General features: G+C 60.6%; 54 protein-coding genes (1 of these 54 only partly in view). 28 read left to right on the top strand and 26 right to left on the bottom strand.

Going from position 1 to position 56,397, the window contains the following annotated elements; all coding sequences use genetic code 11:
* From miaB to lnt, 5 genes are all read left to right on the top strand, one after another.
* Positions 1-1,249 carry the 3' portion of a tRNA (N6-isopentenyl adenosine(37)-C2)-methylthiotransferase MiaB gene (gene miaB, locus MUM_RS0123520; RefSeq protein WP_010174799.1) on the top strand. The gene continues 80 nt to the left of window position 1, outside the view, so 1,249 of the gene's 1,329 nt are visible here — the last part of the coding sequence; the start codon falls outside the window, past its left edge; it ends in the stop codon at positions 1,247-1,249.
* A gap of 237 nt (positions 1,250-1,486) precedes the next feature.
* The gene (locus MUM_RS0123515) at positions 1,487-2,488 is read left to right on the top strand and encodes a PhoH family protein (protein WP_010174798.1); all 1,002 of its coding nucleotides are present in this window, start codon (positions 1,487-1,489) and stop codon (positions 2,486-2,488) included.
* The gene (gene ybeY, locus MUM_RS0123510; protein ID WP_003215452.1) at positions 2,481-2,954 is read left to right on the top strand and encodes an rRNA maturation RNase YbeY; all 474 of its coding nucleotides are present in this window, start codon (positions 2,481-2,483) and stop codon (positions 2,952-2,954) included. The genes MUM_RS0123515 and ybeY overlap by 8 nt, the downstream gene beginning before the upstream one ends.
* Before the next feature lie 27 nt (positions 2,955-2,981).
* Complete coding sequence (locus MUM_RS0123505) at positions 2,982-3,821, top strand: HlyC/CorC family transporter (RefSeq protein WP_003215451.1); 840 nt, start codon at positions 2,982-2,984, stop codon at positions 3,819-3,821.
* An 8-nt stretch (positions 3,822-3,829) separates the two neighbouring features.
* Positions 3,830-5,353: an apolipoprotein N-acyltransferase gene (lnt, locus tag MUM_RS0123500; protein WP_029616065.1), complete on the top strand. Its 1,524-nt coding sequence runs from the start codon at positions 3,830-3,832 to the stop codon at positions 5,351-5,353.
* Positions 5,354-5,369: 16 nt separating this feature from the next.
* Here lnt and MUM_RS0123495 read toward each other — a convergent pair whose 3' ends face one another.
* Both MUM_RS0123495 and MUM_RS0123490 read right to left on the bottom strand, forming a co-directional pair.
* Complete coding sequence (locus MUM_RS0123495; RefSeq protein WP_010174796.1) at positions 5,370-6,131, bottom strand: YdcF family protein; 762 nt, start codon at positions 6,129-6,131, stop codon at positions 5,370-5,372.
* Positions 6,132-6,230: 99 nt separating this feature from the next.
* Positions 6,231-6,548: a hypothetical protein gene (locus MUM_RS0123490; RefSeq protein ID WP_010174795.1), complete on the bottom strand. Its 318-nt coding sequence runs from the start codon at positions 6,546-6,548 to the stop codon at positions 6,231-6,233.
* 261 nt (positions 6,549-6,809) lie between these two features.
* Here MUM_RS0123490 and leuS point away from each other — a divergent pair, with 261 nt between their 5' ends.
* The 5 genes from leuS to MUM_RS0123460 all read left to right on the top strand — a co-directional run bounded on the left by leuS (position 6,810) and on the right by MUM_RS0123460 (position 12,824).
* Positions 6,810-9,416: a leucine--tRNA ligase gene (gene leuS, locus MUM_RS0123480; RefSeq protein WP_010174794.1), complete on the top strand. Its 2,607-nt coding sequence runs from the start codon at positions 6,810-6,812 to the stop codon at positions 9,414-9,416.
* 89 nt (positions 9,417-9,505) lie between these two features.
* Complete coding sequence (locus MUM_RS0123475; protein WP_010174793.1) at positions 9,506-10,111, top strand: LPS-assembly lipoprotein LptE; 606 nt, start codon at positions 9,506-9,508, stop codon at positions 10,109-10,111.
* Positions 10,112-10,150: 39 nt separating this feature from the next.
* Positions 10,151-11,188 (top strand): DNA polymerase III subunit delta, encoded by a 1,038-nt coding sequence (gene holA, locus MUM_RS0123470; RefSeq protein WP_010174792.1) that lies wholly within the window; start codon positions 10,151-10,153, stop codon positions 11,186-11,188.
* A gap of 84 nt (positions 11,189-11,272) precedes the next feature.
* Positions 11,273-11,437, top strand: coding sequence for an alternative ribosome rescue factor ArfA (gene arfA, locus MUM_RS0123465; RefSeq protein WP_003176285.1), 165 nt, complete (start codon positions 11,273-11,275; stop codon positions 11,435-11,437).
* Positions 11,438-11,498: 61 nt separating this feature from the next.
* Positions 11,499-12,824, top strand: a complete 1,326-nt coding sequence (locus MUM_RS0123460) for a lytic murein transglycosylase (RefSeq protein ID WP_029616064.1) — start codon at positions 11,499-11,501, stop codon at positions 12,822-12,824.
* A gap of 129 nt (positions 12,825-12,953) precedes the next feature.
* On the opposite strand, the gene MUM_RS0123455 is transcribed toward MUM_RS0123460, so the two are convergent.
* The 13 genes from MUM_RS0123455 to MUM_RS0123395 all read right to left on the bottom strand — a co-directional run bounded on the left by MUM_RS0123455 (position 12,954) and on the right by MUM_RS0123395 (position 25,429).
* On the bottom strand, positions 12,954-13,889 hold the full coding sequence (locus MUM_RS0123455; RefSeq protein ID WP_010174790.1) for a S66 peptidase family protein: 936 nt from the start codon (positions 13,887-13,889) through the stop codon (positions 12,954-12,956).
* Between the two features lie 138 nt (positions 13,890-14,027).
* Positions 14,028-15,047 carry a lipoyl synthase gene (gene lipA / locus MUM_RS0123450; RefSeq protein WP_029616063.1) on the bottom strand — a complete coding sequence of 340 codons (1,020 nt, stop codon included), beginning with the start codon at positions 15,045-15,047 and terminating at the stop codon, positions 14,028-14,030.
* Positions 15,048-15,049: 2 nt separating this feature from the next.
* Positions 15,050-15,697: a lipoyl(octanoyl) transferase LipB gene (gene lipB / locus MUM_RS0123445; RefSeq protein WP_010174788.1), complete on the bottom strand. Its 648-nt coding sequence runs from the start codon at positions 15,695-15,697 to the stop codon at positions 15,050-15,052.
* Positions 15,697-15,972 carry a DUF493 domain-containing protein gene (locus tag MUM_RS0123440; protein WP_003215438.1) on the bottom strand — a complete coding sequence of 92 codons (276 nt, stop codon included), beginning with the start codon at positions 15,970-15,972 and terminating at the stop codon, positions 15,697-15,699. Before MUM_RS0123440 ends, lipB begins: the two co-directional genes overlap by 1 nt.
* A gap of 84 nt (positions 15,973-16,056) precedes the next feature.
* Positions 16,057-17,214: a D-alanyl-D-alanine carboxypeptidase family protein gene (locus MUM_RS0123435; protein WP_010174787.1), complete on the bottom strand. Its 1,158-nt coding sequence runs from the start codon at positions 17,212-17,214 to the stop codon at positions 16,057-16,059.
* A 186-nt stretch (positions 17,215-17,400) separates the two neighbouring features.
* Positions 17,401-18,399 carry a septal ring lytic transglycosylase RlpA family protein gene (locus tag MUM_RS0123430; RefSeq protein WP_010174786.1) on the bottom strand — a complete coding sequence of 333 codons (999 nt, stop codon included), beginning with the start codon at positions 18,397-18,399 and terminating at the stop codon, positions 17,401-17,403.
* Positions 18,399-19,412 carry a lytic murein transglycosylase B gene (mltB, locus tag MUM_RS0123425; protein WP_010174785.1) on the bottom strand — a complete coding sequence of 338 codons (1,014 nt, stop codon included), beginning with the start codon at positions 19,410-19,412 and terminating at the stop codon, positions 18,399-18,401. Before mltB ends, MUM_RS0123430 begins: the two co-directional genes overlap by 1 nt.
* Positions 19,413-19,429: 17 nt before the next feature.
* On the bottom strand, positions 19,430-20,533 hold the full coding sequence (gene rodA / locus MUM_RS0123420) for a rod shape-determining protein RodA (RefSeq protein ID WP_050543221.1): 1,104 nt from the start codon (positions 20,531-20,533) through the stop codon (positions 19,430-19,432).
* A gap of 31 nt (positions 20,534-20,564) precedes the next feature.
* Positions 20,565-22,463, bottom strand: coding sequence for a penicillin-binding protein 2 (gene mrdA, locus MUM_RS0123415; protein ID WP_010174783.1), 1,899 nt, complete (start codon positions 22,461-22,463; stop codon positions 20,565-20,567).
* 15 nt (positions 22,464-22,478) lie between these two features.
* Entirely contained in the window at positions 22,479-22,946 is a 468-nt protein-coding gene (rlmH, locus tag MUM_RS0123410; protein ID WP_003185785.1) for a 23S rRNA (pseudouridine(1915)-N(3))-methyltransferase RlmH, read from the bottom strand.
* A gap of 9 nt (positions 22,947-22,955) precedes the next feature.
* The gene (gene rsfS, locus MUM_RS0123405) at positions 22,956-23,450 is read right to left on the bottom strand and encodes a ribosome silencing factor (protein WP_003215432.1); all 495 of its coding nucleotides are present in this window, start codon (positions 23,448-23,450) and stop codon (positions 22,956-22,958) included.
* Between the two features lie 69 nt (positions 23,451-23,519).
* The gene (gene nadD, locus MUM_RS0123400) at positions 23,520-24,164 is read right to left on the bottom strand and encodes a nicotinate-nucleotide adenylyltransferase (RefSeq protein WP_003215431.1); all 645 of its coding nucleotides are present in this window, start codon (positions 24,162-24,164) and stop codon (positions 23,520-23,522) included.
* Complete coding sequence (locus MUM_RS0123395) at positions 24,164-25,429, bottom strand: glutamate-5-semialdehyde dehydrogenase (protein WP_010174772.1); 1,266 nt, start codon at positions 25,427-25,429, stop codon at positions 24,164-24,166. The genes nadD and MUM_RS0123395 overlap by 1 nt, the downstream gene beginning before the upstream one ends.
* Before the next feature lie 176 nt (positions 25,430-25,605).
* Between MUM_RS0123395 and MUM_RS0123390 the strand changes: the two genes are divergently transcribed.
* Entirely contained in the window at positions 25,606-26,289 is a 684-nt protein-coding gene (locus MUM_RS0123390; protein ID WP_029616062.1) for a DNA-3-methyladenine glycosylase, read from the top strand.
* A gap of 112 nt (positions 26,290-26,401) precedes the next feature.
* On the top strand, positions 26,402-27,718 hold the full coding sequence (locus MUM_RS0123385) for a bifunctional DedA family/phosphatase PAP2 family protein (protein WP_010174768.1): 1,317 nt from the start codon (positions 26,402-26,404) through the stop codon (positions 27,716-27,718).
* Here MUM_RS0123385 and MUM_RS0123380 read toward each other — a convergent pair.
* The 3 genes from MUM_RS0123380 to MUM_RS0123370 are packed head-to-tail and all read right to left on the bottom strand — an operon-like array spanning position 27,712 to position 29,402.
* Positions 27,712-28,305: an LON peptidase substrate-binding domain-containing protein gene (locus tag MUM_RS0123380; protein ID WP_010174766.1), complete on the bottom strand. Its 594-nt coding sequence runs from the start codon at positions 28,303-28,305 to the stop codon at positions 27,712-27,714. The two genes, MUM_RS0123385 and MUM_RS0123380, sit on opposite strands and share 7 nt — an antisense overlap.
* 21 nt (positions 28,306-28,326) lie before the next feature.
* Entirely contained in the window at positions 28,327-29,043 is a 717-nt protein-coding gene (locus MUM_RS0123375; RefSeq protein WP_010174764.1) for an LrgB family protein, read from the bottom strand.
* Positions 29,040-29,402, bottom strand: a complete 363-nt coding sequence (locus MUM_RS0123370) for a CidA/LrgA family protein (protein WP_010174762.1) — start codon at positions 29,400-29,402, stop codon at positions 29,040-29,042. The genes MUM_RS0123375 and MUM_RS0123370 overlap by 4 nt, the downstream gene beginning before the upstream one ends.
* Before the next feature lie 171 nt (positions 29,403-29,573).
* On the opposite strand from MUM_RS0123370, the gene MUM_RS0123365 reads away from it, so the two are divergent.
* From MUM_RS0123365 to MUM_RS0123355, 3 genes are all read left to right on the top strand, one after another.
* Positions 29,574-30,029, top strand: a complete 456-nt coding sequence (locus MUM_RS0123365; RefSeq protein WP_010174760.1) for a MaoC family dehydratase — start codon at positions 29,574-29,576, stop codon at positions 30,027-30,029.
* Positions 30,030-30,131: 102 nt separating this feature from the next.
* Positions 30,132-31,850: a C13 family peptidase gene (locus MUM_RS0123360; protein ID WP_010174758.1), complete on the top strand. Its 1,719-nt coding sequence runs from the start codon at positions 30,132-30,134 to the stop codon at positions 31,848-31,850.
* Between the two features lie 28 nt (positions 31,851-31,878).
* Positions 31,879-32,520: an oxidoreductase gene (locus MUM_RS0123355; RefSeq protein WP_010174756.1), complete on the top strand. Its 642-nt coding sequence runs from the start codon at positions 31,879-31,881 to the stop codon at positions 32,518-32,520.
* Between the two features lie 138 nt (positions 32,521-32,658).
* On the opposite strand, the gene MUM_RS0123350 is transcribed toward MUM_RS0123355, so the two are convergent.
* The 4 genes from MUM_RS0123350 to MUM_RS0123335 form a co-directional block, all read right to left on the bottom strand.
* Positions 32,659-32,943: a YceK/YidQ family lipoprotein gene (locus tag MUM_RS0123350; protein ID WP_029616061.1), complete on the bottom strand. Its 285-nt coding sequence runs from the start codon at positions 32,941-32,943 to the stop codon at positions 32,659-32,661.
* On the bottom strand, positions 32,936-33,565 hold the full coding sequence (gene ubiX, locus MUM_RS0123345; RefSeq protein WP_003219402.1) for a flavin prenyltransferase UbiX: 630 nt from the start codon (positions 33,563-33,565) through the stop codon (positions 32,936-32,938). The genes MUM_RS0123350 and ubiX overlap by 8 nt, the downstream gene beginning before the upstream one ends.
* A complete protein-coding gene (mpl, locus tag MUM_RS0123340; RefSeq protein ID WP_010174752.1) occupies positions 33,562-34,911 on the bottom strand; it encodes a UDP-N-acetylmuramate:L-alanyl-gamma-D-glutamyl-meso-diaminopimelate ligase in 1,350 nt (449 codons plus the stop codon). Before mpl ends, ubiX begins: the two co-directional genes overlap by 4 nt.
* Before the next feature lie 61 nt (positions 34,912-34,972).
* Complete coding sequence (locus MUM_RS0123335; protein ID WP_010174750.1) at positions 34,973-36,877, bottom strand: sigma-54-dependent Fis family transcriptional regulator; 1,905 nt, start codon at positions 36,875-36,877, stop codon at positions 34,973-34,975.
* 288 nt (positions 36,878-37,165) lie between these two features.
* Between MUM_RS0123335 and exaC the strand changes: the two genes are divergently transcribed.
* The 9 genes from exaC (at position 37,166) to MUM_RS0123290 (ending at position 46,571) form a co-directional block, all read left to right on the top strand.
* Positions 37,166-38,686, top strand: coding sequence for an acetaldehyde dehydrogenase ExaC (gene exaC / locus MUM_RS0123330; RefSeq protein WP_010174748.1), 1,521 nt, complete (start codon positions 37,166-37,168; stop codon positions 38,684-38,686).
* 235 nt (positions 38,687-38,921) lie between these two features.
* The gene (gene eat, locus MUM_RS0123325) at positions 38,922-40,370 is read left to right on the top strand and encodes an ethanolamine permease (RefSeq protein WP_010174746.1); all 1,449 of its coding nucleotides are present in this window, start codon (positions 38,922-38,924) and stop codon (positions 40,368-40,370) included.
* Positions 40,371-40,434: 64 nt separating this feature from the next.
* Positions 40,435-41,829, top strand: a complete 1,395-nt coding sequence (locus MUM_RS0123320; protein WP_010174743.1) for an ethanolamine ammonia-lyase subunit EutB — start codon at positions 40,435-40,437, stop codon at positions 41,827-41,829.
* Positions 41,826-42,674, top strand: coding sequence for an ethanolamine ammonia-lyase subunit EutC (gene eutC / locus MUM_RS0123315; protein ID WP_010174741.1), 849 nt, complete (start codon positions 41,826-41,828; stop codon positions 42,672-42,674). The genes MUM_RS0123320 and eutC overlap by 4 nt, the downstream gene beginning before the upstream one ends.
* 92 nt (positions 42,675-42,766) lie before the next feature.
* Positions 42,767-43,225, top strand: coding sequence for a GNAT family N-acetyltransferase (locus tag MUM_RS0123310; protein ID WP_010174739.1), 459 nt, complete (start codon positions 42,767-42,769; stop codon positions 43,223-43,225).
* Between the two features lie 240 nt (positions 43,226-43,465).
* Positions 43,466-44,122: a DedA family protein gene (locus MUM_RS0123305; RefSeq protein WP_010174737.1), complete on the top strand. Its 657-nt coding sequence runs from the start codon at positions 43,466-43,468 to the stop codon at positions 44,120-44,122.
* 6 nt (positions 44,123-44,128) lie between these two features.
* The gene (locus tag MUM_RS0123300; RefSeq protein ID WP_010174735.1) at positions 44,129-44,959 is read left to right on the top strand and encodes a zinc-dependent peptidase; all 831 of its coding nucleotides are present in this window, start codon (positions 44,129-44,131) and stop codon (positions 44,957-44,959) included.
* A 93-nt stretch (positions 44,960-45,052) separates the two neighbouring features.
* Positions 45,053-45,580: an inorganic diphosphatase gene (gene ppa, locus MUM_RS0123295; RefSeq protein ID WP_003219382.1), complete on the top strand. Its 528-nt coding sequence runs from the start codon at positions 45,053-45,055 to the stop codon at positions 45,578-45,580.
* Between the two features lie 214 nt (positions 45,581-45,794).
* Positions 45,795-46,571, top strand: a complete 777-nt coding sequence (locus MUM_RS0123290; protein ID WP_081480122.1) for a LexA family transcriptional regulator — start codon at positions 45,795-45,797, stop codon at positions 46,569-46,571.
* A gap of 235 nt (positions 46,572-46,806) precedes the next feature.
* On the opposite strand, the gene MUM_RS0123285 is transcribed toward MUM_RS0123290, so the two are convergent.
* A complete protein-coding gene (locus MUM_RS0123285) occupies positions 46,807-47,118 on the bottom strand; it encodes a DUF6124 family protein (protein ID WP_010174728.1) in 312 nt (103 codons plus the stop codon).
* Between the two features lie 402 nt (positions 47,119-47,520).
* On the opposite strand from MUM_RS0123285, the gene MUM_RS0123280 reads away from it, so the two are divergent.
* Positions 47,521-48,165, top strand: coding sequence for an NAD(P)H-dependent oxidoreductase (locus tag MUM_RS0123280; RefSeq protein WP_010174726.1), 645 nt, complete (start codon positions 47,521-47,523; stop codon positions 48,163-48,165).
* Entirely contained in the window at positions 48,104-48,484 is a 381-nt protein-coding gene (locus MUM_RS0123275; protein WP_010174724.1) for a MerR family transcriptional regulator, read from the top strand. The genes MUM_RS0123280 and MUM_RS0123275 overlap by 62 nt, the downstream gene beginning before the upstream one ends.
* A gap of 34 nt (positions 48,485-48,518) precedes the next feature.
* Here the strand turns inward: MUM_RS0123275 and MUM_RS0123270 are convergent, their stop codons facing one another.
* The 3 genes from MUM_RS0123270 to MUM_RS0123260 all read right to left on the bottom strand — a co-directional run bounded on the left by MUM_RS0123270 (position 48,519) and on the right by MUM_RS0123260 (position 52,987).
* Complete coding sequence (locus MUM_RS0123270; protein WP_010174723.1) at positions 48,519-50,222, bottom strand: LeoA/HP0731 family dynamin-like GTPase; 1,704 nt, start codon at positions 50,220-50,222, stop codon at positions 48,519-48,521.
* Positions 50,222-52,420: a hypothetical protein gene (locus MUM_RS0123265; protein ID WP_010174720.1), complete on the bottom strand. Its 2,199-nt coding sequence runs from the start codon at positions 52,418-52,420 to the stop codon at positions 50,222-50,224. Before MUM_RS0123265 ends, MUM_RS0123270 begins: the two co-directional genes overlap by 1 nt.
* Positions 52,421-52,750: 330 nt before the next feature.
* Positions 52,751-52,987, bottom strand: coding sequence for a hypothetical protein (locus MUM_RS0123260; protein WP_010174719.1), 237 nt, complete (start codon positions 52,985-52,987; stop codon positions 52,751-52,753).
* Between the two features lie 122 nt (positions 52,988-53,109).
* Between MUM_RS0123260 and MUM_RS0123255 the strand changes: the two genes are divergently transcribed.
* Complete coding sequence (locus MUM_RS0123255) at positions 53,110-53,982, top strand: WYL domain-containing protein (RefSeq protein WP_010174717.1); 873 nt, start codon at positions 53,110-53,112, stop codon at positions 53,980-53,982.
* 204 nt (positions 53,983-54,186) lie between these two features.
* The coding region (locus tag MUM_RS0123250; protein ID WP_010174714.1) for a DUF6531 domain-containing protein at positions 54,187-56,397 on the top strand (2,211 nt) is incomplete at its 3' end.

The raw sequence follows: 56,397 nt of genomic DNA, 5'->3' as shown, positions 1-56,397 counted from the left end.
TGAACATCAGGCCCTGGAAGTCACCGCCCGCGCCGAAGATGCCGACGTGATCCTGCTCAATACGTGCTCGATCCGCGAGCGGGCCCAGGACCGGGTCTACTCGCAACTGGGCCGCTGGCGCGAGCTGAAACTGGCCAACCCGGACATGGTGATCGCCGTCGGCGGTTGCGTGGCCAGCCAGGAAGGCGCCGCCATCCGCGACCGCGCACCGTATGTCGACGTGGTCTTCGGCCCGCAAACCCTGCACCGCCTGCCGGAAATGATCGACGCCGCCCGCATCACCAAGCTGCCGCAAGTCGACGTCTCGTTCCCGGAAATCGAAAAGTTCGACCACCTGCCCGAGCCGCGCATCGACGGCCCGAGCGCGTATGTATCGGTGATGGAAGGTTGCAGCAAGTACTGCACCTTCTGCGTGGTGCCATACACTCGCGGCGAAGAAGTCAGCCGCCCGTTCGACGACGTGCTGGCGGAGATTATTCACCTGGCCGAGAACGGCGTGCGCGAAGTGACCCTGCTGGGGCAGAACGTCAACGGTTATCGCGGCCAGACCCACGACGGGCGCCTGGCTGACCTCGCGGAGCTGATCCGCGTGGTGGCTGCCGTCGACGGGATCGAGCGGATCCGCTACACCACCTCGCACCCGTTGGAGTTCTCCGACAGCCTGATCCAGGCCCACGCCGAAGTGCCGGAGCTGGTCAAACACCTGCATCTGCCGGTGCAATCGGGTTCGGACCGCATTCTGTCGGCGATGAAGCGCAACCACACCGCCCTGGAATACAAATCCAAACTGCGCAAATTGCGTGCAGCAGTGCCGGGGATTTGCATCAGTTCGGACTTTATCGTCGGCTTCCCCGGCGAAACCGAGAAAGATTTCCAGCAGACCATGAAGCTGATTGAAGACGTCGGTTTCGACTTCTCCTACTCTTTCGTCTACAGCCAGCGCCCGGGCACCCCGGCGGCCGACCTGCTCGACGAAACCCCGGAAGCGTTGAAGAAGGAGCGTTTGAACGCCCTGCAACACCGCCTCAACCAGCAGGGTTTCGAGATCAGCCGACAGATGGTGGGTTCGACCCAGCGCATCCTGGTCACCGACTACTCGAAAAAGGACCCTGGCGAATTGCAGGGCCGGACCGAGAACAACCGGATCGTCAACTTCCGTTGCGATAATCCGACGCTGATCGGGCAGTTCGCCGACGTGCACATCGACGCGGCACAACCGCACTCGCTGCGCGGCTCGCTGGTTAACTGAGGGCCCGGCCTTCAAGGCAAATGAAGATCAAATGTGGGAGCTGGCTTGCCTGCGATAGCGATATAACAGGCAGCCTCTCTTTTGGACGTGCCGGCCTCATCGCAGGCAAGCCAGCTCCCACACTGGATCGCCTTTGTTCTTGAGAGCGGGTCCGGGATATATAAGTGCTTTCGCACGCAGCCTGCTGGCGTTATCCTTGATTTCATCTTAATTGCCCCAGGGCGGCTAAAAGCGACCTTGAACGCACCCATAGAACCACATCGTTTTCTCCTCGAGCCCTTTGAGGCTCGCCGTTTCGCCAATCTGTGCGGACAGTTCGACGAGCACCTGCGCCTGATCGAACAACGCCTGAGCATCGAGATCCGCAACCGCGGCAATCAATTCGAGCTTATTGGTGAACCCCAACACACCACCTCGGCAGAAAACCTTCTGCGCCGCCTCTACCGGGAAACCAAAGGTAGCGAGCTGTCGCCGGAAACGGTGCACCTGTACCTGCAGGAATCCGCGGTGCAAGACCTGGCCAATAACCCGGTGGCCGAAGCCAGCGTGGCCCTGCGCACCAAGAAAGGCATGATTCGCCCTCGCGGCTTGAATCAGCAGCGCTACGTCAAAGAGATTCTGGGCAACGACATCAACTTCGGCATCGGTCCGGCCGGTACCGGCAAGACCTACCTGGCCGTGGCTTGCGCAGTCGACGCTCTGGAGCGCGAGCAGGTGCGACGCATCCTGCTGGTGCGCCCGGCGGTGGAAGCCGGCGAGAAACTGGGCTTTCTGCCCGGCGACCTGGCCCAGAAGATCGACCCGTACCTGCGCCCGCTCTACGACGCGCTCTACGAGATGCTCGGCTTCGAATACGTGGCCAAGCTGATCGAGCGCCAGGTGATCGAAATCGCCCCGCTGGCCTACATGCGCGGTCGTACGCTGAACAACAGCTTCATCATCCTCGACGAAAGCCAGAACACCACCGTCGAGCAGATGAAAATGTTCCTGACCCGGATCGGTTTCGGCTCCACCGCCGTGATCACCGGCGACGTCACCCAGGTCGACCTGCCCAAAGGCACCAAATCGGGCCTGGCCCAGGTGATCGAGGTGCTCAAGGACGTGCCGGGGATCAGCTTCACCCACTTCATGCCCAAAGACGTGGTACGTCACCCGCTGGTGCAGCGCATTGTCGAAGCCTACGAGCGCTTCGACCACCGCGACGACCAACCGGCCAAGGACACTCGCCGCGATGCTTGAGCTTGACCTGCAACTGGCCACTGAAGCGCCCGCCCCCAGCGAAGAACAGTTCCGCCAATGGTGCACCCTGGCCCTGCGCCAGCGCACCGCCGACTCGGAACTGACCATTCGCCTGGTGGACGAGCCCGAAGGCCGTGAACTGAATCACACCTGGCGACAAAAAGACTACGCGACCAACGTGCTGTCGTTTCCCGCCGACGTACCCGATGAGCTGCTGGATATCCCGTTGCTGGGGGATCTTGTTATCTGCGTCGAAGTGGTCGAGCGTGAAGCAAAGGAACAAGGCAAGGAACTTGAAGCCCATTGGGCCCATCTGGTCATCCACGGCTGCTTGCATCTCTTGGGTTACGACCATATAGACGATGACGAAGCCGAAGAAATGGAAGCACTGGAACGAACGTTGCTTGCAGAACTGGGTCATCGTGACCCGTATGCAGACGACGAAATTGCAACTACACCTAACTGAAACAATAAAGGATTTAGAGTAATCGCTATGAGCGAAGACCGATCGAGCAACGGGCAAAAGTCATGGCTGGGGAAACTCACCCAGGCCTTTGCCCACGAGCCGAAAAACCGCCAGGAGCTGTTGGAGCTGCTGCGCGAGGCACATCAGAACAAGTTGCTGGACAGCGAAGCGCTGGCCATCGTCGAAGGCGCCATCCAGGTGGCTGACCTGCAAGTACGGGACATCATGGTTCCGCGCTCGCAGATGGTCAGCATCAAGGCGACCCAGACCCCTCGGGAGTTCCTCCCGGCCGTCATCGACTCCGCGCACTCGCGCTACCCGGTGATTGGCGAAAGCCATGACGACGTCATGGGCGTCCTGCTGGCCAAGGACCTGCTGCCGCTGATCCTCAAGGAGAACGGCGACAGCTTCAACATCAAGGACCTGTTGCGTCCTGCTACCTTCGTCCCCGAATCCAAGCGCCTGAATGTGCTGCTGCGCGAATTTCGTGCGAACCACAATCACATGGCCATCGTGATTGACGAATACGGCGGCGTGGCCGGCCTGGTGACCATCGAAGACGTGCTGGAACAGATCGTCGGCGACATCGAGGACGAACACGATGTCGAAGAAGACAGCTATATCAAGCCGCTGCCCAGCGGTGACTTCCTGGTCAAGGCCCTGACGCCGATCGAGAACTTCAACGAGTTCTTTGACAGCGAGTTCTCCGACGACGAATTCGACACCGTCGGCGGCCTGGTGATGAGTGCGTTCGGGCATCTGCCAAAACGTAACGAGACCACCGAGATCGGTGCCTATCGCTTCCGCATCCTGAATGCTGATAGCCGTAGGATCCATCTGATCCGCCTGACACCTATTGCCCGCTAAGGACTGACATGCGCCGTATGATTGCACCCGGCTGGCCCGGTAACCTGCTGGCCGTGGTGGCCGGTGCCATCACCACCCTGGCGCTGGCGCCGTTCGATCTCTGGCCGTTTGCGCTGGTGGCGGTCGGTTTCTTTTATGCGGGACTGCGTGAGCTGACACCGCGCCAGGCCTTGTGGCGCGGCTGGTGTTTCGGCTTCGGCCTGTTTGGCGCCGGCACCAGCTGGATCTATTACAGCATCCACCATTTCGGCGGCGCTTCGGTGCTGCTGGCGGGCATGCTGATGCTGGCGTTTACCGCGGCAATTGCCTGGTTCTTTGCCCTGCCCGCCTGGCTCTGGGCGCGCTGGCTGCGCCGCAACGAAGCGCCATTGGCCGATGCCCTGGCCTTCGCGGCCTTGTGGGTGGGCCAGGAAGCGTTTCGCGGCTGGTTCCTCACGGGCTTTCCATGGCTTTATTCCGGTTACAGCCAGCTCGACGGCCCCCTCACCGGCCTCGCGCCACTGGGTGGCATGTGGCTGATTTCCTTTGCCCTGGCGCTGACTGCCGCCTTGATCTTCAACCTGCCACGTTTGCTGGCAGGCAAGCGGAACCTGTTCATCGGTGCCGGCTTGCTGCTGTTGGTGGCGCCATGGGCCATCGGCCTGGCACTCAAGCATCACGCCTGGACCACCCCGGCTGGCGCGCCGCTGACCGTGGCCGCCGTCCAGGGCAACGTCGAACAAAGCATGAAATGGGACCCCGAGCAGCTCAATGCGCAGCTCGCGCTATACCGCGACATGAGTTTTACCTCCAAGCCCGTCGACCTGCTGGTGTGGCCGGAAACCGCCGTGCCCGTACTCAAGGAGTCCGTCGAAGGCTACCTGGGCATGATGGGCAAGTTCGCCGCTGACCGGCACACCGCGCTGATCACCGGCGTGCCGATCCGCCAGGAAGTGCACCACCACAAGCGCTTCTTCAATGGCATCACTGTGGTGGGTGAAGGCGACGGCACCTACCTGAAGCAAAAGCTGGTGCCGTTTGGCGAGTACGTACCGTTGCAGGACATGTTGCGCGGTTTGATCGCGTTCTTTGACCTGCCAATGTCGGACTTTGCCCGCGGCCCGGCCGACCAGGCACTGTTGCAGGCCAAGGGCTATCAGATTGCGCCGTTCATTTGCTATGAAGTGGTGTACCCGGAATTCGCCGCCGGCCTGTCGGCCCGCAGCGATTTGTTGCTGACCATCAGCAATGACACCTGGTTCGGCCGCTCCATCGGCCCGCTGCAGCATTTGCAGATGGCCCAGATGCGCGCCCTGGAAGCCGGCCGCTGGATGATCCGCGCCACCAACAATGGCGTCACCGGCCTGATCAACCCGTACGGGCAGATCACCGCGCAGATCCCGCAGTTTGAACGCGGGATTCTCTACGGCGAGGTGGTGCCGATGCACAACCTCACGCCGTACCTGCAATGGCGGTCGTGGCCGTTGATCATCCTGTGCCTTGGCCTGTTCGGCTGGGCCTTGCTGGCCGGGCGGATGTCCAGGACCGTGTAGGAATGGCGCCTGTGGGTTATCGGTAAAACAACCGATAACCCACCTGCCCCACCGCTTCATTCAGCAACTGTCCGCTTTGCCATATCGCCTTGAATTCCGGCATCCAGCCACCCAGTGGCCGGGCATTGTCCATCCCCATAAAGCCCACCGGCGCCGGCACTACCGTGAACCCGGCCTTTTCGAAGCTCCAGCGCGAGCGCGGCATGTGCGCAGCGTGAGTGACCACCACCACCCGCTTGATGCCCTGCGGCAACAGAATCTCGGCGCTCATCTGTGCGTTTTCCCACGTGGTGCGGCTGCGTTCTTCCTTCCAGCGCACGCTCACGCCGAAGTCATCCTGCATCGACACCGCCATCAGTTCCGCCTCGCTGGGCGGCGTGCCGTAGTGCAAGCCACCGGTGGTCAGCACCGGCAAGCCTGAAGCTTTTGCCAGTCGCGCGGCATAGCGCTGACGCTCAAGGCCGATACCGGTCGGCTGATCAGTGCCCCATGCCAGATCCCCGCGCTCACGCCCGGAACCCAATACCACGATGGCATCAGCCCGCTGCGCCAAGGTCGCCCATTCGTCACGCGGCAACGGCGGTTCGGTCGAAAGTGCTTTTGCCCCCCACTCCACCACCACCGGCAGGCTCATCAACCACATCCCGCCGAACCCCAGCGCAAAGCACACCGCCGCGAGGCGCGGACGGCTGCGACGAAACCACCAGGCAAGGGCCAGCAACAGCAACAGAATGCCGGGCGGCAACAGCAATTGTTTAATGAAATATCGAATAGGCATCGGGCATCTCCAAAGATGCCCGAAGCCTAAGGTGTAACGGGGTTTAGCGACAATCTTTACAAGAACACACGCTGAGAAGGCTACAGATAACGCGGTGCTTCACTTGAAACGCACGGACCGGAGTTTTTCCGGGCTGCGACCGGCCGATAAATCCTTGAGCCATACCACCTTGGCCGACTGCGAAAACTCCTGGGCTGGCGGGGAGGCCATGCCATGGGGCGCGCGATGCTCATTTAACGCCAGATACGCCCTGATCACTTCCAGCTCTGCCTGGCTCAAGCCACGCAGTTCCAACTCCAGAGGCCGTTCATCACACAATCGGCCAGAGGTTTTTGCTGCATCCAGTGCTCGACCCAAACGGTCGATCAGTCCTTCGTACACCTGCGGTTTCGTTAAAGTTCGCTGCGAATCAACCATCCCTCACCTCATTGAAGATAAGACTCACTCCCCAATAAACAGCGTAGTCCTGCTGGCCCTGCCTGCCTGACGCCGCGACCAACGGCCTTGGCGGCGCAATCAGGGTTTCCCTCGATAGAGTGGGGTCATGTATGCTACGGCGCTTCCTGTAACTCCACTTCCCGCAGGGTTTGGGCACGGACGCGCCGCTTTTTGGTGTCGATCAACCTGAACGTTGCACCGAAGAGGATTAGGCCACCCCTATTCAGTTCAAAAGTAGCCATGCACGAACAATATCAGCCCCGTGAAATAGAAAATGCCGCCCAGTCGTTCTGGGATGAGCAAAAGTCCTTTGAAGTCAGTGAACAGCCAGGCAAGGAGACTTTCTATTGCCTATCGATGTTCCCTTACCCCAGCGGCAAGCTACACATGGGGCATGTGCGCAACTACACCATCGGCGACGTAATCTCCCGCTACCAGCGCATGCTGGGCAAGAACGTCCTGCAACCCATGGGTTGGGACGCCTTCGGCATGCCGGCGGAAAACGCCGCGATGAAGAACAACGTAGCGCCCGCCAAGTGGACCTACGAAAACATCGCCTACATGAAGACCCAGCTGCGCAGCCTGGGCCTGGCGGTGGACTGGTCCCGCGAGGTGACCACCTGCAAGCCTGATTACTACCGCTGGGAACAATGGCTGTTCACTCGCCTGTTCGAGAAAGGCGTGATCTACAAAAAGAGCGGCACCGTCAACTGGGACCCGGTGGACCAGACCGTGCTGGCCAACGAACAAGTGATCGACGGCCGCGGCTGGCGTTCCGGCGCGCTGATCGAAAAGCGCGAAATCCCGATGTACTACTTCAAGATCACCGCCTACGCGGATGAACTCTTGTCGAGCCTCGACGATTTGCCGGGCTGGCCCGAGCAGGTCAAGACCATGCAGCGCAACTGGATCGGCAAGTCCCGTGGCATGGAAGTGCAGTTCCCCTACAACGTCGACTCCATCGGCGCAGAAGGCGTACTGAAAGTCTTCACCACCCGTCCGGACACCCTGATGGGCGCGACCTACGTCGCCGTGGCCGCCGAACACCCGCTGGCCACCCAGGCCGCACAGAACAACCCTGAGCTGCAGGCGTTCATCGCCGAATGCAAAGGCGGCAGCGTCGCCGAAGCCGACGTCGCCACCCAAGAGAAAAAAGGCCTGCCGACCTCGCTGTTCGTCGAGCACCCGCTCACCGGCGAGAAGCTGCCGGTGTGGGTCGCCAACTATGTGCTGATGCACTACGGCGATGGCGCAGTAATGGCTGTGCCGGCGCATGACGAGCGCGACTTCGAATTCGCCGTGAAATACAACCTGCCGATCAAGTCCGTCGTGCGCACCAGCTCGGGCGACACCAACCCGGCTCCGTGGCAGGACGCGTACAACGAACACGGCACCCTGATCAATTCCGGCGAGTTCGACGGCCTGGATTTCGAAGGCGCGTTCGACGCTATCGAAGTTGCCCTGATCAAGAAAAACCTCGGTGCCTCGCGCACCCAGTTCCGCCTGCGTGACTGGGGCATCAGCCGCCAGCGCTACTGGGGCTGCCCGATCCCGATCATCCACTGCGAAACCTGCGGTGACGTGCCGGTGCCGGAAGACCAACTGCCCGTCGTACTGCCGGAAGATGTAGTGCCGGACGGCGCTGGTTCGCCCTTGGCGCGCATGCCTGAATTCTACGAATGCACCTGCCCGAACTGCGGCGCACCGGCCAAGCGTGAAACCGACACCATGGACACGTTCGTGGAGTCCTCGTGGTACTACGCCCGCTACGCCTCGCCGCACTATGAAGGCGGCCTGGTGGAAAAATCCGCGGCCGACCACTGGTTGCCGGTGGACCAATACATCGGCGGTATCGAACACGCCATCCTTCACCTGCTGTACGCGCGCTTCTTCCACAAGCTGATGCGTGACGAAGGCCTGGTGAGCTCCGACGAGCCGTTCAAGAACCTGCTGACCCAAGGCATGGTGATTGCCGAGACTTACTACCGTCGCGAAGCCAATGGCGCCTACACCTGGTTCAATCCGGCGGACGTCGAGTTGGTGCGTGACAGCAAGGCCAAGGTGATCAGCGCCAAGTTGATCTCCGACGGCCTGCCGGTGGAAATCGGCGGCACCGAGAAGATGGCCAAGTCGAAGAACAACGGCGTCGACCCACAGTCGATGATCGACCAGTTCGGCGCAGATACCTGCCGCCTGTTCATGATGTTCGCCTCGCCGCCTGACATGAGCGCGGAATGGTCCGACTCCGGCGTCGAAGGTTCGCACCGTTTCCTCAAGCGCGTCTGGCGCCTGGCGCACGCCCATGTCAGCCAGGGCTTGCCGGGCAAACTGGACGTGGCAACCTTGAGCGATGAGCAAAAAGCCATTCGCCGCAGCACCCACCTGGCCATCCGCCAGGCCAGCCAGGACGTGGGCCAGAATCACAAATTCAACACCGCCATTGCCCAAGTGATGACGCTGATGAACGTGCTGGAAAAAGCGCCGCAGGCCACCGAACAGGACCGCGCACTGGTACAGGAAGGCCTGGAAACGGTCACCCTGCTGCTGGCTCCGATCACGCCGCACATCAGCCACGAACTGTGGAGCCGTTTGGGCCACAGCGGTGCAGTCATCGATGCCGGCTGGCCGGTACAGGATGACAGCGCCCTGGTACAGGACACGCTGCAACTGGTGATTCAGGTCAATGGCAAGCTGCGCGGCCAGATCGACATGCCGGCCAGCGCCAGCCGTGAAGACGTCGAAGCCGCCGCCCGTACCAACGAGAACGTGCTGCGGTTCACCGAAGGCCTGACGATCCGCAAAGTGATCGTAGTGCCCGGTAAACTGGTCAATATCGTCGCTAGCTAATCGGATCGGGCGCCAGGGCATTACCCTGGCGCCGAACAAAACCTCCAGGGCCTCGATAAGGCCCACATGGTTTCAAGGGGAGCATCAAAATGATCAAACGCAATCTGCTGGTTATGGGCCTTGCCGTGCTACTGAGCGCTTGCGGCTTCCAGCTGCGCGGCACCGGCCACACCGAACTGGCGATCAAGGAACTGGACGTCACCGCCCGTAACTCCTACGGCGAGACCGTGCAACAGCTGCGCCAGGTCCTGGAAAGCAGTGGTGTCAAAGTCTATTCAGGCGCGGCTTACAAACTGAACCTGCTGGATGAGAAAGAAGAGCAGCGCAACCTCAGCTATGCCAGTGCCGGGCGTGCGTCGGACATCGAGCTGAGCACCACGCTCTTCTTCGAAATCCAGGGCCACGACCACCTGCCGTTGATGGGCGACAAGATCCAAGTACAGAAAGTCGTGAGCCACGACGGCAACAACCTGGTGGGTTCGGACTCCGAAACCATCCAGGTGCGCAAGGAAATGCGTCGTGAGCTGGTGCAGCGCATGCTTCTGCGCCTGCAGCTGATCACCCCTGAAAAACTGGATCAACTGCAGCAGACGGCAGATAACAAGGCCAAGGCAGATGCCGATGCGCTGAAAGCAGCGCAAGAGTATGAAAACAGCCAGCCGAAACAATCGCCTGTCGAAGTCCCAGCTGAGTAAGCCAGACGGGGCGCCCCTGGCGCCCCGTTCGCCCTGCCTATGAAACTTGCCCCCGCCCAACTCGCCAAGCACCTGCAAGGCAGCCTCGCGCCCGTCTACATCGTCAGCGGTGATGACCCGCTGCTGTGCCAGGAGGCTACGGACGCGATCCGCACGGCCGCCCGTCAACAGGGCTTCGATGAACGCCAGGTATTCAGCGCCGACGCCAGTTTCGACTGGGGTACGCTGCTGCAAGCCGGGGCGAGCATGTCGCTGTTTGCCGAAAAACGCCTGCTGGAACTGCGGCTGCCTTCGGGCAAGCCGGGTGACAAGGGCGCGGCGGCACTGATGGAATACTGTGCGCGCCCGGCTGAAGACACACTGTTGCTCATCAGCTTGCCCAAGCTCGATGGCAGCGCGCAGAAAACCAAGTGGGGCAAGGCGCTGGTTGAAGGGGCTCAGACCCAGTTCATGCAGATCTGGCCAGTGGACAGCGGGCAATTGCCACAGTGGATTCGCCAGCGGCTATCCCAATCCGGGCTGACCGCCAGTCATGACGCGGTAGAGCTGATCGCAGCGCGAGTGGAAGGCAACCTGTTGGCCGCGGCCCAGGAAATCGAAAAGCTCAAGCTGATGGCCGAAGGCGGCCAGATCACCGTCGAAACCGTACAAGGCGCGGTGGCTGACAGCGCACGCTTTGACGTGTTTGGCCTGGTGGACGCGATCCTGAACGGCGAACCCGCCCACGCACTGCGCATGCTCGAAGGGTTGCGCGGTGAAGGTGTCGAGCCACCGGTGATTCTCTGGGCCCTGGCGCGCGAACTACGCCTGCTGGCCAATATTGCCCTGCAATACAGCCAGGGCATCCCGCTGGACAAGGCCTTCAGCCAGGCGCGACCACCAGTGTGGGACAAGCGCAAACCGCTGATCAGCAAAGCCCTGCAACGACACTCGGCGCAACGCTGGGCGCAATTGCTGCTGGAAGCCCAGCGCATTGACGCGCAGATCAAAGGCCAGGCCGCCGGATCGCCATGGATGAGCTTGAGTCGTTTGTCACTTTTGATGTCAGGACAGCGCCTGGCGTTGCCTGCTGAATAGTCCTACGCGTCGCTGGGCTGGACAGAACCCAAACTTCGGCCGATGATTCGCACCGCATCATCAACCCGCCAGAGAGTACCCATCATGAGCAAAAAGCCATCCAAGCATGGCCCCAACAAGGCCAAATCCATCATCGCCCAGCCGTTGTTCCGCAGTCGCCAGGAACGCGCCGGCAAGGGCAAAGGCAGCTACCGCCGCGAAGCCTTCCAGTCTAATAGCTGGGAGGCTTCTTACTTTCTGGCTGCCTGAAGGCAAGCGCCCCTCTGGCATGATAAGGTCTGTACCTGATTCGTATTCCCTGGACCTGTGCATGCCCTCTAGTCTTTCCCGTCGTTGGCACCTTCGCCAACTGATCGCTGCCTCCAGCCTCATTCTGTTAGTCGCCTGCGCAGAAAAACCTACCGCCGCCGATGCCCAACCCCTGCCCCCGCTCCAGACTGCACCGGTAGCTGCGCCTGCCGTCGTTGCGCCATTGGCGGTGGACAATCTTGATATCCAGCCAACCCAGACCTTTGCCGAATGGCAGGCGGGCTTTCGTGTGGAAGCCTTGAAGGCCGGTATCACGCCACAGGTGTTCGACACTGCGTTTGCCAATGTCGTACCCGACATGGCGGTGATCCGCGCCGACCGCAGCCAGCCTGAGTTCTCCCGCCCGGTCTGGGAATACCTCGACGGCGCCCTGTCGCCGCTGCGCGTGCGTAATGGCCAGGCGCTGCTGGTGAAATACGCCGACATTCTGCAACGCATAGAGGACCGTTATGGCGTCGACCGCCAGGCACTGGTCTCGGTGTGGGGCATGGAGAGTAACTTCGGCCAGTTCCAAGGCAACAACTCGGTGATCCGCTCCCTGGCGACCCTGGCCTATGAGGGCCGTCGCCCGGCATTCGCCCAGGCACAACTGCTGGCGGCGCTGCAAATCATCCAGCACGGTGATATCGCCGCCGACCAGATGAAAGGTTCCTGGGCCGGGGCCATGGGTCAGACCCAGTTCATCCCGACCACCTATAACACCCACGCGGTGGACTTCGACGGTGACGGTCGCCGCGATATCTGGAACAGCCCGGCCGACGCCCTCGCCTCCACCGCGCACTACCTGCAAAGCTCCGGCTGGCAGAAAGGCCAGCCGTGGGGCTTTGAGGTGCAGCAGCTGCCGTTGAATTTTGATTACGCCCTGGCCGATGGCAGCGTGCGCAAAACCGTTGGCGAGTGGTTGACACTGGGGATCCAGGTGCCACCTGGCGCCAGCGTCCCGGCCAACGTAAACCAGCTTTCCGCAGCCCTGCTGCTGCCGGCCGGCTATCGTGGCCCGGCGTTCCTGGTGCTGGACAACTTCCGCGCGATCCTCAAGTACAACAACTCATCGTCCTACGCGCTGGCGGTGGGCTTGTTGTCGGAAAGGTTCGGGGGCGGAGGCGTGATTCGTGGAAGCTGGCCGAAAGACGAGCTGCCATTGACGCGTTCACAGCGGATTGACTTGCAGACGGTGCTCAGCGCCAATGGTTACGACGCAGGCAACCCGGACGGCATCATCGGAGCCAATACCCGCAAGGCGATTCGTGCTGCGCAGCAGTCCCTGGGCTGGCCGGCGGATGGGTATCCGACGGTGAAGCTGCTGGAGTCGTTGCAGAGCCGCTAGATTACTGTACGGCCGCTACCGCCATCGCAGGCAAGCCAGCTCCCACATTGACCGCGTATATCACTAACAACGCGATCAAAGGTGGGAGCTGGCTTGCCTGCGATGAGGCCTTCAGAAGCAACAGAAGGCTCAGGCCTTAAACACCACATCCTGCTCCAGCACCAACCGCTTCTCCCCCGCATCCAGCCGCACCCTCGCGCCCATCGGCAACGTGAGGTTCGGGTTGCAATGCCCGCTGCGCCAGCCGGCCAGCACAGGAATGCACAGTGGCTCGAAGGTCTCCTTAAGCAGTCGTTCAAGTGCAGCACTATCAACGCCCGCCACATCCCCCACCACCACACCCGCTACCTGAGCCAGCTTGCCCGCGAGGCGCAAATGGGTGAGCAACCGGTCGATTCGGTACAGCGGCTCGTTGATGTCTTCGATAAACAGAATGATGCCCTCGGCATCAATCTCGAACGCCGTGCCCATCACCGCTGCGATCATCGACAGATTGCCGCCCAGCAGCCGCCCGCAGGCGATGCCTGGCTCGACGGTGGTCAATGGATAGGCCACCGGGTGGGTCAGCTGGCTGCCCGCCTTCACCTGGCCACGCAGCATGCTGAACAGTGAAGATTCGGTCGGCTGTTGCTTTTCACCCAACAGGTCGGCGTTGAACATCGGCCCGTGAAAGGTGACGAAACCGGCATAACGATTGATCGCCAGGTGCAACGCGGTGATATCGCTGTAGCCTACAAACGGCTTGGGGTTGGCCCGCAGCAGGTCAAAGTCCAGGCGGTCCAGCAGGCGCGGCGTGCCGTAGCCACCCCGCAGGCAAAAAATCGCATCGATGGCCGGGTCGGCGAATGCGGCGTGCAGGTCATTCAGGCGTACGTCATCACTGCCGGCCAGGTAGCCATCACGCTGCCCCACACCCGGGAAAACCCGCAGTGTGTAGCCCCGGGCACGCATCCATTGCGTGGCCTTGTCGATATCCAGCTCGGCCGGCCCGGCAGGGGCAATCAGCCCGATCACGCCTTCGGCGCGCAGCGCAGGTACCGCACAAGTGGTCAATTGAGTCGTCATCCATGGTTCTCCTCGTGTGGATTGCCCAAGGCACTCTAAACAGCAATGGTTGCAAACAGAAGAGGAGGAATCAGCCGCTGGATGCGGAAAAAGAGGGTGTAGCAGTGGGAGCGGGAAACCCCGCCCCCACAGTCGGTATCAGGACACCAGACTGGCCTTGACCAGTTTCGCCTGCTCGTCGGCGTGGTACGAGGAACGTACCAGCGGGCCGGAAGCGACGTTCTTGAAGCCCATCTTGTAGCCTTCTTCGGCAAACCAGGCGAACACGTCGGGGTGCACGAAGCGCTGTACCGGCAAGTGGCTGCGGGACGGCTGCAGGTACTGGCCGAGAGTCAGCATGTCGATGTCGTGTTCGCGCATGCGCTTCATGACTTCGATCACTTCTTCGTCGGTTTCGCCCAGGCCCAGCATCAGGCCGGATTTGGTCGGAATGTGCGGCATCATCTGCTTGAATTTCTGCAGCAGGGTCAGCGACCACTGGTAGTCCGAACCCGGACGCGCGGCCTTGTACAGGCGCGGTACGGTTTCCAGGTTGTGGTTGAACACATCCGGCGGCTCGGCAGCGGTGATTTCCAGTGCTACGTCCATGCGGCCACGGTAGTCCGGGACCAGGGTTTCGAGCATCACGTTAGGCGACAGCTTGCGGATCTCGCGGATGCAATCGGCAAAGTGCTGGGCACCGCCGTCGCGCAGGTCGTCTCGGTCAACCGAGGTGATCACCACGTACTTGAGTTTCAGGTCGGCGATGGCAATGGCCAGGCTTTCCGGCTCGTTGACGTCCAGTGGCTTCGGCCGGCCGTGGCCAACGTCGCAGAACGGGCAACGACGGGTGCAGATGTCACCCATGATCATGAAGGTGGCGGTGCCGCCGGAGAAGCACTCGCCCAGGTTCGGGCAGGACGCTTCCTCGCACACGCTGTGCAGTTTGTGTTTGCGCAGCAGGGACTTGATGCGGTCGACTTCCGGCGAAACCGGGATGCGCACGCGAATCCAGTCAGGTTTCTTCGGCAGTTCGGTGGTCGGAATGATCTTCACCGGGATGCGTGCAACCTTCTCGGCGCCGCGCAGCTTGACGCCGGCTTCCACCTTGGCACGCGGGGCCGGACGCTCGGTGATATCCAGCGTCGGGATCATGGTTTGCACTGCATCAGTAGTCATAATCAGTCGATTCCGCCCGTTAGGGTCGTCTGCTCAGCATAGTCGAGGTGTTTGACGAGCTGCGCGCGCAGCCGGGCACTTACCTCGGCAAATTCTAGTGGTGTTGCGTGATCGCTCAACTGGGTCATCGCCAAACCGGCGTAGCCACAGGGATTGATCCGTCGAAACGGCGCCAGGTCCATGTCCACGTTCAGGGCCAGGCCATGAAAGGAACAACCGTGGCGAATCCGCAGGCCCAGGGAGGCGATTTTCGCGCCATCTACGTATACCCCCGGTGCATCCGGCTTGGCGGCTGCGGTCACGCCGTAGCTGCCCAGCAGCTCGATCAGGCATGACTCCATGCGACTGACCAGCTCACGCACGCCAAAACCCAGCCTGCGCACGTCCAGCAACAGATAAGCCACCAATTGGCCTGGGCCATGGTAAGTCACCTGCCCGCCGCGGTCGACCTGCACCACCGGGATTTCTCCCGGCAGCAGCAAATGCTCGGCCTTGCCGGCCTGGCCCTGGGTGAACACCGGCGGGTGTTCCACCAGCCAGATCTCGTCCGGGGCTTCGGTGCCACGCTCGTTGGTGAACCGCTGCATGGCGTGCCACACCGGTTCGTATGCCATTTGGCCGAGCTCGCGAAAGCCCAGGGTCTGTGACATCACAACACCATGTGCACGAAGCCGGTAGCCCGCAGTTCGCTATTGATGTTGTAGAGCTGGTCCTGGTCAGTCGCCACGATGTGCAACTGAATAGTGGTGTACTTGCCGTTGGTGCTTTGACGCTCATCCACACGGTCATGGTTGATCGTTGCGTGTTTCTTGACGATCTCGATGATCTTGTCTTTGTTGCCCACACCCGTATCGCTGATCACCTTGACGGGATAGTCCACGTTCGGGAATTCGATCTTTGGCGCCTTTACTTCGGTATCGGTCATGGCGTAACGGCCTCGTAAGCGTAAGCCGTGGCGACGGGCATAACCCCGCGCCGGATCAGCGCGAGGTCATGCAGGTGCACACTATCAGTTGAACAAGCTGTAGAAGAATAGACGGATGCTATCCCACACGCGTCGGAAGATACCACCTTCGTCGACGGCGTCCAGAGCGATCAGGTCGGCGCTGTGGATCACTTTGTCGTCCAGTTTCACTTCGACCTTACCGATGACATCGCCCTTGGCGATCGGTGCGACCAATTGCGGGTTCATGGTCATGCTGGCAGCGAGCTTCTTGAGCTGGCCTTTTGGCATGGTCAGGGTCAGGTCTTCAGCCAGGCCAGCCTTGACTTGATGGGTCGCGCCTTTCCACACAGGGGCTTGAGCCAGTTCGGTGCCTTTCTGGTAGAAGGTCTGGGTTTCGAAGAAACGGAAGCCATAGGTCAGCAGCTTCTGCGTCTCGGCCGCACGGGCCTGCTCGCTGTTGGTACCGAACACCACGGCAATCAGACGTTGGCCGTCACGGACAGCAGACGACACCATGCAGTAGCCGGCTTCTTCGGTGTGGCCGGTTTTCAGACCATCGACGGTCTTGTCACGCCACAGCAACAGGTTGCGGTTAGGCTGCTTGATGTTGTTCCAGAAGAACTCTTTCTGGGAGTAGATCGCGTAGTGCACCGGGTCGACACGAATGATCGCGCGGGCCAGGATCGCCATATCGTGAGCCGACGAGTAGTGCTCCGGGTTCGGCAGGCCGGTCGGATTCATGAAGTGGCTGTTGGTCATGCCCAGGTCGGCCACGGTTTTGTTCATCATGTCGGCGAACGCGTCTTCGCTGCCGGCGATGTGCTCGGACAGCGCCACGCTGGCGTCGTTGCCGGACTGGATGATGATGCCGTGCAGCAGGTCGCTGACCGTTACCTGCGAGCCCACCTTGATGAACATCCGCGAACCGCCGGTGCGCCAGGCGTTTTCGCTGACGGTGACCGGATCGTTTTCACCGATCTGGCCGCGACGGATTTCCAGGGTCGCGATGTAGGCAGTCATCAGCTTGGTGAGGCTGGCTGGGGGCAGGCGCTGGTCACCGTTGTTCTCCACCAGCACGTTACCGCTGGCGGCATCCATGAGCACCCAGGCCTTGGCGGCCAGTTGCGGTGAAGCCGGCACCATTTCCACCGCCCAGGCGGCAGGGGTGATGATCAGCGAAAGAAGCAGGCACGTGCGTTTGGCTAAGGTGGTGATGTTCATCCGTCTCTCGAAATTGCTTATGGAAACTTGCCCTCGCGGGCAAAACTATTCAGACAGCCCGTCGCCAGACTGTCGCGTGTTCGGTTGTACGCCCACCCCTTGCCCCTGGGTTTTTTATTGTTCAACGAGCCAACAACCAGAGCTCAAACCCGCATGCGAGCCTGAACCATCAATCCTTTGTCTTGCTTATTCGGCGGTGACCACGCTGGGTTGCCCCAGGTTGGCCATGCGCACACTGTTCTGTACTTGCGCCACTTCACTCGGCGAACCGATCGGTCCCATGCGCACACGGTGCAGGGTCTGCTGGTTACGCACAATAGAGCTGATGAAGACCGGCGCGCTGACCATCCCGCTGAGCTTGGACCTTAACAGTTCTGCCGCGTCCGGGTTGGCGAAAGCGCCCACTTGCAGGTACTGCCCGCCCACGGTGGACGCCCCCGGTGCGGCATGCGGTACCACGACAGTGTCGGGGGCGTGCTGCGCCGGTGGCGGTGTCCACTGCTCGATCTTGCCGGCGGATGCGGTCACTTGCGGTTGTGGGGTCTGCGGCTCATTGAGCATCAACGGCGCCGGCTTGCCACGCTGGGCCCAGTACTGGGCCGGGTCGATACCTTCCACCTTCACCCGCGCCGTGCCGATCTCGGCGTACCCGAGTTTCTTCGCGGCGGCGTAGGACAAGTCGATGATCCGGTCCGAATAGAACGGCCCACGGTCATTGACCCGCAGGATCACCGTGCGGTTGTTGTCCAGGTTGGTCACGCGTACGTAGCTGGGCAGCGGCAGGGTCTTGTGGGCCGCGCTCATGCCGTACAGGTCATACACTTCGCCGTTGGCGGTGTTCTGGCCATGGAACTTGGTCCCGTACCAGGACGCCGTGCCGGATTGCACGTAGGTCTTGGAGTCTTGCAGCGGGAAGTAGTTTTTGCCCAGCACGGTATAGGGGTTGGCCTTGTAAGGGCCGGTGTGCAGGGTCGGCGTGGCGTCCGGGATTTTCGAAACATCCACATCCCACCACGGCGCGCCGTCTTTGTGGGCGCGGTTGATGTCCAGCCCCGGCTGGGAGCGGATGGCGGTGCCACCGGATTTTTGCACCGGTGCACGACTGGTGGAGCAACTGACCACCAACAACGACAATGCGGCGTATGCCACCAGCTTCAGGGGTTTGTACATCGGTGATACCGGCATTACTTGACGCCCCGTGCTTGGACCAGCATGTCTGACAGCTGATGCACGGCCATGGCGTACATCACACTGCGGTTATAACGCGTGATTGCGTAGAAATTCTTCAGGCCCATCCAATATTCCGGGCCGTTCTCGCCTTCGAGGCGGAACGCCGTCACCGGCATATCATCGCGTGGCGCATTCTGACTCGACCACCCCAGCGCCCGCAACTCCCCGACCGTCCTGGCCGGCTCGATACCCTGGGTCAGGCCTTCGTCGGCGCGGTCACCCGTCACCTCGGCGCGGATCACCACCGGCTCGCCGGCTACCCAACCATGACGCTTGAAGTAGCTGGCAACACTGCCGATGGCGTCATCGGGGTTGCTCCAGATATTGATATGGCCGTCACCGTCGAAGTCCACGGCGTACGCGCGAAAGCTGCTCGGCATGAACTGCGGCAAACCCATCGCCCCGGCATAGGAGCCCTTGAGGGTCAGCGGGTCGACCTGTTCTTCACGGGCCAGCAACAGGAACTCGCGCAGCTCCTTGCGGAAGAATTCGGCGCGCGGCGGGTAATCGAAGCCCAGGGTCGACAGCGCGTCGATCACCCGGTAGCTGCCGGTGTTGCGGCCGTAGAAGGTTTCGATGCCGATGATTGCCACGATCACTTGAGCCGGTACGCCGTACTCCTGCTCGGCACGGGCCAGCACGGCTTCGTGCTGGCGCCAGAAGTCCACGCCACGTGCCACGCGGGCGTCGGTCAGGAACATCGGGCGATATTCCTTCCACTGTTTAACGCGTTCGGCGGGCCGGGAGATGGCGTCGAGGATCGCCTGCTTGCGCTGGGCTTCACGAAACACGCCCATCAGTTGTTCACCGGCGAAACCATAGTCACGGGTCATCTCACCGACAAACTCGGCGACCTGGGGCGAACCGTCATAGTCGCCGGCCTGCGCTTCCTGCACAGCGGCTCCCAGCAGGCCCAGCAGGCCCATCCAGGACACGTGCCGAGCCGCCCAGCCGCGCATTACTTGCATTGACATCTTCACCTTATTCAAACCTGTGCGATCCACTTACGATGGGTATGGATCGACATCAAAACCCCAAACGCTGACATCAATGTCACCAGCGAAGTTCCGCCGTAGCTAATGAACGGCAACGGCACCCCAACCACCGGCAACAGGCCACTGACCATACCGATGTTGACGAAAACGTAAACAAAAAACGTCATGGTGAGGCTGCCGGCGAGCAATTTGCCGAACAGCGTCTGCGCCTGGGCGGTAATCACCAGGCCACGACCGATCAGCAGCAAGTAAATCAGCAACAGTGCGCAGATGCCCACCAGGCCGAACTCCTCCCCCATCACCGCGATAATAAAGTCGGTGTGGCTTTCCGGCAAAAAGTCCAGGTGCGACTGGGTGCCCAGCAGCCAGCCCTTGCCGAATACGCCGCCGGAACCAATGGCCGCCTTGGACTGGATGATGTTCCAGCCGGTGCCCAGCGGGTCGCTCTCCGGATCGAGGAAGGTAAGGATTCGCTGCTTCTGATAGTCGTGCATGAAAAAGAACCACATGGCCACGGCCACCGGCACGGCGGCGGCCAGCACGCTGAGGATCCAGCGCCAGCGCAGCCCACCCATGAACAGCACGAACGCACCGCCCGCGAGGATCAACAGCGACGTGCCGAGGTCGGGCTGGCGCACGATCAGGATAAACGGCACGCCAATCAATATCAGGCTGATGCCCACGTGCTTGAGTTGGGGCGGCAATGTGCGTTTTGACAGGTACCAGGCAATGGTCGCCGGCATCAAAATCTTCATGAATTCCGACGGCTGGAAGCGAATCACCCCCGGGATGTTAATCCAGCGGGTCGCGCCCATGGCGTTGTGGCCCATGACATCCACCACCACCAGCAGCAACACGCCGGCGACATAACCCAGCGGTACCCAGCGCGCCATGAAGCGCGGCTCGAGCTGGGCGATCACCACCATCGACAACAGGCCCAGGCCAAACGAGGACGCTTGCTTGATCAGCAGGTCCCAGTTCTTGCCACTGGCCGAATACAGGACGAACAGGCTGCCGGCCGCCAGGGTCAGCAGCAGGATCAGCAACGGGCCATCAATGTGCATGCGCTGCAGCAAGGTGGCGCGTCGACGCATCACATCCTCGCTGGAGAGGATGCGATCAAAATTACTCTTCACTGGCCGTAACCTCGGTGCTTGAAGGGGGGCCGCCATATTCGGGCTTGAGCCGGCCGTCGTCGGCCAACAGCCAGGCGTCCATCACCTGGCGCACCACGGGCGCGGCGACGCCGGAACCGGACTCGCCGTTCTCGACCATCACCGCCACGACGATTTTCGGGTTGTCGGCCGGGGCAAAGCCGACGAACAAGGCGTGGTCGCGGTGGCGTTCCTGGACTTTGGAGCGGTCGTATTTCTCGCCCTGCTTGATCGCGACCACCTGGGCCGTACCGCTCTTGCCGGCAATCCGGTACTGCGCGCCCACCGCCGCTTTACGCGCGGTGCCCCGGGCGCCGTGCATCACTTGCTGCATGCCGTGGTTGACCTTGGTCCAGTCGGACGGGTCGCGCAGCACAATGTCCGGAATCGGGTTTTCATCCAGCGGGCGCTCGCCCTCGATGGTCTTGGCCAGGTGCGGACGGTTCCACACCCCTTTGTTGGCCACCAGCGCGGTGGCCTGGGCCAGTTGCAGCGGCGTGGCCTGCATATAGCCCTGGCCGATCCCCAGGATCAGGGTTTCGCCCGGGAACCACGCCTGGCGACGAGTCGCACGCTTCCACTCGCGGGATGGCATCAGGCCGGGGGATTCTTCGAACATGTCCAGGGAGACTTTCTGACCGAGGCCGAACTTGCCCATGTAGGCCGAAAGCCGATCAATCCCCAGCTTGTGGGCCAGGTCATAGAAGTAGGTGTCGTTGGAACGCATGATCGCCGTGTCCAGGTCCACATAGCCGTCGCCGGTGCGGTTCCAGTTACGGTATTTGTGGTCGTAGTTGGGCAGCATGTAGTAGCCAGGGTCGAACACACGGCTCGATGCGGTCACCACACCCGAGTCGAGGCCGGCAATCGCCACCGCCGGCTTGATGGTCGAGCCCGGCGGATACAGGCCGCGCAGCACGCGGTTGAACAGCGGCCGGTCGATGGAATCACGCAGCTCGGCGTAGGCCTTGAAGCTGATCCCGGTGACAAACAGGTTCGGATCAAAGCTGGGCTGGCTGACCATTGCCAGCACTTCGCCAGTGCTCGGGTCCAGCGCTACCACGGCACCCCGGCGACCGCCCAAGGCCATCTCCGCCGCTTCCTGCAACTTGATGTCCAGGCTCAGCACGATGTCCTTGCCGGGAACCGGGTCGGTGCGCTTGAGCACCCGCAGCACCCGGCCACGGGCGTTGGTCTCGACTTCCTCGTAACCCACCTGGCCGTGCAATTCCGGCTCGTAGAAACGCTCGATGCCGGTCTTGCCGATATGGTGGGTGCCGCTGTAGTTGACCGGGTCGAGGGTCTTCAGCTCTTTCTCGTTGATCCGGCCCATGTAGCCGACCGAATGCGCGAAGTGCGCGCCTTGCGGGTAGTGCCGCACCAACTGCGCCACCACTTCCACACCCGGCAGCCGGAACTGGTTCACCGCGATCCGGGCGATCTGCTCTTCGGTCAGCTCGAACAGGATCGGCACCGGCTCAAACGGTCGGCGCCCCTGCTTCATGCGTTTTTCGAAGATCACCCGGTCTTCCGGCGTCAGTTGCAGCACCTCGACGATCACATCGAGGATTTGCTGCCAGTCGCCGGAGCGCTCGCGGGTCATGCTCAGGCTGAAACTGGGCCGGTTATCCGCTACCACCACGCCATTGCGGTCGAAAATCAGCCCACGGGTCGGTGGAATCGGCTGCACGTGCACCCGGTTGTTCTCCGACAGCGTGGAGTGATAGTCGTACTGGATCACCTGCAGGAAATACAGGCGGGCAATCAACACCCCCAGCAGTACCACCACCAAAATCGCGCCGAACACCACCCGCGCGCGTACAAGACGTGCGTCTTTCTCGTGGTCCTTGATGCGGATCGGCTGGGTCATCAGGCAGGGCGCAGATTATTTGTGGTAAGGGTGCCCGGACAGAACTGTCCAGGCGCGATACAGCTGTTCACCGATCAGGATTCTTACCAACGGATGCGGCAGTGTCAGGGGCGACAGCGACCAGCGCTGGTCCGCCCGCGCGCACACTTCCGGCGCCAGCCCTTCGGGGCCACCCACCATGAAGTTGACCGTGCGCGAATCCAGGCGCCAGCGATCCAGTTCCACCGCCAACTGCTCGGTGCTCCAGGGCTTGCCGTGCACTTCGAGGGTCACGATCCGCTCGTTGGGGCCGACCTTGGCCAACATGGCTTCGCCTTCCTGACGGATAAAGCGGGCCACGTCGGCATTCTTGCCCCGGGTATTGAGCGGTATTTCCACCAGTTCCAGCGCCAATTCGGATGGCAGGCGCTTGGCATATTCATGCCAGCCTTCTTCCACCCACTTGGGCATGCGTGAACCGACAGCGATCAGACGCAGGCGCACAGCCGTTCCTTATTCCTGGTCTTTGTTGAGCTTGTCGAAGTGCGCGTGGCCAACTTCAGGGCTGTGGTGCTTGCCATCGGCGGCACGGCTCTGCTCGGCGCCTTTCCACAGACGCTCCAGGTCGTAGAACTGGCGGGCGTTGCTGGTCATCATGTGAACGATCACGTCGTCCATGTCCAGCAGTACCCAGTCGCTGTCGCCCTTGCCTTCTTCACCCAACGGCTTGACGCCCTGGGCTTTGACCGCTTCGCGAACCTTGTCCAGCATCGCGCCGATCTGGCGGTTGGAGGTACCGGTGGCGATGATCATGAAGTCGGTGATGCTCTGCTTGTCGCGCACGTCCAGGACCTGGATGTCCTGGGCCTTCACGTCTTCCAGGGCAGCCACGGCCACCTTGACCAGCTCTTCGCCGGCCAGCTCAGGGCCGGTGTGGGCTTCTACTGGCAGAGGAGCGCTCTTGAACGTGCCTTTGCGCTTAACTTTGCTTACGTCTTTGTTCGTCATATAAAACTCGTTTTGCTCGTATGTTCGGGCGCTCGCTGCACGACTGTTCGTGCGTTCAAGCGCGCCTTTTCAGTTCGACGCACGGTAAAGTCCGTGCGCATCGATGTAGGCCAGGACCGCGTCAGGCACCAGGAAACGTACCGACTTCCCGCTGGCCAGCAGTTGACGGATCTGGGTGGCAGACACCGCAAGCGGGGTTTGCCAGACGAATGCAATATTCCCGCTCGGCCCGGTCAGGGCCAATGGGTCACTTACCGACCGCGCTGCCAGCAGGTTGCGCAAGGCATCCGGCGATTCTGCGTCGGCATCCGGGCGTTGCAGCACCAGGATGTGGCAATGCTGGAGCAACTCTTCCCAGCGGTGCCAAGTGGGCAGGCCGCAAAACGCGTCCCAGCCCAAAAGTAGAAATAACTGGTCATCCGCGGCCAACTCGGCCCGCATCAGTTCCAGGGTGTCGACAGTGTAGGACGGTTTGTCGCGTTTGAGTTCGCGGTCGTCCACCACCAGCGGTGCAATGCCGGCCACAGCGAGGCGGACCATCTCCAGGCGCTGCTGCGCAGACACCTGCGGCGTGTCGCGATGGGGCGGCCGGGCATTCGGTGCCAGACGCAACTCATCCAGCCCGAGGGCGTCCGCGACTTCCAGCGCACTGCGCAAATGGCCAATGTGCACGGGGTCGAAGGTGCCACCGAGCAGCCCGATGCGTTTACCCATCAAGTGCGCACATGACCGTCACCGAACACCACGTACTTCTCGCTGGTCAGCCCTTCCAGGCCAACCGGGCCGCGTGCGTGGAGCTTGTCGGTGGAGATACCGATCTCCGCCCCCAGGCCATATTCGAAGCCGTCGGCAAAACGTGTCGAGGCGTTGACCATCACCGAAGCGGAATCCACTTCGTTGAGGAAACGCCGGGCATCGCTGAAATGCTCGGTGACAATAGCGTCGGTGTGCTTGGAGCCGTATTGATTGATGTGGTCGATGGCCTGGTCCAGGTCGTCAACGATGCGGATCGACAGGATCGGCGCCGTGTATTCGGTGTACCAGTCCTGCTCGGTGGCTTCGATCACGTCGCTGCCGAGGATCGCCCGGGTACGCTCGCAACCACGCAGTTCGACGCCCTTGTCGCGGTAGATGGCAGCCAGCGGCGGTAGTACGCGCTCGGCAATGCCGGCGTGCACCAGCAGGGTTTCCATGGTGTTGCACGGGGCGTAGCGATGAGTCTTGGCGTTGTCGGCAATGCGGATCGCCTTGTCGAGGTCGGCGGCGACGTCGATGAACACGTGGCAGACGCCATCCAGGTGCTTGATAACCGGCACCTTGGCATCGCGGCTCACGCGCTCGATCAGGCTCTTGCCACCGCGCGGCACGATCACATCAACAAATTCAGGCATGGTGATCAGCGCGCCAACGGCGGCGCGATCGGTGGTTTCGACCACTTGCACCACTTCGGCCGGCAATTCGGCCACGGCCAGGCCCTGCTGAATGCACGCGGCAATGGCGCGGTTGGAATTGATCGCCTCGGAACCGCCCCGCAGGATGGTGGCGTTGCCGGACTTGAGGCACAGGCTCGCGGCGTCGATGGTCACGTTCGGGCGCGACTCATAGATGATGCCGATCACGCCCAGGGGCACGCGCATCTTGCCGACCTGAATGCCGGACGGCAGGTAGCGCATGTCGCGGATTTCACCGATGGGGTCAGGCAGCTTGGCCACCTGACGCAAACCTTCGATCATGTCGTCGATACGTGCCGGCGTCAGCGCCAGGCGATCCAGCAAGGCTGGCTCCAGGCCATTGGCCCGGCCGTTGGCCAAATCCAGTTCATTGGCAGCGGACAGCTCGGAGCGCGAAGCATCCAGAGCGTCGGCGGCCGCCAGCAAGGCACGGTTCTTCTGCGCGGTGCTCGCACGGGCGATCAACCGCGAGGCCTGACGGGCAGCGCGACCCAGGCGGGTCATGTAGTCAAGAACGGACTCAGTCATGGTCTGGTGGGGTCTTGGCAAAGAGGAAAGCGGCAGATTATAGCTGTGACGCCGTCCTACGGACAGCGGTGAGGGGCGGATGGTCGAAATGAACTGTAAAAAACCGACGTTCAGCGGGAATTAAGGCTGGAGTTGTTATCATCCTGTCACATTTAGCCGCATTACCTTTGATCGCCATGTCCAGTTTTACCCCAATGATCCCCGCCAACGCCCTGCCCGACGGCTTTTTCGACCGTGACGCGCAACTGCTCGCGCGGGAATTGCTGGGAAAAGTCATTCGCCATCGCGTCGGCGATTTGTGGCTGTCGGTGCGAATTATTGAAACCGAAGCCTATTACCTCGCCGAAAAAGGCAGCCACGCGTCCCTGGGCTACACAGAAAAGCGTAAGGCTTTGTTTCTGGATGGCGGCCACATCTATATGTACTACGCCCGCGGCGGTGATTCGCTGAACTTCAGCGCCCACGGACCGGGCAATGCGGTGCTGATCAAATCGGCCTATCCCTGGGTCGATGAAGTGTCCGGCCCGGCGAGCCTCGCACAGATGCTGTCGAACAACCCGGATGCCAGCGGCAGGCCGCGCCCTTCGCAAAAGCTGTGTGCCGGCCAGACCTTGCTGTGCAAGGCCCTGGGTTTGAAAGTACCGATGTGGGACGCCAAGCGTTTTGACCAGGAGTTGCTCTATGTCGAAGACGTGGGCCTGGCGCCCGGCCAAGTGATTCAGACCACCCGCCTGGGCATTCCCGGCGGTCGCGATGAACACCTGATGTACCGCTTCGTCGATGCCGGCTATGCGCCGTATTGCACACGGAACCCGCTGCGCCGGGGCCAGGTCGAAGGCCGCGACTATTTTTTGATTTGAAAACATACATAAACCTGTAGGAGCCCGGCTTGCCGGCGATAGCGGACTCAAGGACGCCATCGCCGGCAAGCCGGACGCCTACAAGGACGATCTACAAAAGGGAGTTGATTGTATGGGCCCATGGCTCGATGGCATTACCGGCTGGCTGACCCTGAACCCACAATGGCTGGCCGTGGCGGTGTTTATCGTGGCGTGCGTGGAGTGCCTGGCCATTGCCGGCCTCATCGTACCGGGCACGGTGTTGCTCTTCGCCATCGCCGCACTGGCCGGCAGCGGCGCACTGTCCCTGGGGGAAACCCTGTTGCTGGGCTTCCTCGGCGGCATATTGGGCGATGTTGTTTCCTACTTCCTTGGTCGCCATTTCCACCAGAACATCCGGCGCCTTCCGGGCCTGCGGCATCACCCTGAATGGATGAGCGGCGCCGAGACTTACTTCCAGAAGTACGGCATCGCCAGCCTGCTGGTAGGACGCTTCATTGGCCCGCTGCGGCCAATGTTGCCGATGGTCGCCGGCATGTGCGACATGCCCTTCCCGCGCTTCGCCGCCGTCAGCCTGTTGGCCGCCGCTGGCTGGTCGGTGGCGTATCTGCTGCCGGGTTGGGCCACCGGCGCCGCATTCCGCCTGCCGCTGCCCGAAGGATTCTGGCCGGAGGCCGGAATTGTCGCCGCGTGCCTCGCCGTATTGATCGGCGTGAGCCTCAACAGCAGCCTGCGCGGCCACCGGCGCGCCACCCTGTGGATCGGCTGCATCGGCGGCACGCTGCTGATCGCATTGTTTATCGGCTATCACTACCTGAACGACTTTGACCAAGGCTTGATGGCCCTGGTGCAGGAACACCGCGGCCCGGCGATCGACCGGGCGATGGTGATGGTGACCCAGCTGGGTGAGTTCAAGAAGATGTTCGTCGCCAGCGCGGTGCTGACCGGCCTGCTGGTAGTGGCGCGGCAATGGCGCCAGGCAATCTTTGTCGGCGCCACGCTGCTGGGCGCCGCGTTGATCAATACCGGCACCAAGCTGTTTTTTGCGCGGATGCGCCCGGAAGTGCTGACCGACCCACTCACCAGCTTCAGCATGCCCAGCGGCCATGCGTCCGGCTCGTTTGCGTTCTTCCTGGCGTTGGCGGTGCTGGCCGGTCGCGGTCAACCGACCCGCCTGCGCCTGACCTGGCTGGTGCTGGGTTGCATCCCGGCCGCCACCATCGCCGTGTCCCGGGTGTACCTGGGCGCCCATTGGCCCACGGACATCCTGGCGGGCACCTTGCTGGCGATGACGGTCTGCGCCTTCAGCCTGCACTTCAGCCAGCACCGCAGCCTGTTGCCGCCGATGCCGCCAAAAGTCTGGTGGTTGATCTTGCCGGTATGTGGGGCGGTGCTGGGCTTCATTGCGTTTACCGGCACGTCCCACGCACTTCTCAGGTATGCCTACTGAGCAAACAACTCGCCCTGCAACTCATCCAGCAACAGCTGAATCGCATCCAGCCGTTGCTGCGGGTCGTCGAGCTGCAGCAGGTCGATCTTGTCGGCCTCGGTGAAAGGCAGCAGGTACGCCAGCTGATTGCCCAAGGCTTGCTGGCCATCGGCGTGGGTGCCCATGTCCAGGGACGCGACCATCGGGTGCTCGGCCAGGGCGTGGAGCAGCGCGAGCAAGTCGGCGTCTTCCTCCTCCAGCGGTTGTTCGGGGTGCTCGTGAAGCCACTGCACCTCGGCCACCAGCAGTTGATCCTTCTGCACGCCGGCGTCACGCACGCGGAAACGCCGGCCGCCCTCGACGCGAATCCCCAGCAGGCCGTTGTCTTGCTGCTTGAAATCACGAATCAGCGCTTCGCAGCCAATCAACGCGTAGCCATCCGGCGCCAGCCCGACTTCCTTGCCGTCGAGGATGCACACCACGCCAAAGCTTTCGCCCTTTTTCATGCAGCGGCTGATCATGTCCAGGTAACGCGCCTCGAACAGTTGCAGGTCGAGGGTGCACCCGGGGAACAGCACGGTATTGAGCGGGAAAAGCGCCAGACTCATAAAGGTTTCCTTAAACCCGACTTAACTAACCAGCGACACGGCCAAGGGCAGGAACACCGCCGTGGCCACGCCCATCAAACTCATGGCCAGCGCCGCAAAGGCGCCGGTCTCTTCACTTTCCTGCAAGGCCACCGACGTTCCCACGGCGTGGGCGGTCATGCCAAGGGCCATACCGCGCGCCTCGGGGCTGTGCACGCCCAGGCGCGACAAATACGCCGGCCCGATCATCGCGCCGATCACCCCGGTGATCAGCACAAACACCGCCGCCAGTGCCGCTACGCCACCAATCTGCTCGGCCACCAGCATCGCAATCGGCGAAGTCACGGACTTGGGCGCCATGGTCATCAGCATCATGTGTTCGGCGCCAAACCACCAGCCCAACAGCACGCACAGGCCGGTAGCCAATACGCCACCTATCACCAGCGTAGTAAAAATCGGCCAGAACAATTGGCGAATCCGTCGCAGATTCAGGTAAAGCGGCACCGCCAGGGCCACCGTCGCCGGGCCGAGCAGGATGCTCATGATCTCGGTGCTCTTGCGGTACTCGGCGTACGTCAGGCCACACCCCAGCAACACGCCGATCACCAGCAGCATCGACACCAGCACCGGCTGCAGGAAGATCCAGCGGGTTTTCTCAAAACCGGCCAGCACCAACTGATAGGCACCGAGGGTGATGCCGATGCCGAACAAGGGGTGATGAATCACGGCGGCCCAGGCACCCTGCCAATCCACGGTCATTGGCCCTCCTCCCGCTGCGCCTGGCGCTTGACCAGTTTTTGCATCAGCACGCCGACAAAGCCCATGGCGACCACCAGCGACAATACCAACGCGCCGACAATGGCCCAGAAGTCCGCGGCGATGTCCTTGGCATACACCATCACACCCACCGCGGGCGGCACCAGCAGCAAGGGCAAGTAACGCAGCAGACTGCCAGCCGCCAGGCTCAGGGGCTCACCGACTTCGCCGCGCCATATCAGGAAGGCCAGCATCAGCAGCAGGCCAATAATCGGCCCGGGCAACACCGGGACAAACAAATGATTGATCGCCGTGCCGAGCAATTGAAACAGCACCAGCCATGTCAGACCGCGTAACAGCATCCGTTCTCTCCCCCCCTTAAAGCGTGTCGGCATTATAAGCACGCCGCCTCTATGGAACGGCATTCGCCAAAAGCATGGTGGGTTGACCGGGCCAAGTGCCCATGATGATCTACATTGGTTCTCTGGACCTGTCCAAAAAATACAAAAATGATGAACCTAAGGAGAGTCGCAATGCCCTCAGTACCCGTAGCGCAACTCAAGGATTATGTCGGCAAGGAACTGGGACGTTCTGCATGGCTCACCATCGACCAGGAGCGCATCAACCTGTTCGCGGAGGCCACCGGCGATTTTCAGTTCATCCACGTCGACCCGGTGAAAGCCGCCCAGACGCCGTTCGGCGGCACCATCGCCCACGGTTTCCTGTCGCTGTCGCTGATACCCAAGCTGATCGAAGACATCCTGATCATGCCCGAGGGCCTGAAGATGGCGGTCAACTATGGCCTGGACAGCGTGCGTTTCATCCAGCCGGTGAAGGTCGACTCCCGGGTACGCCTGGCCGTGACCCTGACCGATGCCACCGAGAAAAAGCCCGGGCAATGGTTGCTTAAAGCCACCTGCACCCTGGAAATCGATGGCCAGGAAAAACCTGCCTACATTGCGGAGTCGCTGTCACTCTGCTTCGTCTGAACCCGGCTGTGGTGAGCCCGCCCGCTCACCACAATTCATGTAAATTTATGTATAGATCTCGCAGCTGCGGCATACTCGGCGCTCAATTATCCGGATCCCGCTATGCGCCCACTCGCTCCCCTTGCTCTTGTCCTGTTGCTCACCGCGTGCGGCGACGGCGAATCGCTGTTGCCGCCCGATGCGCGGCTGCCCGATGGCGGTCGTTACCGTGGCGATGTGGTCAATGGCTTGTTGCAAGGCCAGGGCCGGGTGGATTACCCCAATGGCAGTTGGTACGCCGGCCAGTTCGATAAAGGCCAGTGGCACGGCCAGGGCGAATGGCATGGCAGCAACGGCGAGGTCTACAAGGGCCAGTTCCAGCAAGGCCTCTTCGACGGCCAGGGCAGCCTGACCACGTCGGGCAACAGTTACGTCGGCGGGTTCAAGCAAGGCAAGCGCAACGGCGAAGGCACCCTCAAAGAAGGGCAGATGACCTATCGCGGCGAATTCAAGGACGACCAGTATTCCGGTCTCGGCCGCCTCGAGCTGGCCGACGGCAGCCAGTACCAGGGCCAGTTCGCCCACGGCAAGCCCAACGGCGAAGGCCAGCGCAACGACGACAGCGGCAACCAGTTCAGCGGTCACTTCGTCGATGGCCAGCTGGAGGGCAATGGCACCTTCAACAGCGCCGATGGAGACATGTACATCGGCCACTTCAAACAGAACCAGCTCAACGGCAAGGGCCGTTATGAAAACGCCGACGGCGACGTGTGGATCGGCGAATTCAAGGAAGGCGCCCTCAGCGGCAAGGGCGAACTGATCGGCGTGGACGGCAGCCATTACGTGGGCCAATTCGTCGACTGGCGCTTCACCGGCCCCGGTCGCCTGAACCTTACCGACGGCAGCTTCTATATTGGCGGCTTCGACAGCGACAGCTATCAAGGCCGCGGCACCCTGGTGCTCACCGATGGCACCGTGCAGGCCGGCACCTGGGTCAACGGCATGCGCGTGCGCGATGCCGATGGCAAATTGTTGCCTGACCCGCTGGAGATCGGCCTGTTTGCCCAGGGCCGCCTACTGGATGCAGCCCTCGCCGCAGTGCCCGCCTCCAAATCGGGAGTGGAGCTATACACCCTGGTGGTGGCCGGTGACGGCAAACAAAGCGTATTCCTGCGTGAGGCCGACTACGTCAGCAACATGCTCGCCACGCGATTCGGGGCCTATGGCCAGATCCGCCTGGTGAACCACCGCGACCACATCGCCGACCGTCCCATGGCCACCCGCGAAAGCCTGCGCCGAGCGGTCCAGACTCTTGCCGAACGCAGCGGCCCGCAAGACCTGGTGTTCATCTACCTGACCAGCCATGGCACCCACGAACACGAACTGGTGCTCGACCAGCCGCGCATGGAACTGGCCGACCTGCCCGCCGATGAGCTGGCCGCAGTAATGGCGCCGCTGAAAAACCGCGACAAGATCGTGGTGATTTCAGCCTGCTACTCCGGGGGGTTCATCCCGGCCCTCAAGGACGAACACACCCTGATCATGACCGCCTCACGCGCCGACCGCGTGTCGTTCGGCTGCTCCGAAGAGGCCGATTTCACCTACTTCGGCGACGCCCTCTTCGCCCAGGCCTTCAACCAGACCGATGATTTGCAGCAAGCCTTCAAGCTGGCGCAAACCCACGTGGCCGAGCGCGAACAGGCGGATAACTTCGAAGCCTCTGAACCGCAGATCTGGGCCCCCAAAGGCGTGATTGCCCATTGGCAATTATTACGCAAACAGCAGGCACGAAAGGCGCTGGAAAGCGTCTCAATGAATAGCAAGGAAGCCAAGAGCAACTAAGCTGAATCTGTACCAAGGGGGAAACATCATGTACCTGACACCTCAGCATATCTTGCTCGCCGGAGCCTCCGGCCTGACCGGGGAGCACCTGCTGGACCGCCTGCTCAACGAGCCCACCGTGACCCGCGTGCTGGCACCCAGCCGCAAGCCACTGGCCGAGCATCCACACCTGGAAAACCCGGTGGGCGACCCGGCCGTATTCCTGCCGCAACTGAGCGGCCAGGTGGACATCGCCTTCTGCTGCCTGGGCACCACCATCAAGCAGGCCGGCTCTGAAGAAGCCTTCCGCGCGGTCGACCTGGACATGGTCGTGGCCTTCGCCAAGCGCGCTCGGGAAATGGGCGCGCGACACCTGATAGTGATCAGCGCGATTGGCGCCGATCCGAAATCCTCGATTTTCTACAACCGGGTCAAGGGCGAGATGGAACAGGCGTTGAAGGCTCAGGGTTGGCCGCAGTTGACCATCGTCCGGCCTTCGCTGTTGCTGGGCGAGCGGTTGGAGCCACGTTTGGCCGAGCAACTGGCCGGGCCCTTGTCACGGTTGATTCCGGGCAAGTATCACGGCATTGAAGTATGCGAACTGGCGCGGGCGATGTGGCGACTCGCGCTGGAAGAGCAGGATGGGGTGCGGGTTGTGGAGTCGGACGAGCTGCGCAAGCTCGGCAAGTAGTTTTGCTGGTAGCCCGGCTGGCCTCATCGCGGGCAAGCCCGGCTCCCACATCAACTGCGCCGACATGGCGAACACAGTCTCATGTGGGAGCTGGCTTGCCTGCGATGAGGCCGTCACAGGCGCCGACCCTTTCAGCTCCTACAGCCCCCCCGTCGCGTTAAACCCAACCCCCAACACCGTCAGCACCGACAGCGGCAACAGCAGCGTGTCGAGCAAGGCGCTGGCCGGCAGGTCGACATGGGGATAACTCGGCGCTTCGGCCCCAAAACGGTCCATCGCACAGCATCCGCCCTGAATCGCGTACAGATCCAGCCGCGTCCCGGCATACACCACCGGGGCGCCGGGCTGCGCGGCGTCCAGCGTGCGCGCCGTGGCACACCCGGTCAGTTGCAGCGCCAGCCACACCATCAAGAGTTTATTCATCACTGCTCAAATGGTGTTCGCCCCAGCGCGGCAGCATGTCTTGAGGGATATTCAGCAGGTTGAGAATCCGCGCCACCACAAAGTCCACCAGGTCATCGATGGTTTGCGGCTGGTGATAAAAGCCCGGCGACGCCGGCAGGATGGTCACGCCCATGTTCGACAGCTTGAGCATGTGCTCCAGGTGAATACTCGAATACGGCGCCTCGCGCGGCACCAGGATCAACTGGCGACGCTCCTTCAAGGTCACGTCCGCCGCACGCTCGATCAGGTTATTACAGGCGCCCGTGGCAATCGCCGACAGGGTGCCGGTGGAACACGGCACCACCACCATCGCGGCCGGTGCACCGGAGCCCGAAGCCACCGGCGACATCCAGTCTTCCTTGCCATAGACCTTGATCTGCCCTGCCGCCGCACCGGTGTACTCGGTGAGGAAGGCCTGCATCATCTGCACCTTGGGCGGCAACGCGACATCGGTCTCGGTGGCCAGCACCAGTTGCGCCGCCTTGGAGATCAGGAAGTGCACCTCGCGGTCCTCGCGCACCAGGCAGTCCAGCAGGCGCAAGCCATAGGGCGCGCCGGACGCACCGGTCATCGCCAGGGTGACGCGTTCCGGGCCGCTCATTTCAGCGCCTCGGCGAGTTTGCCGTGCAGGCCGCCGAAGCCGCCGTTGCTCATGATCACCACGTGGGTGCCGGGCTTGGCCTGGTGTTTCACGTGCTCGATGATGCCTTCCAGCGAGTCGCAGCAAATCGACGGCACGGTGCACAGCGCAGCGATGGCGGGCAGGTCCCAGCCGAGGTTGGCCGGTGCATACCAGACCACCTGGTCGGCATCGTTGACGCTTTCCGGCAAACCGTCACGGTGGGCGCCCAGCTTCATGGAGTTGGAGCGCGGTTCGATAATCGCGATCACCTGGGCATCACCCACGCGCTTGCGCAAGCCATCCAGGGTGGTGGCGATGGCCGTCGGGTGGTGGGCAAAGTCGTCGTAGATGGTAATCCCGTTCACGTCGGCGACTTTTTCCATGCGGCGCTTGACGCTCTTGAACGCGCTCAAGGCGGCAATGCCCATGGACGGCACCACGCCGACATGCCGTGCGGCCGCCAGGGTGACCAGGGCGTTGGCGACGTTGTGCTGGCCAGTCATGTCCCACTCGACGACGCCTTGGGCGACACCTTCGAACAGGACTTCAAATTTGGAGCCGTCTTCGCTCAGCAGCTTGACCTGCCACTGCCCGCCCGCGCCGGTGGTTTGTACCGGGGTCCAGCAGCCCATCTCGATGACTCGCTGCAAGGCCGGCTCGGTAGTCGGGTGAATCACCAGGCCTTCGCTCGGAATCGTGCGCACCAAGTGGTGGAATTGCCGCTCGATAGCCGGAAGATCGGGGAAGATGTCAGCGTGATCGAACTCCAGGTTGTTCAGGATCGCCGTGCGCGGGCGGTAGTGGACGAACTTGGAGCGCTTGTCGAAAAACGCGCTGTCGTATTCATCGGCTTCGATGACAAAAAATGGTGTATCGCCGAGGCGCGCCGACACCGAGAAGTTCTGCGGCACACCACCGATCAGGAAACCAGGGCTCATGCCCGCATGCTCCAGCACCCAGGCCAGCATGCTGCTGGTGGTGGTCTTGCCGTGTGTACCGGCAACGGCGAGCACCCAGCGGCCTTGCAGCACATGGTCGGCCAGCCATTGCGGGCCAGACACGTACGGCAAACCTTTATTCAGTACATATTCGACCGCCGGGTTGCCGCGCACCATGGCATTGCCGATCACCACCAAGTCCGGGACCGGGTCGAATTGTGCCGGGTCGTAACCTTGGGTCAGCTCAATGCCCTGGGCCTGCAGTTGCGTGCTCATGGGCGGGTAAACGTTGGCATCGGAGCCAGTAACATGATGGCCCAGCTCTTTGGCCAACACCGCCATTGAGCCCATGAACGTGCCGCAAATACCGAGAATATGAATGTGCATAGTCGACCTCGTAAAACATCGAGGCAGGTTAGCGTAGGGAGGAACAAATCGCACCCTTTAGCTAACGGGCAATCCCGTGTTTGCGCAGCTTTCTATACAGGGTGTTACGGCTGACACCCAATTGTTCGGCCGTGTGGCTCATATGCCAGCGCTGTTGCTCCAAGGCATTGAGCAGCGCCAGGCGCTCTGCGTCGTCCAGAGGCGATTCCGAAAGTTCGTTCGCCCTTACGGGCTGCGGGCGCGCCTGGCGAATCACTGCCGGCAAGTCTTCAAGCCCGATACGTCCGTCGTCACACAACGCCGCCAACGTGCGCAACACGGTGCGCAACTGCCGCACATTGCCCGGCCAGGCAAATGCCAACAGTGCCTGGCGCGCGGGACTGTCCAGCAAGACCGACTGATCGCCCGCCTCCTCCGCCAGCAGAAAATCCAGTAACTGCGACTTGTCGCTACGCTCACGCAGCGGTGGCAGGGCGATTTCCAGACCGTTCAGCCGGTAGTACAGGTCCTCGCGAAAGCTGCCGTCCTGTACCCGCTCCAGCAAATTACGGTGGGTGGCGCTGATGATTCTGACGTTCACCGCCTGTGGCTCGCCGCCGATAGGCACTACCAGCCGGTCTTCCAATACCCTTAACAGCCGGGTTTGCAACGCCAAGGGCATATCGCCGATTTCATCCAGGAATAACGTGCCGCCGTCCGCCTGCTGCAGCTTGCCGCGCATGCCCTCCTTGCGGGCGCCGGTGAAGCTGCCGCCGCGGTAGCCGAAGAGCTCGCTCTCGATCAAGCTTTCGGGGATCGCCGCACAGTTCAGCGCAATAAACGCTTTGTCGGCCCTGAGGCTGGCATGGTGCACCGCCTTGGCAAACGCCTCCTTGCCGGATCCGGTTTCGCCATTGACCAGCAACGGCACGTCGCGCTCAAACACCCGCAACGCCTTGCGAAAATCGTTTTGCAGTGCTGCGTCCCCCAGGCAAATGCCCGGCAGCCGCGCCCGCTCGGGGATGGGCTGAGGAACCGGCGCCGGCACACTGCGTGGCTGGCCGCGCAACACCGCGAACAACCCACGACCATCGCGGGTACGCAGAGGCCAACTGGCGCTGGCATTCGCGCTGGCACGCCCGAGCAACTCATCCAGCGAACAATCGAAAAACGCCTCCACCGGCTGCCCCAACAGCCCGCCACGAATTTGCCCGAGCAAGTTCAATGCGCTCTGGTTCACCGCACAGATGCGCCCTTCACCGTCGAATGCCAGCAGCCCTTCGCTGAACAGGCCCACGGATTCGGCCTGCAAATGAAAGCGCAGCAACCAGTGGTTCTCGAAATGCCGCAGGAAGCAACAGCTCTCGATCATCTTCGCCGACAGATTGACCAGCGCCATGGTGTGGAACTGGCTCTGGCGCGACACGGCTTCCCGGGCCGAGGACACATCCAGCACCGCCAGCAGTTCGCCATGCGGATCGAACACCGGGCTGGCCGAGCAGGTCAGGCCGGTGTGCCGGCCACGGAAGTGCTCATCGCGATGAATTGTCAGGGACTGGCGCTCCACCAGGCAGGTGCCGATGCCGTTGGTGCCTTCGCAGGCCTCGCTCCAGTCGGCACCCAGCCACAGCCCGGCGCGCTCGAAAATCTTGCGCTCACTGGGCGCGGTGACGCAGTTGAGGATCACCCCGCGGGCGTCGGTGAGCAGCACCGCATGGCCGGCACCGGAGAGTTGTTGATGCAGGCTGTTCATTTCGCTGCCGGCGATGGTCAGCACTTGTTGCAGGCGCTCGCGGCTTTCCAGCAGGCGGCCATGTTCGAGCACCGTGGGGGCGATAGTCAGCGCGGGGTCGAGGTGATAGTCCTCCAGGCAACGCAGCCAGGAGCGGGCGATGGACGGATCGCTGCCGGGTCCGTGCAACGGATCCTGGCCACGGGTAACGGTCAGGACTTGCTGGGCATGGCGACTGAAATGATCGTTTTGCATGTTCTTATTATTCTCCCTGCGTGAACTACAAACCGCGCGCGAGTGCCCAGCATCCTCCAGCCTCCCGACCATTGCAATCCCGGGCAGACCCACCGGTCACAGGCTGTACCGTTTGTGGCACAAACTGTCACTCGGGCTGTATCAGTCGTGCCACAGCAACGGCTTGCAACAAACCCCAAGTCCTTGATTTACGGGCACTGCAAGGCACTGGCCCAACCTTTGCTCTACGCTTTAACAAGCACAACCGTGCGTCCTCCAATAAACACAAAAAGCCAGGAGATACCCACCATGCGTTACGCACACCCCGGTACTGAAGGCGCTATCGTTTCGTTCAAGGCCAAGTACGGCAACTACATCGGCGGTGAGTTTGTCGCGCCGGTCGATGGCAACTATTTCACCAACACCTCGCCGGTCAACGGCAAGGCTATCGCCGAATTCCCGCGTTCCACTGCCAAGGATATCGACAAGGCCCTGGACGCCGCCCACGCCGCCGCTGACGCCTGGGGCAAGACCTCGGCCCAGGACCGCTCGCTGGTGCTGCTGAAAATCGCCGACCGCATCGAACAGAACCTCGAACTGCTGGCCATCACCGAAACCTGGGACAACGGCAAGGCCGTGCGCGAAACCCTGAACGCCGACATCCCGCTGGCCGCTGACCATTTCCGCTACTTCGCCGGCTGCATCCGCGCTCAGGAAGGCAGCAGCGCGGAAATCAACGAACACACCGCCGCTTACCACTTCCACGAACCACTGGGTGTGGTCGGCCAGATCATCCCGTGGAACTTCCCGCTGCTGATGGCCGCCTGGAAACTCGCGCCCGCCCTGGCCGCCGGTAACTGCGTGGTGCTCAAGCCCGCCGAGCAAACCCCGCTGGGCATCAACGTGCTGATGGAACTGATCGGCGACCTGCTGCCGCCGGGCGTGCTGAACGTGGTGCACGGCTACGGCAAAGAAGCCGGCGAAGCCCTGGCCACCAGCAAGCGCATCGCCAAGATCGCTTTCACCGGCTCCACGCCAGTGGGCTCGCACATCATGCATGCGGCCGCCGAGAACATCATTCCGTCCACCGTTGAGTTGGGCGGCAAATCGCCGAACATCTTCTTCGCCGACATCATGAAAGCCGAGCCGCAATTCATCGAGAAGGCCGCCGAAGGCCTGGTGCTGGCGTTCTTCAACCAGGGCGAAGTGTGCACCTGCCCGTCCCGCGCGCTGGTGGAAGAGTCGATCTACGACGACTTCATGAAAGTCGTCATGAAGAAAGTCGAGTCGATCAAACGCGGCGACCCACTGGACACCGACACCATGGTCGGCGCCCAGGCGTCCGAGCAGCAATTCGACAAGATCCTGTCCTACCTCGAAATCGCCAAAGGCGAAGGCGCCGAGCTGCTGACCGGCGGCAAGGTCGAGAAACTGACGGGTGACCTGTCCACCGGCTACTACATCCAGCCGACGCTGCTCAAGGGCACCAACAAGATGCGGGTGTTCCAGGAAGAAATCTTTGGCCCGGTGGTGAGCATCACCACCTTCAAGGATGAAGCCGAAGCCCTGGCGATCGCCAACGACACCGAGTTCGGCCTGGGTGCCGGCCTGTGGACCCGCGACATCAACCGCGCGTATCGCATGGGCCGGGCGATCAAGGCCGGGCGCGTGTGGACCAACTGCTATCACCTGTACCCGGCGCACGCCGCGTTCGGCGGTTACAAGAAGTCCGGCGTGGGCCGTGAAACCCACAAGATGATGCTCGATCACTACCAGCAGACCAAAAACCTGCTGGTGAGCTACGACATCAATCCGCTGGGCTTCTTCTAACTGACAACCCGCTCTCACATTTGAAGTGCAATAAAAATGTGGGAGCGGGCTTGCTGTGGTGAGCGGGCTTGCCCCGCGCTGGGCTGCGAAGCAGCCCCGTCAATCGGTGGTGAACCCGACGGGGGACAAGCCCCCTCACCACTGCAAGCCCCCTCCCACACTTGATCTTCACGAAACCTTGCGACTCATCCGGCTTAAGTAAGCCGGGAAAAAACAATAAGAAAGGGATTCCATTATGCCTAGCGAACCGAATGGCGCTCCGGCGTCCGGGTCTTCTGTCGACTTCGAAAAAGTCGGCACCGAATACTTCCAACAACGGGAACTGAAAAAAGGCGCTGCCGGTTGGGTGCTATTAGTTGGTCTCGGGGTTGCCTACGTGATCTCCGGCGACTACGCCGGCTGGAACTTCGGCCTGGCCCAGGGTGGCTGGGGCGGCATGTTCCTCGCCACACTGCTGATGGCCACCATGTACCTGTGCATGTGTTTCTCCCTGGCCGAACTCTCTTCCATGATTCCTACCGCCGGCGGCGGCTACGGGTTCGCCCGCAGCGCATTTGGCCCCTGGGGCGGGTTCCTCACCGGCACCGCAATCCTGATCGAATATGCGATCGCCCCTGCCGCCATTGCGGTGTTTATCGGCGCCTATTGCGAATCGCTGTTCGGCATTGGCGGCTGGATGATCTACCTGGCGTTCTACATCATCTTTATCGGCATCCACATTTTCGGCGTGGGTGAAGCGTTGAAGCTGATGTTTGTGATTACTGCCGTCGCCGCGATTGCCCTGGGTGTATTCCTGGTGGCGATGGTGCCGCACTTCAATGTCGCCAACCTGCTGGATATTCCGGTGACCGAGGCCAAGGGCGCCAGCACCTTCCTACCGTTTGGTTATGTGGGTGTGTGGGCGGCGATTCCCTATGCGATCTGGTTCTTCCTCGCCGTCGAGGGCGTGCCGCTGGCCGCCGAAGAAACCAAAAACCCCAAGCGTGACCTGCCTCGCGGCCTGATCGGCGCCATTGTGGTGCTGACCAGCTTTGCCCTGCTGATTTTGGTGATCGCACCCGGCGGTGCCGGTGCCTACGCGCTGATGGCGTCGGGCAATCCGCTGGTGGAAGCCTTGTCCAAGGCCTACGGCGGCTCCACGTGGATGGGCCACTTCGTCAACCTGGTGGGCCTCGCCGGGCTGATCGCGAGCTTCTTCTCGATCATCTACGCCTACTCCCGGCAGATCTTCGCCCTGTCCCGCGCCGGCTACCTGCCGCGCAAGCTGTCACAGACCAACAAAAGCAAGGCGCCAGTCCTGGCACTGGTCATCCCCGGCATCATCGGCTTTGGCCTGTCGCTGACCGGCCAGGGTGATTTGCTGATCCTGGTGGCCGTGTTCGGCGCGACCATTTCCTACGTGCTGATGATGGCCGCGCACATCACCTTGCGCATCCGCCGCCCCAAAATGGATCGCCCGTACCGCACACCGGGCGGCATCTTCACCTCGGGCGTCGCACTGGTACTGGCCTGCATCGCTGTTGTGGCGGGCTTCCTGGTGGATCCGCGCGTGGTGATTGGCGCCGCGATCATCTATGGAGTATTAATTGCTTACTTTGCTTTCTACAGTCGGCATCACTTGGTAGCAGGCACGCCGGAAGAAGAGTTCGCGGCGATCCAGGCCGCAGAGGCCGCCTTGCACTAAACGCCGTAAACCTCGGTGCGGGCGCTTTACTCACATTCTGCCCGCGCCGACAAGGAGACTCTGTATGGCAAGCTTTTCCCACGCGGTCGGCGCACTGACCTACCGCTTTGACAGCCTCAAGGACGTAATGGCCAAGGCCAGCCCGGCGCGCTCCGGGGATTTCCTGGCGGGCGTTGCGGCACAGAACGACGGTGAGCGGGTCGCCGCGCAAATGGCCCTGGCGAATATTCCGTTGAAACACTTTCTTGAAGAAGTGTTGATCCCGTACGAAAGCGACGAAGTCACCCGGCTGATTATCGATACCCACGATAAACCGGCATTTTCCGTGGTCAGCCACCTGACCGTCGGTGGTTTACGCGATTGGCTGCTCAGCGACGCTGCCGATGAACACAGCCTGCGCGCCCTGGCGCCCGGGCTGACACCGGAAATGGTGGCTGCCGTGTCGAAGATCATGCGCGTGCAGGACTTGATCCTGGTCTCGCAAAAGATCCGGGTCGTCACACAGTTTCGCGGCACCCTGGGCCTGCGCGGGCGCCTGTCCACCCGCCTGCAACCCAACCACCCCACCGATGAACCGGCGGGCATCGCCGCGAGCATTCTCGACGGCCTGCTCTACGGCAACGGCGACGCGATGATCGGCATCAACCCGGCCACCGACAGCATCGCTTCGATCTGCGCCATGCTGGAAATGCTCGACGCTATCATCCAGCGCTACGAAATCCCGACCCAGGCCTGCGTGTTGACCCACGTCACCACTTCCATCGAGGCCATCAACCGTGGCGTGCCGCTGGACCTGGTGTTCCAGTCGATCGCCGGCACCGAAGCGGCCAACGCCAGTTTCGGCATCAGCCTCAGCGTGCTGCAGGAAGGCTACGACGCGGGCCTGAGCCTGAATCGCGGTACCCTCGGGCAAAACCTGATGTATTTCGAAACCGGCCAGGGCAGCGCCTTGTCGGCCAACGCGCACTTTGGCGTCGACCAGCAAACCTGCGAAACCCGCGCCTATGCGGTGGCCCGACATTTCAAACCGTTTCTGGTGAACACCGTGGTCGGTTTTATCGGCCCCGAGTACCTGTACAACGGCAAGCAGATCATCCGCGCCGGCCTCGAAGACCACTTCTGCGGCAAGTTGCTGGGCGTGCCGATGGGCTGCGACATCTGCTACACCAACCACGCCGAAGCCGACCAGGACGACATGGACACCCTGCTGACCCTGCTGGGCGTGGCCGGGATCAACTTCATCATGGGCATCCCGGGCTCCGACGACATCATGCTCAACTACCAGACCACTTCATTTCACGACGCACTGTACGCCCGGCAAACATTGGGATTAAAGCCGGCGCCGGAGTTTGAACAGTGGTTGGCGAAAATGGGCATCTTCACGCAAGCCGACGGCAAGGTGCACTTCGGCAACAGCCTGCCGCCAGCATTTCGCCACGCCTTGGCGCAACTGGGATGAAGAAGGAACCGCCTGTGCACATCGACACCCCGGAACATAATGTAGACAACCCGTGGCTGGAACTGCGGCGCCTGACTCCGGCGCGGATTGCCTTGGGCCGCACCGGCACCAGTATTCCTACCGGCGCGCAGTTGGACTTCCAGTTCGCCCACGCCCAGGCGCGGGACGCGGTGCACCTGCCGTTTGACCATGCGGGACTCCGCAGCCAACTGGCCGAACGCGGCCGCGACAGCCTGTTGCTGCACAGCGCTGCCATCGACCGTCACAGCTACCTGCAACGCCCGGACCTCGGGCGGCGCCTGAGCGATGAGTCGGCCCAGGCATTGCGGGACTACGCCGAAGCCAACCCGGGCGGCGTCGACCTGGCGGTGGTGGTGGCCGACGGCTTGTCAGCCCTGGCGGTGCATAAACATACGTTGCCGTTTCTTACACGCATGGAGGAACAAACCCACGCTGAAGGCTGGTCGCTGTCACCGGTCATTCTAGTGGAACAGGGCCGCGTCGCCGTCGCGGACGAAGTCGGCCAGTTGCTGGGGGCGAAAATGGTGGTGATCCTGATCGGCGAGCGACCGGGACTCAGTTCGCCGGACAGCCTGGGGCTGTATTTCACCTACAACCCCAAGGTGGGCCTCACCGATGCGTACCGCAACTGCATCTCCAACGTGCGCCTGGAAGGTTTGAGCTACGGCATGGCGGCTCATCGCTTGCTTTACCTGATGCGTGAGGCCTGTCGCCGGCAGTTGTCGGGGGTCAATCTCAAGGATGAAGCGCAGTTGCAGACGCTCGAATCGGATGATCCTGACCTGATGAAGGGCAACTTCCTGCTCAGCGCACCTAAGGACTGATCCCTGCACGATTGCGCTTTTTCTCCGCTTTAGGCAGCATCGAGACACGGCCGCTTGTGTGGTCATACCCCATTTGGAAGTTGAGGCCTGGCATGCGGATAACTCAAGCGACCCTGGAACACCTGGACCTGTTGACCCCGCTTTTCGTCAAATACCGCGAGTTCTACGGCGCGCTGCCCTTCCCCGATTCAAGCCGCGCCTTCCTGGAAAAACGCCTGCGCCGCAAGGAGTCGGTGATCTACCTGGCGCTGGCCGACGATGACGACAAAAAACTGCTCGGTTTTTGCCAGTTGTATCCCAGTTTTTCGTCGCTCTCCCTCAAGCGCGTGTGGATCCTCAACGACATCTATGTGGCCGAAGACGCACGCCGGCAGTTGGTGGCCGACAACCTGATGCGCACTGCGAAGAAGATGGCCAAGGAAACTCACGCCGTGCGCCTGCGTGTTTCCACCAGCAGCGACAACGAGGTGGCGCAGAAAACCTACGAATCCATTGGTTTCAGGGAAGACACCGAGTTCAAAAACTACGTGCTGCCCATCAGCGATGACTGACATCTATTAACCAAAGCTCATGCATCTGTTGTGGGAGGCCCCTCCCACACGGACGCTGTGTCTACAATACGATCGATGTCGCGACATTCCCCGCTACAAAACCAACACGCTTTTCACGACTCTATCCGTATAATGCGGACCTTTCAGGGTCGTAAGAAATAAGCCACAACCTTGTAGCCCTTATTACCCGAAGCCTCCGCACAGGCCCGCTGAGCCAGGCCATTCACACAGGTGCCCTCCATGGATTTCAACCCGCTCGACCTTATCCTGCATCTCGACGTGTACCTCGACATGCTGGTGAGAAACTACGGAGTGTGGATCTACGCCATTCTGTTCCTGGTTATCTTTTGCGAAACCGGCCTGGTGGTCATGCCCTTCCTGCCGGGTGACTCCTTGCTGTTTATTGCTGGCGCTATCGCAGCAGGCGGCGGCATGGACCCGATATTGTTGGGCGGCTTGCTGATGCTCGCGGCCATCCTGGGTGACAGCACCAACTACGTGATCGGACGAACGGCCGGGGAGCGCTTGTTCAGCAACCCCAACTCGAAAATCTTCCGCCGCGACTACCTGCAGAAAACCCACGACTTCTACGACAAGCACGGCGGCAAAACCGTGACCCTGGCGCGCTTCCTGCCGATCCTGCGGACCTTCGCACCGTTCGTCGCCGGCATCGCCAAGATGCCGTACCCGCGCTTCTTCGGGTTCAGCGTATTCGGCACCATCCTGTGGGTCGGCGGCCTCGTAACCCTGGGCTACTTCTTCGGCAACGTACCGTTCATCAAGAAAAACCTGTCGCTGCTGGTGGTGTTCATCATCCTGCTGTCGCTGGTACCGATGATCATCGGTGTATTCCGCAGCCGCTTCGGCCGCAGCTCCACCGAAGCCAAGCCGCAGTAACCGGCGATGTGGTCCCTCAGCGCCTGGCGTCGCCGGCGCCTGCTGGCCAAGCACCCGATTGCCGATGAAACCTGGCAGCGGGTGCGCCACCACCTGACCTTTCTCGACGGCATCACCGCAGAAGAAGACCAGTGGCTGCGGGAAGCCTGCGTGCTGTTCCTCGTCGAAAAACACCTCACGGCCCTGCCCGGCGTCGAACTGCACCAGGAACAACGCCTGCTGCTCGCCGCCCAGGCGCAGCTGCCATTGATGAACCTTGGCGACCTCGACTGGTACCAGGGTTTTCACGAGATCGTGCTCTACCCCGACGACTTCCTCAGCCCCCAGCGCCATCGCGACGCCAGCGGCGTGGAACACGAATGGGACGGTGAACACAGCGGCGAAGCCTGGCAACAGGGCCCCGTGATCCTTGCGTGGCCCGGCGTGCTGGCCAGCGGCAACTGGGAAGGCTACAACCTGGTGATCCACGAACTGGCCCACAAGCTGGACATGCTCAACGGCGACGCCAACGGCCTGCCGCCGCTGCACCACGACATGCGCGTGCAGGAATGGGCCAGCGTCATGCAAAGCGCCTTCGACGACCTCAACCGCCAACTTGACCACAACCCCGACGCCGAAACGGCCATCGACCCGTACGCCGCGGAAAACCCGGCCGAGTTCTTTGCCGTCACCAGCGAATATTTCTTCAGTGCCCCGGATTTACTGGCCAGCACTTATCCACAGGTGTACGAGCAACTGAGCCACTTCTACCGCCAGGACCCGCTGGCGCGCCTGCACCAGCTGCAGGCCGGCGACGTGCGGTATCAGACGGAACGCCAAGCGCCCTACGACGTCTGACGCATGGCATCGGCGTCAGAATATGCCTATAATCGCCGCCACTTTTAGGCCAATCCGGCCATGTTTCATGGCCAACTACGGGGGCAACGCCCAATGAGCTACAGCAAGATTCCGGCTGGCAAAGACCTGCCGAACGACATCTACGTCGCCATCGAGATTCCGGCCAACCACGCGCCGATCAAATACGAAATCGACAAAGACAGCGACTGCCTGTTCGTTGACCGTTTCATGGCCACCCCGATGTTCTACCCGGCCAACTACGGTTTCATCCCCAACACCCTGGCTGACGACGGTGACCCCCTCGACGTGCTGGTCGTGACCCCTTACCCGGTCACCCCAGGCTCGGTTATCCGCGCACGTCCGGTCGGCATCCTGAACATGACTGACGACGGCGGCGGCGATGCCAAAGTTATCGCAGTACCCCACGACAAGCTGTCCCAGCTGTACGTCGACGTGAAGGAATACACCGACCTGCCGCCACTGCTGCTGGAACAGATCAAACACTTCTTCGAGAACTACAAAGACCTCGAAAAAGGCAAATGGGTGAAGATCGATGGTTGGGGCAACGCAGACGCCGCCCGTGCCGAGATCCTGAAGTCGGTCGCTGCCTACAAAGGCTGATACCGCTACTCGCTCTAAAAAAGCCCCGATTATTCGGGGCTTTTTTTGTGGGAAAAATATAAACACCCGGCTATTTTAATAAACACTTTTACATACCATGTTTAACTAGATTAGTTAACTAACAGAACAAGCCTTCAATAAGGAAACACCTACATACGGCAACTCAACGCATGGTTTATTTGATCTGGTTTTACGGCCAGTAAACTCTGCGTTTATGAATACATCAGGTGATCGCTTAAGAGCGCTATTAAGGGAAGTCCATCTTTCCGCTTCCGACTTCGCCAAGAACCGCGATGTTACGCCTCAACACGTAAACAACTGGTTCAAGCGCGGCGTCCCCATGGGCCGTCTCAACGAGTTCGCAGAACTGCTGTGCGTCACCAGCCGCTGGCTGCGTACAGGCGAAGGCCCCAAACATCCACCCGCCAACTTCCTGCTGGAAGGATCCGATGCAGACCACACACACCGTATCGCCCGTGAACAGACCGGCAACTACATCGCCCAGCCGGTCTCAACGCCGGCAAAAATCGACGTGGAGATTCCCCTCCACCCCACCTTCACCTCAACCGAAAACATCCGCCTCTCCCTGCACACCCTTGAAACCATCGGCGTAAACCCGGAGCGGGCACTCGGTGCCTACATGGTCGGCAACAGCATGATCGACATCATCCAGGACGGAAGTACCCTCGCCATCGACTGCGGCCGCAAACAGATTATCGACGGCGAGATTTATGCGGTAGAACACGACGGAATGTTGCGCATCAAATACCTCTACAACCGCCCCGGTGGCGGCCTGCGGATGCGCAGCCACAACAGCGCCGAACATCCGGACGAGTTTTTGACCTACGAACAGCGGCATGAGCAGAACTTTGAAATTCTGGGCTGGGTGTTCTGGTGGGCGACACTGAACAACCGCCGCCCGCCAGTGCCGCTGGATGAGCATTTATTGGGCTACGAAGGCTCTAAATCGGATCCGAAGCTGGGAAATTGAGGCGAATGTGGGTATCATGCGCCGCACATTTGGCAGGGGGTTGGCGTGAAGCCGGTCCGCCCTGCCTGGCGATGCGGAGGAGTTCCCGCTGATGCCCCTATCACCTGGGCGCAAGCCTGGGTGAACGATTTGAAGGCTGGTGAGGTTTACCAAAAATAAGCTGAACCAGTCCCCGAGAAGCCGGCCACAAGCCGGCTTTTTAATGCCTGGAAGAAACTCGGGGCGCGAAGTCACCTCACCTCGGCTGCAAACAGTCCAGCGCTCGATCCACCACCACCTTCGACATTTCCACCAAATGCATCACCGCCCGCTGCGAACCATTCAGCGGCTCGGTCGACGCCTGGGCGGTCGCTACGGCGCAATGCAACAGCTCGGCAGCATGAGCCAGAGCATCTTCGAAACTCAGTTCGTCATCAACGGTAAACGGGTTGGGTGAAGGCTGCGCATCCGGCGCTTTGAGGTAGCGATCAATCACTCGGCGCGAGGCATCAGTGTCGCGGAGTAAGGCTTTGTGGAAGGCGGGTGGATCGGGGGTAACTTTGACCATGGTAGAACTCCTAGCAGTGAGTTGAACCACTAACTTCTCGCGACTAAACGATCAGAAGGTGGCAGCTGTACGCAGGTTAGTCGACCGGCCGCTAGGCACCGGCGCACCCGAAGGTGCCCTGCGCACAGCCACCATAAAGTGCAGGCGATAAATACCTGGCTTTGAGATGGCGCTGTGCGCCTAGCGTCGTCCGGGCGACTAAACCCGATCACCGAATATGCAGTGACGGAACGCAGACTAGTCGCGGGATTTTGCTGGCGCAAGCGCTTGGAATTCTCTAGGAAACGTCCTGCAAATGAAAGGGATGAGTCTTCCTGGCCATTCCCAATCACTGCCACTTCTTGACTCTCCCCTTAAGGTCACACCTCACCCTGAAGCACTTACTTTCAGGACTCCACCACCATGAGCCAACGCATCCTGGTCATCCTCGGCCATCCTTCGAGCACCAGCTTCTGCTCTGCCCTCACCGACACCTACATCACCCGTGCCAAAACTGCCGGCCACGAAGTGCGCGTTCTGTGCCTGGGCGACCTGACGTTCGACCCCATCCTGCACAACGGCTACAGCCAGGTCCAACCTCTGGAGCCCGACCTGCTCAACGCCCAATCCGACATCCTGTGGGCCAATCACCTGACGTTTGTTTTCCCCATCTGGTGGGGTGGCATTCCGGCATTGATGAAGGGTTTTATCGACCGGATTTTCCTGTCCGGTTTCGCCTTCAAATACCGCAAGGGCAAGGCCTTCCCCGAGAAACTCCTGAAGGGCCGAACCGCGCATTTGCTGGTGACCCTCGACACGCCGCCGTGGTATTACAGGTGGTTCTACCGCATGCCTGCGCTGCATCAGATGCGCAAGACGACGCTGGCGTTTTGTGGCATCCAGCCGATCAAGACGTTGCAGTTCGGACCGGTGCTGGGCTCCACGCCAGCGCAGCGGGAACAATGGCTGAAACAGGCCGGCGCACTCTTTGGGAAAAGGACTTTTCATGTACATCGGCAAAGCCGCGCAGTTGTCGGGCACCACGATCAAGGCGATTCGTCACTATGAGGCGATCGGTCTGTTGCCGCCGCCGCAACGGGAAGGCCGTTATCGCATTTATTCCCCGCAGAGCGTCGAGCTGCTGAGTTTTATCAAGTGTGCCCAGCAGTTGGGTTTCAAGCTCAAGGAATTGCAGGTGATTTTGCGCGGGTACCAGGGTGATGAGCTGCCCTGGCAGCGGGCTAATCGGGCCATTGCAGAGAAGAAGCAACAGTTGGTCTGTCAGATCGAGGCCCTGCAGCGGGTGCATGCAGGCCTGGTTGCGTTTGAAGAAAGTCGCGAGGGTGTATCAGGTTTTTGTCTGCCGGCTGATGACGGCCCGCCATAAGGCAGGCCGCCGGGTATCACATGAGCGTGATGTCTCAACCCACGACCGTAAACTCCGCTTCGATCACCTCTCCCATCGCTCGCCATGCGTGAAACCGCTGACGCTGTTCTTTACGTTGAGCCACGTCGCGCTTTACGCCCTCTACCGTTGCTGTCAGCTCGACAAAGTCTGCAAAGAAGGTTTCGGTGAATTTCGGGCTGTTGATCAGGGCCAGTAACTCACTGCGCTGGGTCTCGAAGTTCTTCACCATCTGGTCGAGTGCTTCGCGAAAGGCCCGTTCACGCTTGGCTTGTTCCCAGGTATCCCAGGCTTCCATCGCAAGGCCAACCACCGCCAGTGCACCGTTGAGGCCTTTGGCAAGGTTGACGGCGCCCCAAGGTTTGAATTTGAGCATTTTGCCCAAGTCCAGGCCGACGATTTTGGCGGCACTGACGAGACCGTCCCGGGTGGCGAGGATGGTGCCATTATTGATCAGGTTACTTTTGAGTACGTAGTCTAAACCTTGCTTGCCAAAGACTTTGACCGCACTGTTGAAGTGATTGACCTCGGCGTCAAAGCCCACTTTCATCTTGCTGACTTCAAGCGTCACGGCCCGAAGTTGACGCTCAAATTCGTTTTGCAGGCGAGTGGTCACCATGACGCCTTCACTGCCGACTTCACGCTCGAAAAAGTCAGTGAACGTTTCCTGACTGAGGCCCTTGGCCTGCAGGATCAGGTCGGCGAAATACTCACCCACAAACTGACGCAGGTTACCGCGCACGTCACCAATCTGCGCGTCGGTAGCGGTCAATTGTTTTTCCAGGCGCAGGCTCATGGTGATCAGCTTATCCACCTCCTCACCGATCTTTTCATCGTTCTGGACCGCGACGGGCAGTTGCTTGTCGAGTACGTCCCGAATAACGCTGTTCTTGGCCTCTTCTACGATTGCGATCGCACCGCCGTTGTCCTTGATCTTGCGCAACGTTGCGTCTTGCAGTGTGCCAATGTGGGAAAGAACCTTGAACTCATCCAGGTTGTCCAGCCAGTACTCGGTGCCTCGGTCAAAGGGGTTGGCGGCCACCGCAATGATTGCCAGGGCATCGGCCTCGCTTGAGGTGAGGCTGATCAAGTCGCGTAGCCGCTCGGTGACATTGCGTTGCTTGATCTTGAGGTTGCTCTGGTACTCCGCTTCATCCTCCACATCCACCACTTCATCAAACCGGCTGAGTACAAAAACCGTACGCGGCAACAGGTTCAAGGTTCGGAACAACCACGTCAGGTCTTCCTTGTGGCTTTCCTTGATCGGGTTGGTGGAGTTCATCACGTACAGCACCAGGTGCGCTTCGCTGACGTACTTTTTGGTGATGTCTTTGTACTTTTCGATAGAGTCGGTTTCAGCGTTGAACTGCTCTTTGAAACCGAATAAACCTGGGGTATCGATCAACACAAATTCTGAACTGACGTCATAGACTTTGACTTCGTTGGACGACTCCTGATGGCTGATATTCATGCTGGACTTATCCAGCTTCTCCATCCAGGCCGCGGCAATGGACGTCTTGCCTTCGGAAAAACCACCCACCAGGGCGATTTTCAGTTTATCGCCGGCAACGCCCTCGATAGCAGTCTGCAACTTGGCCTTGAGGTTCTGATCAATCTGTACTCCAACGCTTTCGCCCTGCTGGAGGAAGGCCTGGAGTTTCTCGAGGATTGCCAGCGCCCGGGTCTGCTGCGCCTTGAATGCACCTAGTGTCTTTTCCATTATTTGGCACCTGCTAATTCGATTTTGGTGGACAGTTTGTTCAGCTCAGCGATGGACTTGACCAGCGTATTGTTGATTTCGCTGACTTGGCGCACCGGCTCGGCCAGGGCGTCCTTGAGGCCTTCGACTTTCTTTTCCAGTTCAGGAAAGGCATCGGCCAGGCTATCGCGCATGGACTGGCGCAGTTGCGCAGTGATCTTGTCGAGGTTCTCGTCAACCGACTTACGCTGCTGAGCCATTTTGTAATCGCTGCTGAAAAAGCCGATGACTGCCTTGCCCGCGCCGAACAGCACCCCGGCGATACCCAATGCCAGGATCACCCAGCCTGCCGGATTCCAGAACAACAGCGCTCCGCTGCCCAGCGTGATCAGCAAGTTCTTTACCTTGAGGCCATTGTCGATGTCGATCTTCAAGTCAAACTTGGTGTCCATCCGGCCGACTCGCACCTTTGCGTAAGCTTCCAGCAACTCACTGGCATACTGTTGGAAGCGCTCGATGACGTCGGCGATATCCGCCTGGAAGCGTTGCAGCTCAGCCTCCATTTTCTTCGGCAACTGCGCTTCCAGAGTGGCTTGGCCTTCCTGTATCAGGGTTTCGAACGCAGCCTTGAAGCTGTCATTGCTGATGTCACGCTCAATACGTTCGTAAATATGACGCCGAACCGTATTTTTAAACGTGTTGATCGCTTGCTCACCCTGAGTTTCCAGGCGGGTTTTCAAGCCTTTTAGGCTGATGTCCAACTGGTCGCAAGACCCCTTCACATCCTCTTTCAAACGGTCCCGCAGGGGCATGAATGATTGAAGGCGCAGCGTGTCGAACTCGTCCTTGGCATTCATGACCACCTGATTGGCCTTATTGAAGTTTGAGCGCCGGATCTTGTGTTTGTAATCGCTGACCAGGTCACCCGTCAGGACCTGATGGAACTGCTGGATATTGGTTTTATGCAGCATTTCATCCATCGTGAAGTTAGCGAGAAACTTGGCCTTGTTCTTGGCATGGGGAGAACCGGGCGGCAGGCAATCGGCAACGGCCAGGAAGGCAGGCTGTGCGCTCAGGGGAATAACCTTTTGGTAGTTATCACCCAGTTGCTCGCGCATTTTACTGTTCAGGTCATCCAGGCTGGCCAATTCGTCTGCACTTACCAAATCGCCTCTTAGCATCATCGGGTTAGTCACACGCTTATTGAACAACGTCCAGACTTCAGTTTGTGCCCCCAAGTGCTCTTTGATTTTTTCCAGGGTTCCCTTGTTGGCACCCTCGCCCTTCTGTGGCGCGGCGGCTTTGCCTGTTACATAAAAAACCGCGTGAGCCTTGCGCACCGCCGACCAAATACTGTCGATGACCTTCGCTTCCTTGCCTTCAATACCTGGCACATCAAGCAAGACGAATTGTTGCTCCCCGGAGCGAAACTCGTAATCCTGGGTATCGAGGGTGAAATCAGAACTGCCATTGCCGATGATCCCACCGTCGGCGAAGGCATCCAGCTGGCTCAGTTGCTGCTCAAGGCGCGTGCGCTCAAGCTCGGCCTCACCTTTTTGTTGCTGGGCTGCGCGTTGCTGATTCTTGAGGTGCTCAACCGCGGCGATACCTTCAGCTTCTGCAGCATCAAGGGCCAATGCGCTGCGCGCCTGTTGATGCTCTTCCGGCAGCTTGCGAAACATGTTCAGCAGTTTCTGCCAAAATGAAGCGCTTGCTTTCTTGTCTGCCACCTGCTGCTGCAGGCGAGAGACTTCATCCACAAGCACGCCACGGCGATCATCGTGAAAGCGCACCAGTTCAGCGAGTTTGGACTCCAGATCAGCCAGCAACAGTTCACCGTCCTGGCTCGACTTCAGTAAGGCTGCGAAGTTTTCCTCAGTCAAACCGGCCTTCACCTGCAGGGCTTTATATTGCTCCTGGGTTTCAACTTTGCTGCGTTCGTTAAGCATTATCCGCAGCGTTTCAATGATCGTGGACTTTCCGGCGTTGGTTTCACCATAGAAAGCGATGGTGAACTTGTCCCACTCGGCGCTCCCTTCCAGCGCAGCAATGTGTTCATTGATTTCTGCCTGAAATTGCCCCAGCACTTCACGAGTTTGGCTCTGCGCCTTGGACACTTGTTCATCTGTCGACGAGGCTCCGAGTTTTTTTAAAATCTCATCGACTTCACGAGCCACGCTCGAATAAATGTGCTTCGGGGATTCCAAATCAATACTCATCAGAGCTCTCATCGTTTCATTGAAAGAATGTCGAATCTCGCGGTAGTAACCCGCTAATGATCAATGATGTGATCACAGGATTACCGCCTTGCCGGCTGGAGAACAGGGCAACGGAGGAATAAGTCAAAGGGTAGGGATACACGAGAAACTCCTTCTTCCGTCATCACGCTGTTTTCAGAATCCATCCAAGCGTCGAGGTGCGAAAACCCGGTCCAGCGCCTTGTAAAAACACTGAGCAGCGCAGGTGCACGCGAATTTCGCCGAGGGATGCTACTTGAAGAGGTGGCGATTAGCCATCCGACTAAGGCATGCCCCTTACTCAAGGGCCACTTACTCCGTCGGAGTAGAGACCATCGTCAACTCTGCCACCCGCGCCCTTTCCGCCCGCAACGCCCGCTTCAACTCACGATTCTCCATCTCCCGGATCTTCGCCCAGCGTGTCGCGGTGCGACAGCCCATCACAAACTTCCAGATCTCCCGCAGCCGCAGATACTGCATCAACAGCACCAGCAGAATCACACCGATCAACACCAACGCACCTGTCGAAATCAACTCCGACATACCCATGTCCTTTTTCCTTTTTTTAGCTTCGAGCAATCTCGAAGACAGCCACACGATATGTAGCCTTTGATTACAGGTCCATACTGTGGACAGATACAGGTAAAGTAATGGCACACATGGGAGGGGTCATGAAACGCAAGCAATCCATTGAGCAAGTACGCTGGGACCTGGCACTTCGCTATCGCCTGATCGAGACCGTCGCCTGGTGGGAAGGGCGCCTGACCACGGGGCACTTGATCCAGAGCTTCGGCATCAGCCGGCAGCAGGCCTCGAAGGACATCAACACGTACATCAACGAGCATGCGCCCCGAAACTTGACATATGACAAGCAGCTCAAGGGCTATGTCCCGAGCAAACTGTTCAAGCCGAGGTTTATCGACGACAGCGCCAGCGCCTATTTGCACCTGCTGTACCAGAACAATGAACGAGCGCCGCATATTGAAGGGCTGGCGTTGGCCTATGCCCATACCAAGGTGCTGGAGGTGCCTGACCGCAGCATTCGGCCACAGATTTTGCGCCCGCTGCTCAAGGCCTGCCGCGAAGGGCTGCGCCTGGAAACCGAGTACGTTTCCCTGGCCAACCCGGAGCCGGAGATTCGCCTGATTGCGCCTCATACCCTGGTGTACACCGGCATGCGCTGGCATGTGCGGGCCTACTGCGAGAAGAATCGCAAGTACCGCGACTTCGTACTCAGCCGGCTGAGGGGTGAGCCGGAGTTACTGGATAAGTCAGAAAACCTGATCAGCGAGGACACGGTATGGGAGACCGCCGTGGACCTGGTGATTGCCCCGGACCAACGATTATCACCCACCCAGCGGGCGATCATCGAGACCGACTTCGGCATGGTCGACGGACAGTTGGTAATCCCCAGTCGTCAGGCGTTGGTGAAATATGTTTTGCAGCGTTATCAGATCGATCCGAAGAATCTGGACCCTAAACCCGAAGCCCAGCAGATCGTGGTGAAGAACCTGCAAGAGCTGAAACCTTGGCTGTACGATTGATCGATACGGGTTCCTCTCGGCGCAAGGCCGAGGGGATCGCTGTGGTCAATGAGCTGAATCGCTGTTCTACGTAGTGCCGGGCACCAGCTCGGCACGGAAAAAATCTCCCTCCTCGTAAGCCCAATCTGATTTTCCGGACCACTCGTCCAGCCCCTATTTTGCTGTTGCAGACTCCGACGCCTCCCCTTTGCAGAGACGTCACGGATGACTGCTTCTTCGTCCCACATTGCCCATATCGAACACGAACTGGATGGCTTTCATCAGAGCCTGGCGGTGTATCGCCAGCAGGTGGGCGCCTGGTATTCGCAGGCGCTGGACAAGGTCAGCCATGGGGCAGATTTGCCGTCGTTGCTGGGGATGGATCGAATCATTCGGGTGGGAGATTCGAGCAAATCGGTGAGCATGACCGATGACAATTTCTCGACGGTGGTGCGCTGTGAGGTCGGCGGCGTACTGGAGATCGAGAGCAAGTTCGAGTCGGTGTATGACGTGCCGCTGGGAGGTATTCCGGTTGAGGTGATTGGGCTGGATGACGGCAGCTCTACCGTCGTCATGCTCGATGAACAGGGGAAAGGCTCTCACCCCTGTGTGGCCGGCAAACGCTACCGGGTGCGGGTGCAGGGTGGGGTTTCGCAGGAGCAGGTCGAGGCGCTGCTTTCGTCTTACGACGGCTTGACCGCTGACCTGGAAAGCTGGCTTCGCAAGCAATGGGACGGTTTCAGACCGCATTGGGAAAGGTCCACTTCAAGCGCGATTGGCACTGGCGTGCTGGCGGGAAGTTGGGCAGCAATTACTGGCGTGTGGGACGCCATCAAGCAGGTGCAGGAGATCTTCAAGGATCCGGGCAAGCTGTTTGAAAGCCTGGGAGCCAAAGCCAGCGAACTGATGGAGCTGGCCCGCACTGCGCCAAAGGTGATGGAACAGGCGATGTTGCTGGCCAGTGATGAGGCGGCGCTGTACCTGATGCTGCGCACGGCGATGATTTGGCTGTCGGCGTTACCGCCTAGCGAGGTTGCCGGCAGTACCGCCGAGGCGGTGGCCGGGTTTGTGGTGTCGTTGCTGATCGATTTGTTGGTGGCGGCTTTGCTGACGGTTGTTTTGCCGGCGGCGGGTATCGCCTATTTGAGTTCGCGTGCGCTCAGGTATGGCGCCCGGATTGTTGAGGCGGCCATTCGGTTTGTGAAGGGCATATTCAGTGTTCTTCAGAGCTTTATGGGGGCAGTGGGACGGTACAAGACAGCGGCGGTTCGGGGCGCTGTTGATGGGTTGAAAAAGGGTGGTGTGCAGATGCGCTGGGGGCCGCGTCAGAACACCGTGGTTCGGGAGAAAGCGCATGTCGATGATGTGCCCGCCTCTGCCAAGAACCCCGGTGGCGATGCAGCCGCTCCCGCAGACAAGACCGCAACCAACGGCTGCCCGGTATCGATGGTTACCGGTGAGGAGCTGCTGACCCTCACCGACGGCTCGTTGGAGGGCGTGCTGCCCTTTGCCTGGACGCGGTTGTATCGCAGCAGTGCGGTGGAAGTGGATTGCGGGTTGGGGTTTGGCTGGAGTCATTCGCTGGCTCAGCGGTTGGCGGTTAGCGGTGAAACGGTGGTCTGGACCGATCATGAAAACCGCAGCACTACGTTTCCCCTGCCCTCCGCTACGCGGCCAGCCATCACCAATAGCCTGGCGGAAGCAGCGATTTATCTGGGCGCTTTGCCTGATGAGTTGGTACTGGCTCAGGCATCCCTTTTCTACCATTTCCGTGACGGTGTGCTGACGTCGATCAGCGACGCGTACGACAACCGGCTGCGCATTTCACGCGATTATTCCGGACGGATTCAGCGGATTGATAACGGCGTCGGCCAGGGATTGCTGCTGCGTTATGACCGCGGGCACATCGTTGCGGTCGACTATCAGGTACAGCGGGAGCTGGACTGGATTACCGAGCAGAACGTTGTTTCCTACAGGTACGACGATGCCTGGCGGTTGATCGAGGCGACCAATGCTGTCGGCGAAAGCGAGCGTTATCGGTACGACGATCAGCAGGTGATTCTGGAACGACAACTGGCCGGTGGGGCGAGTTTCTTCTGGGAGTGGGAACGGTCCGGCAAGGCGGCGCGATGCGTCCGGCATTGGGCCAGCTTTTCCCAGATGGACACGCGGTATACCTGGGACGACAACGGCAGCGTCACCGTCCACAACGCCGATGGCAGCCAGGAAGTCTACGTCCACGACCAGCGCGCACGGCTGGTGCAACGGATTGATCCGGACGGCGCGGAGCACTTCAAATCCTACGATGACAAAGGCCGGCTGACAGTCGAGCAGGATCCGCTCGGCGCGGTGACGGCGTATCAATACGATGAAGCCGGTCGGTTGATTGCGCTGTTTCCCGGTGACGATGCGCCCACGTCCTACGAGCATGACAAC

The sequence above is a fragment of the Pseudomonas sp. PAMC 25886 genome, assembly GCF_000242655.1.
In the GTDB taxonomy this organism is placed as follows: domain Bacteria; phylum Pseudomonadota; class Gammaproteobacteria; order Pseudomonadales; family Pseudomonadaceae; genus Aquipseudomonas.
This window is presented reverse-complemented; position numbering and strand designations above follow the sequence as displayed.

Bases quoted from the DNA above. Each gene is read 5' to 3' on its own strand.
- ybeY (WP_003215452.1), top strand. From the start codon at position 2,481: ATGCTTGAGCTTGACCTGCAACTGGCCACTGAAGCGCCCGCCCCCAGC.
- MUM_RS0123505 (WP_003215451.1), top strand. From the start codon at position 2,982: ATGAGCGAAGACCGATCGAGCAACGGGCAAAAGTCATGGCTGGGGAAA.
- lnt (WP_029616065.1), top strand. From the start codon at position 3,830: ATGCGCCGTATGATTGCACCCGGCTGGCCCGGTAACCTGCTGGCCGTG.
- MUM_RS0123495 (WP_010174796.1), bottom strand. From the start codon at position 6,131: ATGCCTATTCGATATTTCATTAAACAATTGCTGTTGCCGCCCGGCATT.
- MUM_RS0123490 (WP_010174795.1), bottom strand. From the start codon at position 6,548: ATGGTTGATTCGCAGCGAACTTTAACGAAACCGCAGGTGTACGAAGGA.
- leuS (WP_010174794.1), top strand. From the start codon at position 6,810: ATGCACGAACAATATCAGCCCCGTGAAATAGAAAATGCCGCCCAGTCG.
- MUM_RS0123475 (WP_010174793.1), top strand. From the start codon at position 9,506: ATGATCAAACGCAATCTGCTGGTTATGGGCCTTGCCGTGCTACTGAGC.
- holA (WP_010174792.1), top strand. From the start codon at position 10,151: ATGAAACTTGCCCCCGCCCAACTCGCCAAGCACCTGCAAGGCAGCCTC.
- arfA (WP_003176285.1), top strand. From the start codon at position 11,273: ATGAGCAAAAAGCCATCCAAGCATGGCCCCAACAAGGCCAAATCCATC.
- MUM_RS0123460 (WP_029616064.1), top strand. From the start codon at position 11,499: ATGCCCTCTAGTCTTTCCCGTCGTTGGCACCTTCGCCAACTGATCGCT.
- MUM_RS0123455 (WP_010174790.1), bottom strand. From the start codon at position 13,889: ATGACGACTCAATTGACCACTTGTGCGGTACCTGCGCTGCGCGCCGAA.
- lipA (WP_029616063.1), bottom strand. From the start codon at position 15,047: ATGACTACTGATGCAGTGCAAACCATGATCCCGACGCTGGATATCACC.
- lipB (WP_010174788.1), bottom strand. From the start codon at position 15,697: ATGTCACAGACCCTGGGCTTTCGCGAGCTCGGCCAAATGGCATACGAA.
- MUM_RS0123440 (WP_003215438.1), bottom strand. From the start codon at position 15,972: ATGACCGATACCGAAGTAAAGGCGCCAAAGATCGAATTCCCGAACGTG.
- MUM_RS0123435 (WP_010174787.1), bottom strand. From the start codon at position 17,214: ATGAACATCACCACCTTAGCCAAACGCACGTGCCTGCTTCTTTCGCTG.
- MUM_RS0123430 (WP_010174786.1), bottom strand. From the start codon at position 18,399: ATGCCGGTATCACCGATGTACAAACCCCTGAAGCTGGTGGCATACGCC.
- mltB (WP_010174785.1), bottom strand. From the start codon at position 19,412: ATGCAAGTAATGCGCGGCTGGGCGGCTCGGCACGTGTCCTGGATGGGC.
- rodA (WP_050543221.1), bottom strand. From the start codon at position 20,533: ATGCGTCGACGCGCCACCTTGCTGCAGCGCATGCACATTGATGGCCCG.
- mrdA (WP_010174783.1), bottom strand. From the start codon at position 22,463: ATGACCCAGCCGATCCGCATCAAGGACCACGAGAAAGACGCACGTCTT.
- rsfS (WP_003215432.1), bottom strand. From the start codon at position 23,450: ATGACGAACAAAGACGTAAGCAAAGTTAAGCGCAAAGGCACGTTCAAG.
- nadD (WP_003215431.1), bottom strand. From the start codon at position 24,164: ATGGGTAAACGCATCGGGCTGCTCGGTGGCACCTTCGACCCCGTGCAC.
- MUM_RS0123395 (WP_010174772.1), bottom strand. From the start codon at position 25,429: ATGACTGAGTCCGTTCTTGACTACATGACCCGCCTGGGTCGCGCTGCC.
- MUM_RS0123390 (WP_029616062.1), top strand. From the start codon at position 25,606: ATGTCCAGTTTTACCCCAATGATCCCCGCCAACGCCCTGCCCGACGGC.
- MUM_RS0123385 (WP_010174768.1), top strand. From the start codon at position 26,402: ATGGGCCCATGGCTCGATGGCATTACCGGCTGGCTGACCCTGAACCCA.
- MUM_RS0123380 (WP_010174766.1), bottom strand. From the start codon at position 28,305: ATGAGTCTGGCGCTTTTCCCGCTCAATACCGTGCTGTTCCCCGGGTGC.
- MUM_RS0123375 (WP_010174764.1), bottom strand. From the start codon at position 29,043: ATGACCGTGGATTGGCAGGGTGCCTGGGCCGCCGTGATTCATCACCCC.
- MUM_RS0123370 (WP_010174762.1), bottom strand. From the start codon at position 29,402: ATGCTGTTACGCGGTCTGACATGGCTGGTGCTGTTTCAATTGCTCGGC.
- MUM_RS0123365 (WP_010174760.1), top strand. From the start codon at position 29,574: ATGCCCTCAGTACCCGTAGCGCAACTCAAGGATTATGTCGGCAAGGAA.
- MUM_RS0123360 (WP_010174758.1), top strand. From the start codon at position 30,132: ATGCGCCCACTCGCTCCCCTTGCTCTTGTCCTGTTGCTCACCGCGTGC.
- MUM_RS0123355 (WP_010174756.1), top strand. From the start codon at position 31,879: ATGTACCTGACACCTCAGCATATCTTGCTCGCCGGAGCCTCCGGCCTG.
- MUM_RS0123350 (WP_029616061.1), bottom strand. From the start codon at position 32,943: ATGAATAAACTCTTGATGGTGTGGCTGGCGCTGCAACTGACCGGGTGT.
- ubiX (WP_003219402.1), bottom strand. From the start codon at position 33,565: ATGAGCGGCCCGGAACGCGTCACCCTGGCGATGACCGGTGCGTCCGGC.
- mpl (WP_010174752.1), bottom strand. From the start codon at position 34,911: ATGCACATTCATATTCTCGGTATTTGCGGCACGTTCATGGGCTCAATG.
- MUM_RS0123335 (WP_010174750.1), bottom strand. From the start codon at position 36,877: ATGCAAAACGATCATTTCAGTCGCCATGCCCAGCAAGTCCTGACCGTT.
- exaC (WP_010174748.1), top strand. From the start codon at position 37,166: ATGCGTTACGCACACCCCGGTACTGAAGGCGCTATCGTTTCGTTCAAG.
- eat (WP_010174746.1), top strand. From the start codon at position 38,922: ATGCCTAGCGAACCGAATGGCGCTCCGGCGTCCGGGTCTTCTGTCGAC.
- MUM_RS0123320 (WP_010174743.1), top strand. From the start codon at position 40,435: ATGGCAAGCTTTTCCCACGCGGTCGGCGCACTGACCTACCGCTTTGAC.
- eutC (WP_010174741.1), top strand. From the start codon at position 41,826: ATGAAGAAGGAACCGCCTGTGCACATCGACACCCCGGAACATAATGTA.
- MUM_RS0123310 (WP_010174739.1), top strand. From the start codon at position 42,767: ATGCGGATAACTCAAGCGACCCTGGAACACCTGGACCTGTTGACCCCG.
- MUM_RS0123305 (WP_010174737.1), top strand. From the start codon at position 43,466: ATGGATTTCAACCCGCTCGACCTTATCCTGCATCTCGACGTGTACCTC.
- MUM_RS0123300 (WP_010174735.1), top strand. From the start codon at position 44,129: ATGTGGTCCCTCAGCGCCTGGCGTCGCCGGCGCCTGCTGGCCAAGCAC.
- ppa (WP_003219382.1), top strand. From the start codon at position 45,053: ATGAGCTACAGCAAGATTCCGGCTGGCAAAGACCTGCCGAACGACATC.
- MUM_RS0123290 (WP_081480122.1), top strand. From the start codon at position 45,795: ATGAATACATCAGGTGATCGCTTAAGAGCGCTATTAAGGGAAGTCCAT.
- MUM_RS0123285 (WP_010174728.1), bottom strand. From the start codon at position 47,118: ATGGTCAAAGTTACCCCCGATCCACCCGCCTTCCACAAAGCCTTACTC.
- MUM_RS0123280 (WP_010174726.1), top strand. From the start codon at position 47,521: ATGAGCCAACGCATCCTGGTCATCCTCGGCCATCCTTCGAGCACCAGC.
- MUM_RS0123275 (WP_010174724.1), top strand. From the start codon at position 48,104: ATGTACATCGGCAAAGCCGCGCAGTTGTCGGGCACCACGATCAAGGCG.
- MUM_RS0123270 (WP_010174723.1), bottom strand. From the start codon at position 50,222: ATGGAAAAGACACTAGGTGCATTCAAGGCGCAGCAGACCCGGGCGCTG.
- MUM_RS0123265 (WP_010174720.1), bottom strand. From the start codon at position 52,420: ATGAGTATTGATTTGGAATCCCCGAAGCACATTTATTCGAGCGTGGCT.
- MUM_RS0123260 (WP_010174719.1), bottom strand. From the start codon at position 52,987: ATGGGTATGTCGGAGTTGATTTCGACAGGTGCGTTGGTGTTGATCGGT.
- MUM_RS0123255 (WP_010174717.1), top strand. From the start codon at position 53,110: ATGAAACGCAAGCAATCCATTGAGCAAGTACGCTGGGACCTGGCACTT.